The sequence below is a fragment of the Amycolatopsis sp. NPDC000009 genome, from assembly GCF_055563465.1.
Window position 1 is genome coordinate 164,186 of the sequence record NZ_JBVHDI010000001.1, and the last position, 46,759, is coordinate 210,944.

Below are 46,759 nucleotides of genomic sequence, written 5' to 3' on the forward strand. Positions count from 1 at the left end.
AGCGCGAACAGCGTGAACCCGGCCACCAGCACCACGACGAGGAACCCGAGTAACGCGGGGCCGACACCGGACTGCGTGAACGAATGCACCGAGGCGACCACCGACGAGCGGGTGAGGAACGTGCCGAGGATGGTCAGCGAGAACGTCGCGAGGGCCAGCACGAAGTTCCACGCCTGCAGCATCCCGCGCTTGACCTGCACCACGGAGGAGTGGATGAACGCCGTGGCCACCAGCCAAGGGATCAACGCGGCGTTCTCCACCGGATCCCACGCCCAGTAGCCACCCCAGCCGAGGACCTCGTACGACCACCAGGCGCCCACGATCAGGCCCGCGGTCAGGAAGGTCCAGGCCACGAGATTCGCCCGGCGGGTCCGCACCAGCCAGTCGACGCCGCCCCGCCGCAGCATCAGCGCCGACATCGCGTAGGCGAAGGACACCGTGAAGCCGACGAAGCCGAGATAGAGCAACGGCGGATGAATCGCCACCATGATGTCGTTGCGCAGCAACGGGTTCGGGCCTGGCCCGTCGGCAGGCGGAGTGGCCAGGATCTCGAACGGGTTGGCGACCGTGGTCACCATCCCGAAGAAGAACGCGGCGACCAGACCCATGACGCCGAGCGCGCCGGTCCCGAGCCGGTCGTCGGCTCCGGTGAGTTTCCGGCCCGCGACGAAGATGAATCCGGCGAGTACCAGCGTCCACAGCACGATGCTGCCGCCGAGACCGGACCACGCGCTGGTGATCGTGAACAGCAGCGGCGTGGCCCGCGCGTGGGTCTCGGCGACGTACGACATCGCGAAGTTGTCGGTCAGCAGCGCGGTTTCCAGCGCCGCCATGGACAGGACCGCGCCACCGGCCATCACCGAGGTCGCGGCACGTAACTGGCCGACTCGTACCGTGCCTGGACGGTGTTGCGCGCGGAAGCCGTAGAAGGCCAGGACGACCGAAGCGGCAAGGCCGAGCAACGCGCCGCCCCAGCCCGCGGCCGGTACCACCTGCGTCACCGAGGATCACCTCCAGAACCCGGCTGCGACGTCGGGCCCGGCGGGCGGTAGTTCTCGTCGTGTTTGACGATCATGGTGTCCGAGAAGAATTCCGTGCCACGCCAAGAGCCTTCGACCACCACGCCGATGCCGGACTGGAACAGCTGCGCGATCGGGCCGGTGTGCAGCACGACGACCGCGGCACTGTCCGGGCGCACCTCGGAGGTCACGACGAACGCGAGCCCGTCGGCGGTGCGCCGCTCGCTTCCCGGGCGAACGAATCCGCCGAGCTGGAAACGACGGCCCTCGGCGTAGTCGGCGTGCTTGGCCAGTGCCTCGTCCGGCGTGAGGTAGTAGACGAGGTTGCCGTTCAGGTTGCCGAAGAGGAGGACACCGACGAGCACCGCGACGACACCGATCCCTGAGACTGCGAGCAGCCGGTATCGCTTCACCTGTCACGCTCCAACTCGCGCTGGACGGCATCGGCACGCGAGATCAGCTTGATCGTGTACGCGGCGAGAACGCCGAAGGTGACCACGAAACCGATGATCACCCAGGTCCATTCAGACATCGTTCGCCGGTCCTTCCAGTCGGGGTGCGGCCACCGCGAGGCCGGCCAGCCGGCTGTCCGCGGTGGCTCGGGCGGTGGCGAGGTCCTCCTCGAGCGACGACAAGCGCGTGCGGGCTCGCAGCAGGGTGATCGCGAGCAGCGTGAACGCGAGCACGTTGACCAGCAGCACCAGCAGCATGCGATGGTCGATGGACGGGTCGCCCGGTTTCAGCACGGTCGGAGGCTGGTGCAGCGCCCGCCACCACACCACCGACAAGTGCACGATGGGCACCTGCACGAACGCCACGACGCCGAGCACGGCCGCGCGCCGCGCCCGCACGAGAGGGTCGAGCGTCGCGCGCCGGAGGGCGAGGTAGCCGAGGTAGACGAAGAACATCAGCGCGGTCGTGATCAGCCGGGGATCCCAGGTCCACCACACGCCCCAGACCGGTTTGCCCCACCAGGAACCCAGCGCGATCGTCAGACCGGTGAACAGCACACCGACCTCCGCACTGGCGGCCGCTAGCCGGTCGAAGCGTTCCTTCCGCCGCCACAACCACAGTCCGCTCGTCACGAACGTGATCACGAAGCACAGGTACGCCGTCCACGCCGCCGGAACGTGGATGTACATCAGACGCTGGTACTCGCCCTGGATACGGTCCGGCGGCGCGAGGACGGCGCCGGTCAGGCCAGCGGCGAGCACGACGGCGGTGGCGACCGGCAGTCGTCGCCCGAGCGGGTTCATGCGTTCTCCTCACAGGCGTTAGCGCTCAGCAGCAGACCGAGCCAGCCGATAGCGGTGGTGGTGATCAGCAGCAGGAGCCAGGGCCCTGGATTCCGCCCGAAGGCGGCCGTCTTGATCACTTCCGTGGCGCCGAGCAGCAGGGGAAGCGCGAGCGGGCAGACCAGCAGGGGGCCGAGCGTGCCGCGCCCGGCCAGACCGCGGACGACGGCTCCGGCGAGGGTGCCGAGCGCGGCCAGCCCCGCGGCGGTGACGGGCAGGACGGCCCATAGCCACGCCCAGCCGCGCATCGGTGGCTGGTAGAACACGACCAGGGCGGGCAGCAGCAGGATCTCGAAAGCCAGCAGCACGACCGTGGTCGCGACCGCGCGACCGGCGAGCCGGGCCGCCGGGGTGACACCTGCGAGCCGCAGCATTCCCAGGTGTTCAGGCGAATCGGCCGTGGATTGCCGCAGGGTTACGAGCAGGCCGAACAACAGCACCACGACCCAGTACATCCCCAGGCCCAGCTGTGCGAGCAGCGGCCGGTCGGCGCCGACGGCCAACGGCACGAGCAGCAGCGCCACCGCCCCGAACGGCGCGATCACCCAGAGCGTCTCGCCGGCACGGCCTTCGATTCGCAACTCGGTGTGCGCGACGGCCCGGGCCTGCCTCAGCGGCGTGGTCATCGGTGCTCACTCCTCCGGTGCGAACTCGTGGACGCACGGCACCAGTCGTCCGCCCTCGAGAAGAGTGAGCCGGTCGGCCAGCGACGTCAGCCGCGGGATGTCGTGCGAGACCACGACCGCCGCGCCGCCACGAACACGGACCCGGTGCACGACCAGGTCGACCAACCCGAACGACGCGGGGTCCAAACCGGCGTGGGGCTCGTCGAGCAGCAGCAGCTTCGGTGCGGTCAGGATCACCCGTGCGAGGTCGGCGCGACGGAGCATTCCCTGTGAGCATTGGTTCGCGCGCCTGCGCGCCGCCTGCTCGAGACCCACGAGATCCAGCGCGGCGGTGACCGCCGAGGCGGGGCGTCCGGTCAGGGCGGCCACGTAGCGCAGGTTCTCTTCCAGCGTCAGCAGCGGATGCAACGCCGACTGATGCCCGACCAGTGCGATCGACGGCCGGACGTTCTGGGCCTCCCGGCTGCCGAGCCGCGCGCCGAGTACGGTCCCGACCCCGCCTGCCGGACGCAGGAGGGTGGCCAGGACGCGAAGCAACGTGCTCTTTCCCGAGCCGTTGGGGCCGAGTACGCCGAACACCTCGCCGGGCCGCACCACGAGGTCGAGTCCGCGCAGGACGGGACTGCGCTGGACGCTGACGTCCAGATCCGTCACAGCCACCACGGCGTCCCGCTGCTCTACTAACATCGCTAGTAGGTTACAGTCGGCTTGAGCCGGCCATTCGTCCGGGTTCCGACAGGCAGGTTCTGACGTGGAGTTGTACACATCGCTGTCGCTGGCCATCGTGGCGGGGATCATTTCGTGCACCTCGCCGTGTGTGCTTCCGTTGCTGCCCGGCTACGTGTCCTACATGTCCGGCATCGGGCGGTCCTCTGTGGACGGAACGACCATGACATTGAGCAAACGCCGTGTCGGTGCCGTTTCGATGTTGTTCGTTCTCGGCTTCACCGCGGTGTTCGTCGCGCTCGGGATGACCGCCTCCGCGCTGGGGCTGTTGCTGGCTCAGCAGAAGCAGACTCTGACGGTGATCGGCGGCGTGCTGGTGATCGTGATGGGGCTGCTCATGCTCGGCGTCGTCCGGATACCGGTGCTGCAACGGGAAGTTCGGTTCGACTTGCGTCGTGTTCGTGATGGCCCGGCCGGAGCGGTCGTGCTGGGCGTGGCGTTCGGACTGGGATGGACACCCTGCGTCGGGCCGGTGCTCGCGTCGATCCTCGCGACCGCCGCGAGTACGGCGACGGTCGGTACCGGCGCCTTGTTGCTGTTCGCCTACTCGATGGGCCTCGGCGTGCCGTTCCTGCTCGTGGCGTTCGGGGTGGCGCGGGGGCAACGCGGCCTGGGCCGGCTGCGGAGGCATACGAGGAAGATCGAGATCGCCGGTGGTGCTTTGCTGATAGCGATGGGTATCGCGATGCTCACGGGAGGCTGGACGCTGCTGATGAGCCGGATGCTGGCGTGGTTCGCCCGGCTGGGCTGGCCTCCCGTGTGACGTCCGGTGTGCAGGTTTCCGTGGTGCAGTCTCGCTGCCGCCAGCGGATCACCACGGCGGTGCCCAAGGCGACTACCGACAGCGCCGCGAGTACGGGCTGAACCGGCGCCCACAACCCGAGCGCACCGGATACACCCAGGAGTCCCACGATGATCTTGTTGCACACCGGGCACCCGACGGCGAACACCGCTGCGGTCACCGAGCCGATCACCCGGCCTCGTCCGCGGGCGTCGTTCTTCGTGCGTCGAATGGACACCCAAAGCCCGGTGAGTACAGCGATGAGTGCCAGTACGGGGTACTCCCACCACCGGACCGGTGTCATGCGGGTGAAGTAGGACGTGTCGATGACGTCGGTCGGCACCCCGACCGCGAGCGCGCTGAGTGCCGCGGCGGCCACCGCGGCCGCCCGGCGGCGGGTCCGATCATTCCACATAGGACACCACGGCCATCATCCCGGCCTCACCGTGGTAGACGTTGTGGCAGTGGGTGAGCCACTGTCCGGGGTTGTTCGCGTCGAAGTCGACTTCCATGGTTTTACGGGGCAGGACGATCGCGGTGTCCTTGCGGGGGCCGGGATCGTTCTGGCCGCGTACCTGGAAGGTGTGACCGTGCAGGTGCATCGGGTGATACATGTCCGAGTCGTTCACGAAGCGCAGCCGGACCCGCTGCCCTTGCCGGATCGGCAGGCCGTCGTCGGGGTTGAAGGGCTTGCCGTTGATCGTCCAGTCGTATTTGGCGCCCGGCCCGGCCAGGACCATGTCGTGGACGACGTCGGGGTTCTTGGCGGGCAGGGCGACCTCGGGGGCCGCCCGGAAGTCGGCGAGGCTTTGCACCGGCCGCGTCTTCAGGGCCGTGACCGCGGCATCGTTCGCCGTCGCGGCTTTGCTGCCGCCGGAATGCAAGAGGACCTGGGCGTAGGCGTTCTTGCCTTCGGCGATGCCGATGACAGGCACGCCCTTGTCAGGGAGAGTGATCACGGCGTCGACCCGTTCACCCATGCCGATCAAGACCGCCTCGGCCGGGTTCGGGGTGGTCGCGGGGAACCCGTCGGTGTGGGTGACCCGCATCGGCACACCGGGAACGCCGACCCGGAACACGGTGTCCCCGCCCGCGTTGATCAACCGCAGCCGGATTCGCTGCCCGGGTTTGCCGTCGAACGAACGAGGTGCGGTGGCGAGCCGGCCGTTGGCCAGCATATGCGGGTAGACCACGTCTCCGGCGTCGCCGCCGAGGACGTCCGACTTCGGCATGCCGGGCATCTCCGACATGCCCGGCATCGAGTGCTCCATGGCCATGCCGTTCTTCTTCAGATTGGCCAGCACCGCGTCCGGATCGGTGCCCGTGCCGTCGATCCAGTCGTCGAGCACGATCACGAGTTCGTCGTCGTAGTCGTTGCCGTCGGCCGGGTCTTCGACGATGAGCGGGGTGTAGAGACCGCGATCGAGCTGCACGCCGACGTGCGGATGGAACCAATAAGTCCCAGCATCGGGCACGGTGAATTCGTAGGAGAAGTCTGCGTTCGCCGCCACGGCCTGCTGCGTGACGTCGGGCACGCCGTCCATGTCGTTGCGCAGAGCGAGGCCGTGCCAGTGGATGCTCGTCGGTTGCGGAAGCCGGTTGCGGAGGTTGGCCTTCAGCACTTCCCCCCGCTTCAGCCTTATTTCCTTGCCCGGCAGTTCTCCGCCGTAGGTCCACGTCCTGACCGGTACGCCGCCGAGGTCGACGTCACCCACTGCCGCGGTCAAGTCCGCCGTCGTGACGGCCGCGTTGGCTGCGCGCCGAGCCTGTTCGGCACTGGCGACCAGCGGTGAGGTCGGCCTGACCTTGGACTGGACGGCCGTGCCGCCGCCGGACGAACAGGCGGACAAGCCCAAAGCCGCAGCGGTGCCGGTGCCCAGCACCAGGAATCCGCGCCTGCTCATCCGGCGGTTCGGGAAAGGCTGCTGCTCGGCAGGTTTCATGACTCCCTCGCGACGTTCAGAGATCTACGAAGTTCGATAGTACATGGAATCGGTGACGGTGCCTGGCGGACACGATTCACTGTCACTCGCTGGAGTTGTCCTTGGAGTGGTCACCCGGCATGGCCGCCTCGGTGAGCACCTGGGACGGCGCGCGGTGGGTGTTGACCTTCTGCTTCCCGAAGAAGCCGATCTCACCCTCCTTGTGGAGACGTTCGACCATGTGCGGGTAGTGCAGCTCGAACGCCGGCCGCTCGGACCGGATCCGCGGCAGCTCGGTGAAGTTGTGCCGCGGCGGCGGGCAGGACGTCGCCCATTCGAGCGAGTTGCCGTAGCCCCACGGGTCGTCCACCGTGACGACTTCGCCGAAGCGGTAGCTCTTGAAGACGTTCCAGATGAACGGCAGCGTCGAGGCACCGAGGATGTACGAACCGATCGTGGAGATCGTGTTCAGTGTGGTGAATCCGTCACTGGGCAGGTAGTCGGCGTACCGCCTCGGCATGCCGGCGGCGCCGAGCCAATGCTGCACCAGGAAGGTCGTGTGGAACCCGATGAACGTCGTCCAGAAATGCCAACGGCCCAGCCTTTCGTCCATCATGCGGCCGGTGAACTTCGGGAACCAGAAGTAGATCCCGGCGAACGTGGCGAACACGATCGTGCCGAACAGGACGTAGTGGAAGTGCGCGACGACGAAGTAGCTGTCCGACACCTGGAAGTCGATCGCGGGCGCGGCCAGGAGGATGCCGGACAGGCCACCGAACAGGAAGGTGACGAGGAACCCGACGCTGAAGAGCATCGGGGATTCGAAGGTCAGCTGGCCCTTCCACATCGTGCCGATCCAGTTGAAGAACTTCACGCCGGTCGGGACGGCGATCAGGAAGGTGAGGAAGGAGAAGAATGGCAGCAGCACGGCGCCGGTCGCGTACATGTGGTGGGCCCACACGGCCACCGAGAGGGCCGCGATGCCCAGTGTGGCGAACACGAGGCCCTTGTAGCCGAAGATGGGTTTGCGGCTGAAGACCGGGAAGATCTCCGACACGATCCCGAAGAACGGCAGGGCGACGATGTAGACCTCTGGATGGCCGAAGAACCAGAACAGGTGTTGCCAGAGGATCACGCCGCCGTTCGCGGGGTCGAAGACGTGTGCTCCCAGTTTCCGGTCCGCCAGCAGGCCCATCAGGGCCGCGGTCAGGATCGGGAAGGCGATGAGGATCAGGATGCTGGTGACCAGGATGTTCCAGCTGAAGATCGGCATCCGCCACATCGTCATCCCCGGCGCGCGCAGGCACACGATGGTGGTCACCATGTTCACCGCGCCGAGGATGGTGCCGAGACCCGATACCAGCAGGCCGACGATCCACAGGTCGGCACCGATGCCGGGCGAGTAGATCGCACTCGACAGCGGGGTGTAGGCGAACCAGCCGAAGTCCGCCGCGCCGCCGGGGGTGAGGAAGCCCGCGACGACGGTCAGGCCGCCGAAGAGGTACAGCCAGTACGAGAACGCGTTCAGCCGGGGGAACGCGACGTCGGGCGAACCGATCTGCAGCGGCAGGATGAAGTTCGCGAAGCCGAACAGGATCGGCGTCGCGTACAGCAGCAGCATGATCGTGCCGTGCATGGTGAACAGCTGGTTGTACTGCTCCTGGGACAGGAACTGCTGCCCGGGACGCGCCAGTTCGGTGCGGATCAGCAGGGCCATCGCGCCGCCCGCCATGAAGAAGGCGAACGACGTGATCAGGTACAGGATCCCGATCTGCTTGTGGTCCGTCGTGCGGAACAGGCGAAGGAGAACGGAGCCTTTCGGTGGCGCGGTTCGTTCCGAGCCGGGCCGCAGCGCGACGGGAGCGGGTTTGACGACCATGGGGCCTCCGTCCGAGTAGCTACTAGAGAGCATAGTAGATACTTGGACGGAGGCGTGAGGTCAGGTTGGCTCTCGTCAGTCTGAGCCGGAGCTGAGGATGGTGGGCTCGGCTTCGTAGCGGACAGCGGGCTGGTGTAGCCGTGCCGGGAGCCGGGAAGCGATTCCACGGTGACGTGCTTCGTGCCCCAGGGTCCACCTTGGCGCGCGAGGTGAGTTGTCGACAAGTGACGCCGATCCGAGGCGTGGGGCGCCCAGATCGGCGTCACTTGACTGTGTGTCAGTGCAAGGTGCGGTCGAGGAAGTCGCGGATGAGGGCGGCGATCTCCGCGCCGTGTGTCTCCAGTGCGAAGTGCCCGGCGTCGAGCAGGTGCAGTTCGGCGTCGGGCAGGTCGCGAAGGAACGCGCGGGCTCCGTCGGCGCCGAAGATCTCGTCGTGCTCACCCCAGGTGATGAGGGTCGGCGGCCGGTGCTCGCGGAAGTACCGCTGGAAGTCCGGGTAGGCGTCGAGATTGAACTGGTAATCCCAGAACAGCTGCAGCTGCACCTCCTGGTTGCCGGGGCGGTCGAGCAGGGCCTGGTCGAGGGTCCAGGTGTCCGGGGTGAGCCGGTCCAGCCGGTCGGCGGGGACGCCGTGGGTGTACTGCCAGCGGGTCGCCGCGGGCTTCAGGAGCTCGCGCACGGCTTCTTCGTGGGTTTCGCGGTCCTTGGCGTGCGCGAACAGGACGTCCCAGAACGGTGTGAAGCCGTCGACGTAGGCGTTGCCGGACTGGACCAGCAGCGCGCTGACCCGGTCCGGGTGACGGCTCGCGATGCGGAGCCCGATGGGGGCGCCGTAGTCCTGGATGTACAGGGCGAAACGGTCCAGGCCGAGCGAGTCGATCAGGCCCATGGTGATCGCGGTCAGGTTCTCGAACGAGTAGTCGAACCGGTCGACGGGCGGCGCGTCCGAGTGCCCGAAGCCGATGTGGTCGGGGGCGATGACGTGGTAGCGGTCGGCCAGCGCGGGGATCAGCGTGCGGAACATGTGCGACGACGTGGGGAAACCGTGTAGCAGCACCACGGTGGGCGCGGTGGGGTCGCCGGCTTCCCGGTAGAACACGCTGCGGCCGTCGATGGTCGCCGTGCGGTGCAGTACGGGCCGGGTGGTTTCGGACATGGGTGAGCGCTCCTCGCGACTTGTTCTAACCTTCTAAATGCTTGATAACAGTTAGAGATAAGCAGGAGGAAACCTAACCTGTCAAGTGGCGGACGGAGGGTAGGATGACGCTGTGCTGCAACGCCCCCTGGTCGGCGAACCGATCGCTCTGGACCTGCTGAACACCACGTGGCCCGACCGTGGTGAGCGGCGGGACGTCTTCGACGAGCCAGGCGGGGTCGGCGCCTGGCTGGCCGAGCGAGGCCTCGCGGAGGTGCCGGGAGCGGAGGAACCGTTGCGTCACACGCGGTCCGTCCTGCGCGAGGTACTCGAAAGCCCCGGCGCTTCCGCCGAACGCGCGCTGAACGAGGTCCTGGCGCGAGGGCGTTTGCGGCCGGAGTCGCGGCAAGGCGTCCCCGAAGAAGTGATCGAGGTCCAGGAAGCGACCTGGCGACCGGCCTGGCTCGCGGCGTACAGCTACTTGACCTTGCTTCGCGCGCGCCCGGAACGGATCAAGCGATGTTCGGCGTATCCGGTGTGCACGCTGTACTTCGAGGACACGACCCGGAACGGCACCAGGCGATGGTGCTCCATGGAAACCTGCGGCAACCGGGCGAAAGCCGCGCGCCACTATCGCCGCGAACGGTCGACCTAGCGCCCGTGGAAAAGGGATCGGGGCGGAGTCGTCCGGCAGGCGGTGTCATGACAGGGTGTGGACATGACCAGCAGCGCTACCCGGCTTCGTGACGGCGCCATCGGTGTCGGGTACGAGGGGCAGGAGATCTCCCAGTTCATTGACGGGCTCGTGCAGCGTGGCGTGACGCGTCTGATCGATGTCAGGTTGACGCCGATCTCGCGTAAACGGGGATTCAGCAAGACGGCGTTACGTGCCGCGCTGGCCGAGGCCGGGATCGAGTACGAACACCGCCGGGAGCTCGGAAACCTCAAGACGAATCGGGCTGGCTTCGCCGGAGACGAGACCGAGCTCAAGCAGGCGAAGGATCGGTACGTCGAGCTGCTGGAGACCGCCGAGGCCCAAGCCAGCCTGGATGAGCTCGCTCGCTTGTCTGCCGGTGAACGTGTCGCCGTACTGTGCTTCGAAGCTGATCAGCGGCGGTGTCATCGTGACGTCGTGCTGGCGGAGATCGCCGGCCGTCTACCTCGGAATTGACCGCGGCGGCCAGTAGACGCCGAGGACGCTGAATGTCCGGGGATGCGCTGCGACGTTGCCGACGTAGAAGGCGACGTCGCGGTCAGGGCCGCAGACTTCGCGCAGGAACCGTTGCTCGAGCCGTTGTGCGGCGTCGGCGTCGTTCATGCCGCTGAGGCGTAGGAGCTGGAAGGCGACGAACTCCCAGTCGATGAACCCCTGCTTGTGGCCGTTGCAATCAGGCTCTTCGCACTCGTAATGGTAGGTGCCGGCGAACCGCGGTGCCCGCAACGGCGTCCGGTCCTCGTCGCCGAACAGATCGAGTTGGCCGACATAGGTGTCGATCTTGGCTTGCTGGGCCTTCGACCAGCCCGGATGGCGGGCGATCCGCAGGGCCGTGATCTTTCTCGGGCGGATGAGGGCCAGCGACTGTGTGTTCATGGTGGCGCCGCGAATGAGGCGGCACATCGTGGTCTGTTCGCTAATCGCCGGATCGATCCACGGGCGGCGGTGCGTCCATTTGGTCAGGTGCTTCCCGACCTTCAGGGTGGGCATCCGCGGTCGCCAGCTCTCCTGCCTGCTGTCCTGCCTGGCCGGTACCGCCTCCACCGACACGACGTCGTACTTCGCGAAACTCGCATCGGGGCCGAGCTCACGGAAGTTGATCGGGTAAAGGCGGATCCAGCCTGGCCGATCCGGGTCGAGGCTGAGCCCGGCCACGCAGACCGTTTCTCCGTACTTCTCGGACGGGTTGGGCGCCGCCTTCACAGTCACCAGGACCTGCAACGTGACAGCCTGATCGCCCGCAGGCTTGGCGGTGGGCGTGTCTGGTGGCTGGCCGAACATCGGAAGCTGCGTCATCGGACCTCCCCGATCCGTCCACGTGAACTACCCAACGTAACCCCGGCAGTGTCACCGTGTGAGCGGCCAAAGGAGTGATCTACCGTGTTCCCTCAACGTCCTCACTCGTCACGATCGAGCCGCCCAGGCGTGGAGCCGCCAGCACGGCTGACAGCGTCGTCACCAGCGGACGTGCTGTCGGTTAACGTGCCTCGTGGCGTATTCACGGCAGCGGAAACCCGATGACGACGCCGTCGTGTATACGGGTGTCAACAGCCGGCAACGGCCGTGGTCCGCGGTGTTCTGTTCGGGCGCCGCGATCGGCCTGCTCGGCGGGATGATCGGTCTCGGCGGCGCGGAGTTCCGACTGCCCGTGTTGATCAGTGTCTTCGGGTTCGTCGCCTTGCAGGCGGTGATCTTGAATAAGGCGATGAGCCTGATCGTGGTGATCACCGCGCTACCAGCCCGCCTGGTGGCCGTGCCCTTCGATGACGCGGCTCCGCACTGGCCGATCGTGGTGAACCTGTTGGGCGGCAGCCTGCTGGGCGCGTGGCTCGGCGCGACCTGGGCCACCCGCATGCGTTCGGCGACGCTGTATCGGCTGCTTGCGGTGTTGCTTCTCGTCATCGCCGCGGCGTTGGCGTGGAATCACCTCGGCGAGGTGAGCACGGTGTCGCTCCCGCCGGTCGCCCGGGCCGTAGCGGGTGTTGGCGCCGGTGTCGCGATAGGTGTGGTCGCCGCGCTCATGGGCGTCGCCGGAGGCGAGCTGCTCATCCCGACGATCGTCCTGCTGTACGGAGTGGACATCAAACTCGCCGGGTCGCTCTCGCTCGCGGTGTCGCTGCCGACGATGCTCGTCGCGTTCGCCCGGTACAGCCGAGATCAGAGCTTCCAGGTTCTGCGCGCCAACACCTCCTTCGTCGCCGTCATGGCACTGGGCTCCGTCGCCGGAACCGTGCTCGGGGGCCTGCTGCTCGACGCGGTGCCGGGAGCCGTGCTGATCCCGGTTCTGATCGCCTTGCTGCTGCTGTCGGCGGTCAAGGTGTGGCGTCACGACTGACGCCGAACCGTGTAGCGACGGATGCCCGACAGCCTTCCTCGTCAAGAGCACGTCAGGGCTCAACTGCCTCCGCTAGTGCTTTGCAGAACTGGTCGATTTCCTCGATCGTGTTGTAGTAGTGGACTGAGGCCCGAACGACTTCGTCCAGCCCCCGCGTCTCCATGTCCCAGCGCGTTGACGCCACCCGCGAGACACTCACGTTGATGCCGCACCTCGCCATGAACGCTTTGATCTCCTCGCCCGACAGGCCTTCCGCCGTGAAGGACGTGATGCCGCACTGCTCCGAGCCAACGTCCCTGACCTCGACTCCGCGGATGGAGCCGAGACGATCACGCAGGTCAGCCGCCAGGTGGTAGACCCGATCGCGGATGCTCACGAGCCCCCAGCCGAGCGCGTAGTCGATCGCGGCACCGAGCCCGATCTTCGCCGCGTAGTTGCACTCCCACGATTCGAACCGGCGCGCCCCAGGGCGGACTTCGTAGCCGTCGCGGGTCACCCAGGTCGCGGCGTGCAGGTCGAGCATCGGAGGATTCAGCTCGTCGAGCCGACCGGCTCGGACGTACAGCAGGCCGGTGCCGCGCGGGCCTCGGAGGTACTTCCGGCCGGTCAGTGACAGCATGTCGCAGCCGAGAACGTCGACGTCGAGCGGCATCTGCCCAGCCGACTGGCACGCGTCGAGCAGATACAGGACGCCGGCTTCGCGGGTCACGCTGCCGACCTCGGCCGCCGGATTGACCAGGCCGCCGTTGGTCGGCACGTGGGTCAGCGATACCAGCCGGACCCGGTCGTCTATCAACTCGCGAAGGCGCACCACGGACAGCTGTCCCGACTCGTCGTTCGGCACGACCTCCACTTGAACGCCGTACCTTTGCGCCACCTGCAGGTAAGCGATGAAGTTGCTGGCGTACTCGGCTTCGCTGGTCAGGATCCGATCGTCACTCCGGAACGGGATCGAGTAGAACGCGAGGTCCCAGGCGCGGGTGGCACTGTCGAGGACCGCGAGTTCCGGCGGCGTGCAGCCGAGTAGGCGGGCGGCCGAGGTGTACACCCCGCTCACGTCGTCGGCCGCCTCCGCCGCGGCCTCGTAGCCACCGATGCGGGATTCGAGGCGGAGATGATCGATCACGGCGTCCAGCACAGGCTGCGGCATCAACGACGACCCGGCGTTGTTGAGGTGGATCACTGAACCGCAGCCAGGCGTCTCCTTGCGGGCCAAGTCCACGTCGAACGGTGCCTCCGTCATACCGCCTCCTCACCGCGGCGTGGTGCCGGAGCCGAAATCACTGCCGAATGATCAACGAGGCGGAGGAACGACCGTGCTCGTTCCTGCGACGGTCGCGTGAAGAAGATGTCCGGAGTGGCCTCCTCGACGATCACCCCGCTGTCCATGAACACGATCCGGTCGGCGACCTCCCGCGCGAAATGCGTCTCATGAGTGACGATCACCATCGTCATACCCTCGCGGGCCAGGCTCTGAATGACGTCCAAGACCTCGGCGTGGAGTTCCGGGTCGAGCGCGGAGGTCGGCTCGTCGAAGAGCACGACCTCGGGTTCCATGGCCAGCGCACGGGCGATCGCGACGCGCTGCTTCTGTCCGCCCGAAAGCCGCGACGGGTACTCACCACTCTTGTCCGCCAGTCCCACGCGGTCCAGAAGTCTTTCCCCCAGCTCCTTCGCCTGGGCCTCGGACAGCTTCCGCACTTGTCGCGGGCCCTCGATCACGTTGCCCAGCGCCGTCAGGTGCGGGAAGAGATTGAACTGCTGGAACACCATCCCCGCGTGCGTGCGAGCCCGTTGTTCGAGGCGTTTGCGCCCGCGGTCACGGGGTGTACCGCACTCGAAATCGCATCCGCAAATCCGGACGTGCCCGCCATCGGGTTCCTCCAGGAGATTCATGCATCGCACCAGTGTGGTCTTGCCCGAGCCGGACGGACCCATCAGCACGACCACCTCACCCCGTTCGACGGCGAGATTCACCCCGCGCAGTACGTCGAGTTCGCCGTAGCTCTTCCGGATGTCCCTCAGTTCGATCGTGAAGTCGCTCATGCTCAATACGCCCTTCCCAGTCGCCTTTCGAGCATGCCCTGCCCGACGGACAACACCGTGTTGATCATCCAGTACATCAAGGCCGCGACCAGAAATGCTTCCATGTAGCGGAAACTGGCGTTGCCCACGCTTTCCGCGACCCGCGTCAGCTCGACCACGGTCACCGCTGATGCCAGCGACGTGTCCTTCATCAGCGCGATGAAGCGGCTACCCACGGCAGGGGTCGCGATTCTGATCGCCTGTGGAAAGACGATCCGCCGGAACGTACGCCAGTACGGCATGCCGATCGACGACGACGCTTCCCACTGTCCTTTGTCGACGCCGAGAATTCCGCCGCGGAAGTTCTCGCTCAGGTAGGCCGCGGAGAACAATGTCAGCGCGAGGATCGCGGAGGGGATCGGTGCCAGCTGGATCCCGAGCTGTGGCAGTCCGAAGTAGAGCAACATGATCTGGATCAGCAGTGGAGTCCCCCTGAACACCGAGACATAGGAGATCGCCACTGCTCTCAGCGCCCGGAACCCGGAGATCCGGGCAAGAGCGATCAACGCGCCGAGAAGAGACCCGAGAATGAACGATGTCACGCCGAGCAAGACGGTGACACCCAGCCCTTGCAACAACATCGGGAACGCGCCGGTCAGCAAGTCCACGATTTCCTCCTCACCAAGAGTGTTGTCGAAGCGCTCAACCTGCCGGCAGCGCCTTCAGTTCGGCTGCCATGTCCAGGCCACCCAGCCACTGTCGGGAGATCCGCGTGAGCGTCCCGTCCGCGATCATGTCGTCGATCGCCTTGTCGACCGCCTGCTTCAAGGCCGCGGAATCCTTCCGGAAGGACATCCCGTTGACCTCGCTTTCGAGAAGGGGACCGACCGGCTTGACGCTCAGACCGTTCTTGCTCGCCAGGTAGGCGCCCTGGAAGCGGGAGACCAGCATGGCATCGGCGTTGCCGCGGGACAGATCCGTAAGGCCGAGCGTGGCGTTGTCGTAGGTCTTCACTTGTACGTTCTGGATCTTCTCCGTGGCGTACTTGTGCTGGGTGGTTCCCGCCGACACCGCGACGGCCTTCCCCGTCAGATCCGCGAGTGAGTTGATCGAAGTGTTCTCCGCGGCGACAAAGATCGAGATCCCATTGACCTCGTACGGGCGAGAGAAGTCGACTTGCTTTTTGCGTTCGGCGGTGATCGTCTGTCCGGAGATGACCATGTCGAACCGGTCGGCCTTCACGCCTTCGATGAAGGTCTGGAAACTGGCCTGTACGAACTCGACTCCACCGGCTCCCAGCCGCCTGGCGAGATCGTTCGCGACATCGACGTCGTACCCGACCGGGGTACCGGATCCCTCTACGAAGTTCCACGGTGGATTCGCCTGTGTGAGTGCGACACGGATCTTCCCGCCGTTTCGCAGTTTTTCGAGGACGTCGCCGGAGGTGGTGCTCGAACATGCCGCCACGGAACCGATCGAAGCAACGACGGTCGCGGCCAGAAAGGTCCGGCGGGACAGGTGGATTGGTGACTTTCGCATAGCGTCTCCCTCACGAACGAGGGCCTGCGGCGAAGCCGCACGGCATGTCGTCCTGCGGCGTCCGGAGATACCGCCGGGCGTCATGCGCGGCCCTGTGGTGGTGCACTTACGCGTCACTCGAGTGAGTGGGACTGTATGCCCCCATAGGGTATAGGTCAACACGGCCAAGGTAAGCGCACGGCTAAGTAACCCGCTCGCAACAAGTCAAGCCACTGAACGAAACCGAGTCGATCGTCTGTCCACTAATTGTCTTAGTAGGAGTCTGGAACGGTGAGTTAAGCTGTTGTCGCTGGAAATCTGGCGACGGGTGCACCGGAGGAGTTGTCGAGGTGTTCGGGGATCGGCGGAGGGGGCACCGCGAAGTTCGTAACTCGACTGAGACGTGCGGAGGCGGCGGAGGTTGCCCGACGTTCATTCGTCAGGCGGGCGTGGCGCTCAAGACTGGCGCGAACTGGCGCTGCCTGTGCGATCTCGGCGTTGTCAGTGGCCGGGCATATCGCGCTTCGTTGTTTCTTCGACCGGTTGCCATCCGCTCGGCCGGACGTCGGGCCGCTAACCGTCGGACGTGCCGCAGCGAGTCCTCTGGTCGACAGGGGAGTGGTGATGGCGGCGGTGGTCGGCAGGTCCACCTCGGCGGCGCCGAGGGCATCGATGGTGTGTCGTCGCGTGTGCGGGTCGTGCTGTCGCACTTCGCGACATGTTGGCGATGGACGACTCCGTGCACGGCGGCCTTCAACGGTCCGTGCGGTGAGGGTGACTGCACTGGCCCGGTCGGCTGGGTATGGCCGTCCGCGGTCTCGGTGGGCATCGTCCTCGTGGCCTGCGCACTAGCGAGAGCTGGCTGTAGGTGTGCCCGGAAGACCGGATGGCATCCGCCGTGGGCGGCTTCGCGATCCCGTCGCCGAGCATCATGACGACCCAACCTACTTCTCTTGGTCCCTTGACGATCCTTGTCTGAGTATGTCGGCGACGTGTGGCGGCCGTCGCGCGACTGAAGGACTGAGCCGTATGGAGTAGTGACTACTACTCTACGACGTAGATTAGTAGAGTTGCCTACTTTCGCAGCTACGAAACGGTTTACCGCAGGGCTTAGCTGCTCAATGCCGTCCTCGATGGACGGAAATCCCTGCAGCAGAAGGAGTTGGCCATGCGCAAATGGCGGCTGCTTTCACTCATCCCTCTCGCTGTCGCCGCGTTGGCTATCGGTGGAACGACACCGGCCAACGCGTCGAACAGCTGGAACGGCTACCACTGGGCGCGACAGTCCACCTCGACGGTGCTGCGCCTGCAAGTGCTCGACAGTGTCACGTCCTCCTGGGACAGTAACCTCAGCAAGGCCAATACCGACTGGAACCGGTCGTCCGTATTCGAAAACTCGCTGGTCGCCAGTGATACCAGCACGACAACGCGCCGGAGCTGCCCGGCATCGAGCGGGCGGATCCGGGTCTGCAACTACACCTACGGCAACACTGGTTGGCTCGGCGTCGCGCAGATCGACTTGTCGAGTGGCAAGCACATCGCATGGGGAACGACGAAGGTCAACGACTCTTATTCGATGACGGCGGCGGCGAAGCAACACGTGATGTGTCAAGAGATCGGGCATGACTTCGGTCTCGATCACCAGTTCACCAACGCGTCGTCGTGCATGGACTACGCAGGGATCGACGACCCGTCTTACGTATCGCCGAACTCGCACGACTATTCGCAGTTGCAGAGCATCTACAACCACAGCGACGGGGCAGTGGCTTCGGACGCCGGAACGACCCGGATCGTCACGGGCGGCACCGTGACATCCGTCCTCTGGAAAGACTGATCCGCACCGAGGCCCGGCCGACGGCGACGTCGGCCGGGCCGTACGAGGAGTCCGCCGATGCGTCTTGTCCTGCTCTTCGCCGCCGCTGCCATAGCCGCGGGGTGCGGCGCACCTAACCCGGCGCCCGGTTCGCCGAACGGTTCCCCCGTTCCGTCGTCCGAGGTGCCATCACATCAACCAGGAGTGATCAGCGGTCCGGCCGGTACCTTGGACATCACGGTCCGTGAACCATCGGCAAGGGCGCAGTCGGCCGTGCGCACCCTGCGCGTCGAGGGCGCGAACGGCGCACAGATCGCCGAACGGGCTTTCCGCGAGGCGCCGGCCGAGCTGTCCCAGGCGTTGCCGACCGGACGTTACCGGGTGATCTCGTGGCTCCGCGAGTGTGGTGGGATGTGCGCGGGCATTCCGGACGACAAGCTCGTACCGCCCAGCAGGATCTGTGGCTCGAAGATAGACATCGTCGAGAACGCGGTGACGACCGTGACGGTGGACGCACCCGAGGGCGACTGTTCGATGACCAGCGCCAGTACGCCTACGTCTTGACCAGCTGAGCACTCAGAGACAGATGATCGGCAGCGTTGGTCGACCGGTGTCGGTGAGCGGCAGTGGCTCGGCGGGGCCTCGACTGGCCACGATCAAGCCGTGCTTCCATACGGGGCGGTCGGACATCAGCTAGACCTCCGGCAGTCACAGCGTAGGGGGTCGCCCGGCGAACGATCTTTCGCTGTGGCCGTACCTACTATTCACGATAGTGCACTAACCTGGTGGACGTGACGAAGGAGATCGGCGAGAGGCGGAGCGAGAAAGGGCTGCTCCGCTGGGCTGAGCGCGACCGTATCCGCGGCTTGACCGTGGCCGCGGCGGCCGTGCTCCTCGGGGCCATCGCGCTGGGGTTCGTCGGTGTTCCGTCGGTGGACCTGCATGGCCCCTTGCACTATGTCGGCATCATGGATCCGTTGTGCGGCGGTACTCGCGCCACGTTCCTGCTGATGTCAGGCGATCTGGCGGGATCGGTCCAGTACAACCCGGGAGTGCTGCCGCTCGCGGTGGCTGTTGTCCTCGTACTGATGCGCGCAGGCGTCGGCGTAGCGACCCGGCGCTGGCTGGAGGTCCAGTTTCCGGTCCGATGGCGGCGGGTTTCGCTGGCCTTGCTGGTTATCGCGGTCGCGGCGCTGTCGATTCGCCAGCAGTTCCATGCCGACTTGCTGATGCAAGGCTGGAGTGCCTGATGGCCACGGGCGGGCTAGGTTAGTCGGCGAGCGTCAGAGGCGTCTCGTCGAAACTGCCGGTGAGCAAGGAGTTGAGAAGTCCGGGCAGTTCGGCGGGGAGGAGCTTGTCGTGGGTGTCTCGGAGCTCGTCCGCTGTCCACCATCGCCGTTCGATCAGCCCGGCCTTCTCGTTCTCCGTGGGCTTGAGTGCGACTTGGGGTGCGGCGGTCGAGGTGCGGGCGAGGAAGACGTGGTCGATGCGGTGGTGGTCACGGTTCTTGTAACGGAAGCGGGATTCGCGGGTCCACAGCTTGCGACCGACGTCGTTGAGGGTGAGGCCGGTCTCTTCGGCGACCTCGCGGCGGGCGGCGTCGTGAAGGGATTCGCGGTTGTCAAGGCCGCCGCCGGGGAGCTCCCACCAATGGTGGTCGGGGTCGGTGGGGTCGAGGGCGTGGATGAGCAGCACGCGGTCGGCAGGGTCGAGCAGGAGGACGCGGGCGCCGATTCGGGGCGTGGTGGTGCTGGTCATCCTGCGGTGGTCCCTCGTGGTCGGCGAGCGGCAATGGGGCCCGGCGGCCGACGAGAGCGGAGCCTGTGTCAGAACAAGGTGGGCTCCGGCTCAGTTGATGTGGACGCCGCGGCGGGGTCCGACGTTAGCAGCGTGGTGGTCGGGTTCATCGTCAGTTGCACGGCGAGTCCGGAGTGGTCGGTCAGCCGGGTGCCGTCCGGGCCGATCTCCCGGGTTTCGTGGACGTAGTCGCAGGCGACGAGCTGTTCGGCGAGGAAAGGGGAGCCGTGGGCGTGGTCGTAGCGGTAGCCCAGTTCCGGTCGGCGGGCCCAGCTGTGTTCGACCTGGTCGGGGTGCAGGTGCCGGAAGAGGTCGATGAGGTGATGCTGATCGGTCAGACCGGTGTAGAAGGCGTACTCGAAGGGGGCGAACTGGCCGCGGTGGGCGGGTGTGTGGGTGGGCTCGAGAACGTTGAGGTCGCCGAGCAGCAGCAGCGGAGTGTCGTTCGCCGTGCGATCGAGGACGTCTTGGAAGTGTTGTAACCAGGTCATCTTGCGTTCGGTCTTGTCCGCGCTGGAGTCGCGGGACGGCACGTAGGCGCCGGCGACGCGGAGCGGTCCGTCAGTGGTGTCAACGACGATCCCGGCGGCACGGGCGGGCAAGTAGTCCATGGCTGTGCTGAGCGGGTCGGGTGTGGCGGCGAGCTTGCTGATGATCATGACGCCGAGTTCGCCCGGGGCATGCTCGGGAAAGGTCACGGCGTACCCGGCAGACGTGAACGCTTCGGCGAGGAACTGGCTGCCTGCGGTGGCCTTGGTTTCGGTCAGGACCAAGACGTCTTCGGAGCGCTCGGTGAGCCAGCTGAGCTGGCGCCGGGCGCGGTCGAGAGACGGGGCGCCGACGTTGACGGTGATCAGACTCAGAGGCATGCCGGGCTCTTCTCGCTCAGAACCTGCTGGATGAGGGACACGACAGTAGAGGCGATTGTCCCGGGTGACCCGTTGGTGGCGTCCACCGTGGTCACCGGCCAGCCTCTGTCCTGCAGGCTGGCGACGGCGTGGATGTACAGGTCGGTCTCGTGGGCGCTGTTGTCCGCGGCGCGTTCGAAGCGGTTGTGTCCGCCACGGGCCCGGAGGCGAGAGTCGATGACCTGTGGATCACCGGTGAGGATGATCGACAGGTCGGGCTGATAGACGCCGTGGTTGAGCTGCCACACCACCTCGGCAGGCAGGCCGTCGAGGCCCTGTAGGACGAGAGACGAGGCGACGTAGCGATCGGACACCACGACCTGCCCGTCGTCGAGCGCCGGCAGGATCTCGGTGTCGAGCTGGTGATGCCTGTCGGCGGCGCAGAGGCACGCCAAGGCCATGTCCCGGTAGGCGTCGGTGCCGTGCCTGGCCAGTTCGCCCAGCGGCGCACGGGAAGGTTGTGCCGTTGCGTGAACGGGCAACCCGGCCGTGGCCAGCGTCTCGCCGACGAGGTCCGCGGTCGTGGATTTGCCCACGCCGCCGGGACCATCGAGGGTGATCAGCGTGCCGGGCAGGCGTTGAGGATCAGCGAACCGGCGGGTCATGCCGGCATCAGCGGAAGCAGCCGCCGTCCCTCGCCGTGTGCTCCGTCGACGACTGGACATTGCTCGTTGTCCACGTCGCCGATCCGGCCACCGCCGGCAACGACCGCGGCAGGGCACCCTTTGCCGCAGGAGGAGTTCACTGCGCACGCTGTGCAGGTGGGATTGGCGCCGACCTGATAGCGGTCGTGGAAGGGGTAGTCGTCCAGGCGGGTGGCGATGTCAGGGTCGGTGAAGATGTTGCCGACGATGAACTCTGTATCGGTGTGTCGGGATTGAGGGGTCCGGGCGGCAAACACCAGGTACGGGCACACGGTGACTTCGCCGGGGGTAAACACGTAGATGATCGTGCCGGCCTCACAACCGGCCAGCGGGCGGCGCTCGACGTTCGGGAAGCGGATGTGCGCAAGGTCCAGCTCCGGACCATCGAAGGGCGCGGTCAGCTCGAAGATCTCCCGCATGTGCAAACTCGTCTTCGCCAGCTTTGCCCGGGACTTGACCCCGCGGCCCATACTGCCCAACGGGTTCAGCAGTACGTAGCGTGCGCCGTTCGCGCGCGCGAACGCGCACAGCTTCGCGTATTCATCGTTCTCTGCCAACGTGTTCGGCGTGCACAAGAGGCCCTGCAGGATCCCGGCCTTGCCGAGCCTTTCGACGGTGTCCACGGTGGTGGCGAAGCTGCCGCGATCGCCCCGGAACTTGCCGTGGGAATCGGCGGCGAACCCGTCGAGGGAAACGTTGCAATGCGCGCCCAGTTCGGCGAGCGCCTCGATCTGGACCGCGTCCAGAGTGGTTGCGTTGGTGCAGATCCCGACCTCCATCCCGGCCGCGCGGAACGCACGCACGATGGCCAGGAAGTCAGGGTGGATCGTCGGCTCCCCACCGGTCAGGGTGACCCGTTTGACCCGGGCTTCAGCTAGGCGCGGAATCACCTTCTCGATCACCTCGCCCAGTTGCATCTGCGTGCCGACGCGCGTCGCCGACACGAAACAGTGCGAGCAGCGAAGATTGCAATCCTCGTTGATCTGAACGAGCGCCTTCCGGAATGGCTGCTCGACCGTGGTGCGGAAGTAGCACGATGTTGCCACGTTGTCTGCGGCGATGCTGCGAGCGGTCATCAGCGAAACTCCATACCTTCCGGTGGTGCTAGCTCGGGTTGCGTGAGCGGTGGTCATCCAGGTGTGGCTTCGAGCTTGGCCAAGCGTCCGGTGAGCCAGTCGCGGGTTTCTTGGCGGCTGAGGGCCAGGCGCGTGATGCGCTCTAGATAGCTTTCGAAAAAGGCGATGTCGTGGTCGTTCTCGAGAAAGAGGCTGATCGAGGGAAGTTGGCATTGGATCACGGGGCGATGGTCGTCGTGTTGGTAAAGGGTGAACGCGGTGCGGATGTCGGCCAAACCCGCACCTGTGGGCACGAGGTGGATGCGGCAGTGGGGTAGTGTCGACGCGGTCAGCAGGTGTGACAGTTGCGCGTGCGCGACCGTGGGGCACCCGATCTGCTCTCCGAGTACAGTTTCGGGAATATAGAACGTGAAGGACCGGGGGTGTCGGAAAGAAGATTGCTGACTGTGCAGCCGGGTTCGCAGAATCGTGTCGAGATCGTGGCAGTGGTCGTATCCGCGCGAATTCCGGATGTAGGTTTCAACCTGTAGATGGCGGGGACTTCCACGGGATCGTAGGTGGTGATCGATGTGCTTTCCGTGTCGAGCAGGGTGATGATGGGAAGGCTGTCGGGACAGCCTGCGGGGTGGGGACGGGCCTGGTAGCCGTCGTCCGGTCGCCGGTCCAGAGTGACCAAGTCGTCTAGTTCGGCGGGGGTGGCGCCGGCTCTTGCGAGGTAGAGTGCGACTCGTCCGTCCTCAACCTTGCTTAAACCTTTCTCCAGGCGTGAAATGGTGGATGCGTTCCAATTCAGCTGAAGGCCAAGTTCACCTCCGGTGTATCCTGCACGCTTTCGGATTCGTCGAAGCTCGGTGCCCAGTTCCCTTCGTTTTGCCGTGGACGGGAGCCTGTCTTGGTTCGGTGTCACAATTTCCTCAGTGATTCGGTGATTGTCCTATGTGTGGTGTGTCTACTTGATGTGTCAGGGTGACCATGCCCACCATGGAACATCCGACGAAAGATTGCCGGTCAAAATCGCGTTTCTGATCGCAGCCGGTTGCAATAGGACGAGATCTGACTCGTTTGCCCACCAGTGCATACAGGGAAAGCGGTCAGAGATGCTGCTGACGTCAGGAAGTGTGACGTCGAACAGGAAGGCCACTTCCGATGTCGAACCGAGCCAGACGCCCTTGTCGACCTCGTGTTCTATCACCGAGCAGAACTCAATGCTGGCCAAGGTTGTCCCAAGCTGATCGCGCAGCGTGCGCTGGAGCGCCTGCTCGATCGGTTCGCCACTATGGACTGGGCCTCCGGGGAGGACGTGGCTTCCGTCGGCGGTCGCTATGAGCAGGATCTGCTCGTAGCGACCGATCAAGGCGTAGGTGCACACTCGCGGTCCAGACGCATCGTCGCTGTTCGCGCCGAGGTTCATCAGGGCCGGCCTCGCTGCTGCAGCCAACGGACGATTGTGCTCTGGGACCGTCCTAGGCGAGCGGCGATCGCGTGGATCGGTACGCCTCGCGCGCGTCGCTCGATGGCTTCCCACACCTGGTGAGGGCGCCGTCCGTCTCGAGGTGTCCACGGCAGGAAATCGGCGAAGAGGGAGAAGTTCTTCGTCCAGTCCGGGTCCGCGACCTGGTCGCTCACCTCGTAGTGGCGGGCGGCGATCTGGCGACCGATCGTGGGCCAGTTCGAACCGAGCGATGACCCTGCGGCACGCGGCCGGCGTTCAGGAACGGGCACCTGATCTTCCCTTCTCTGCGTCGCGAGTGATGTGGGCTGTACCAGGACTAAAAGACGAGACCGGACGGCGTGAGGCCTAGAACATGAGCGGAAGTCCGAAGTAGAGCCTCGCCCCGAGGTAGGCGATGACGAACGCGCTGCCGATGATGACGCCGCCACCGACGAGCAAGAGGAGGAAGCCGAGGTAACTGACATGGCCAGGCTTCGAACTGGTTGAAGTGCGTCGAGTGGTGACGTACGAGTGGCGTCCCGCGGGCATCGGTAACTCCTCCTCGGGTTGGGGGCGGGCGTTCAGTGCGGAGAAATGTCGAGGTCGCGGTGCGGCCACTGGATCGCTGGTGGCAGCGGGGCGGTCGGGAGCTGGGCTTCGATCCACAAGTGAAGGAGCCGCTCGGGTTCGAAGGAAGGCAGAACGGGGATAACTTGGGTCTGCTCGGAGGCGCTGGTTCGAGCGCTGGCCTCCTGCCAAGTCGACTTCCGTCGGGACATTCGATCGCCTTCCCGGCGGTCCGAGGGCACCACCCGCCCTCTCTGGACAGGTCAAGCGGCGTCAGGTAGCTCGGCGTACGAGGCTCGCAGGCCGCGGCGAGCACGTAGAGCAAGCGCGTGGGTGGCGTTGGGTGTCCGTCCGACGATCGCGGCTACGTCGGCGATCGGTCGCTCATCGAGAATGGTGAGCGTGAGGATCTGGCGCCAGGATTCGGGAAGACGGAGAAAGGCATGGGTCGCTCGGCTGCGTTCGAAGTGCGACTGGATTCGCTCCTGCAGTATCGCCGCCGGTGACAACTCGGCGTCGTGCGCGAATTCTTCGATGTTGTCGACGAATTTCAGGCGACGGTTCTTTCGGTAACTGTGGATGGTGATGTTTCGGACTGTGGACATCAGATAGTTCCTGAAGTCATCACGCGGTCCGCGGCCTGCGAGCAGTGCCAGGTAGATGTTGATAAAGGCATCGGCGACAACGTCTTCCCCAGAGGCGTCGCAGGTGGTGAGGCGACGCGCGTAACGCAGGGCGGTGAGCCAGTGGCGCACGTAAAGCGCGCTGAAGGCGGTGACATCACCTGCTCGGACGGCAGCTATGAGATCGGAGTCGGAATTTAGGTCGTACGGGTAACGGGGGTCGGTTTCAAGCATGGCGGTTTCGCCTCTTCGAAATCTATAGGTGCTGAGAAGCTTCGGCATTCGTTGTGGAACGGCGGCGGGAGTGGACGGAATCGGCACGTACTCCCGCCGCCGGTCTGCGGGCGGCAGGGTGAGAGGAATCCCGGCGAGGGGTCAGATTCCGGGATTCCTCTCACCCTGCCGCACGCGCATCGCGGAGGAGGTCACGACAGGGCGGTCGGATCAGGGTGCTCGCTCGTGGGTGCGGTACTTGACTGGTCGGCTGCGGACCGGGCGGCCGGCCGGCCGAAGCACGCTGTTGTTACCGTGAGTCACCTGCTGCATGTACTGAGTGTCTGCCTGTGGTCTCCGGGGTGGAACGACAGGCATGCATGAAATCTGCTGGTAGACCGCCATGGCTGCCGGATTCCATACATGCCAGGTATGGAATCCGCGACACTGAGTATCGAGTCGCATACAATGCGGTGAAGGCTTGACGGGGGTGATCTTTGTGCAAAGCGCAACGCGCAGGTGCGAAGCGTGCGGCGCGCGCCTGGCCCGCGATCGCGTGAGTAAGCACTGCGGACCATGCATTCGTCGCCTGGTCTCTCACGAAGCACCTATGAGGCCGGAGTCGTTCTGGCAGGCGGAGAGCATCCGTGCCGCGCTTGAGGCGCGCCACTTCGGCCGGCTCTTTGCGGCGTATCGCCGTGAAAGCACGCCGCATGTGTCGCAAGCGGCGCTCGGCCGGTGGCTTGGGCTGGCGCAAGCACAAGTGAGCCGGCTCGAGGCGCCAGATGCTCGTCGGCCTGGCAATCTGCATAGCCTCGAACGGTGGGCGAAGGCACTACACGTCCCGCCTTCGCTCCTCTGGTTCAAGTTTTCCGATACATGCGAAGCATCGGCAGAGGTGGAGCGGAAAGCTAACCTCGATGACGTGCAACGGAGACAATTCTTCAAGGCTGCAGGCGCAGGTGTGACAGCAGTTGGCGCTTCGCTTCTCGGTGCGACCCCGGCGCCAGCGGCAGTTTCGCCGAAACCCAGGAGCAGCGACGTCGACCTTGTTCGGGACATGACGGCGACGTTCCGGCGACTCGACAATCGGTACGGCGGCGGGCATAGCCAAGCCACGTCGACCACCACCAGGTACCTGACTTCCACTGTGACGCCGATGCTGAACGACACGAGCAAGAGCCTGGCGGAGCGCGAAGAACTGTACGGAGCAGCTGCCGAACTGCATCAGGTTGTCGGCTGGATCGCTTACGACATCGGTAACGCGGGAGAAGGGCAGCGGTACCTCCGTGACGCTTTGAAGTTGGCGCAGGACGCCGGTGACGACGCGCTCGAAGCCGAGATGCTGGCGGCGATGAGTCACCACGCCGCGTTCAACCAAGCTCACGGGGTCGCCGTAGATATGGCGCTTGCCGCCAGGAGGACGGCGAAACGGTCCGGTCTGGTTGCCCTGCAAGCTGAGGCCGCGGTGCTGGAAGCGCATGGTCACGCGCTGCAGGCGAACCCTGCTGCTTGCTTTGCAGCACTTCGCGATGCGGAAAGTGCGTTCGAGAGGTTCGTCCCCGGATCGGGTCCGACCTGGTTGACCTATTTCGACAACGCTTACCTCTCGGCCAAGTTCGCGCATACCTTCCGTGACCTCGGGCGCCCAGTCGAAGCCGAGCGGTTCGCCCGGCAGTCACTGGGTATGAGCGATGGATACGAGCGCGGAAGGCTGTTCAACACCGCCTTGCTCGCGTCGACGTTGGCCGATCAAAACCGTCTTGACGAAGCCTGCAAGGTCGCCGCAACGGCTGTGAAGATGAGTAAGCACGTCCGGTCGGTTCGAGGCGGCGCCTATCTCGCCGACGTTGGACGGCGCCTCGCGGTGCATCGGAGCGACCGCCGCGTGCGGTCGCTGTACGCCCAGATGACCGCGGCAGGTGTCCCCACTCCCGTGTGAAGCGTCAGCGATGGAACGCGAGAACGTGAAGTAGTGCGACCTGAGATGCCGCACCGACGATCTCGCCCTTGGCGATGCGGTCGCGTACGGTGTCGAGCTCGATCCAAGCTACGCGTTCAGCCTCGTTGATGTCTTCGGGCTCGCCGACATACTCGGCTCCTCGAGCCACGTACAAGAGGTTCTCGGCGTCGGCGCTGCCGACCATGGGCTGCAGCGAGCCGAGAGGCTCGACGTCGAGCGGTCGCCAGCCCGTCTCCTCCTCGACTTCACGCGCCGCGGTCTTCGCGGGATCTTCGTCGGGATCGACATAGCCACCGGGCAGCTCCCAGACCCATCGGTCGATGATGAACCGGTGGCGCCACATCATGAGCACGCGGTCTTGATCGTCGAGAACGGCCACCATGGCCGCCTTGGGGATACGCAACACGTACTGCTCGAACGTCACGCCGTCGGGCAGTTCGACGGAGGCGATGCTCAGCCGTAAGCGTCGCGTGTCGTCGACGAGCCGCTCCCCGTGAATCTTCCAGCGCGTCAACTCGTGCCCGTTGGGTTCGATAGCCACGTGGACAGATCCTACGGCGGATCGTGCTTGAAGCAGTACGGCCTGGTCGATCGAGGCTGACCAGCATCCTGATGCGGAAGTAACCATGTGTAGTCGGCATGGTACTTCCGAGTGAACCTAACTCGCGAAGAGCGACCTCTTCCCGGTTCGCACCTACCGTAGCTGTCGGGATACTCGCTGTGGCAGCGGAACGGGGACCGCTGCTGTGAGGGTTGCGGGGGAGGGAATGGCTGAGCAGGGCAGAGCTGGCTTTTCAGTGCCGCTACGCGTGCGCGAGTTTCGCTCGCTGTGGATAGCCGAACTGGTTTCGATCGCCGGTGACCAGGTCGCTCGTGTGGCGCTGTCGCTGGTGGTGTTCGCTCAGACCTCGTCCGCGGTTTTGACCGCGTTGACGTACGGCCTGACTTTTGTGCCTTCGGTGCTGGGCGGGTTTCTCCTCTCCGGTCTGGCCGATCGTTTTCCGCGGCGGACAGTGATCGTTATCGCGGACATCCTGCGCGCGGTTCTGGCTTCGCTGATGGCGATTCCGGCTATGCCGCTGTCCGCGTTGTGGGTATGCGTGGGTTTGCTGAGTGTTGTGGCGGGCCCGTTCAAAGCCGCTCACATGTCGCTGATCCCACAGATCCTCGAGCGCGATGACGAATACGCGGCGGGTTTCGCTCTTCGGCAGTTCACTACCCAGGCTGCTCAGCTCGCAGGTTTCGCCGGCGGCGGGTTGCTGCTAGTCGTCGTTGAACCCCACGTCGGCATGCTGGTGAACTCGGCGACTTTCCTGTGCAGCGCAGTCCTGGTCCTTGCAGGAGTCCGTGCGCGACCGGCCGCTCGAGGTCAATCGGCAGCCGATGAACATCGTGTCGGCGACCTTGGTCACCGTGGCCAGCTCGCCGTCCTTTTCGGGTTGGCGTGTCTCCTTGGCCTGTACATCGTGCCCGAGGGGCTTGCCGTGCCGTACGCCGACGAGCTGGGTGTCGCTGCTTGGGGTGTGGGTCTTCTCCTAGCGGCCGATCCTGCTGGAAGCGCGATCGGTGCTTGGCTCACGACTCGCATACGGATTCCGACTTCACCGCTTGCCGCTCTCGTGCTCGCGGCCGCGGCCGGACTCGTCCTCGTGGTCTGCGGTCTCGGTCCCGGGCTGCCGATATCCGTAGCGCTCTGGGGACTTTCCGGCGCCCTTTCCACCGCGTATCTCATTCAGACGCAGACGATGGTCGTCCGGATCGTTCCTGACCGGCACCTCGGTCGGGTGATGGGCCGGATGGCCACCTGTATGTACTGCTCGCAAGGTGTCGCCGTGGTTCTCGGCGGGCTTGCTGCTGAATCGTTCGGCTCGTTCCGTGCGGTCGCGGGTGCAGGGCTGATCGCTGCTGTCCTGGCGTTGGTGCTCCTCGGTATCTGGAGATGGACCGGCTCCCGGCGAAGGCGCGGGAACCGGTCCGAACGCGTTGCGAATTCACCTCACCATTCCTTTCCGGCCACGACGAGCACCTCCTCCCAGGAAACGGACTGCACGGACGGCTCGCCGGCGGAGGCGGGAGCAACGCCAACCGCGGCTGGACCGTCCGGGGACGCAAGCGCAGCCAGTATGAAGGGTGAGGATCACAGGACGAGCGGCCGGACGCGCAGCGTATTCAGGCGCAACCGAAGAGCGACGAGGGGGAGACTCTTCGCCTTGCGCCCGCGCGTGGTCGCCTTCGTCGTTGGCGTCGTGACAGCTGCGACTGTCACGACGGTCGTGGTGGCGGTGAACAGATCGGTCAGCGCGACAGGCTGGATCGAATTCGCGGTACTGCTCGGCGCGGGGCTGGTCGTCGCGGAAGCGACGCGGTACATCGAACGCATCCGCAGACAGCTATCGGATACGCCGCATGTCAACATGAGCTCGGTTTCGATCCTAGCCGTCACCATGCTGGCCGGCCCGGCTCTCGGCGCGGCGACGGTCGTCCTCCTGTACCTGCATTTGTGGTGGAGAACGTGGCGCTGGACTTCCGGGGTTCCGATCTACCGGGCGGTGTTCAACGCCAGTGTGATGATCTTGTCGGTCTATGCGGCGTGGATCGTCGTTCACGCGGTTCCGCATGGCCAGATCCTGGACATCGTCAGGCCCCAGGATCTGATCGGGCCGGTGCTGGTCATCGCGACATTCTGGACGATGAACTCAGTGCTCGTCGGGGCGGTGATCGCGCTCGAGGACGGCGAACGATCCTGCGCGCGGCTGCTGGGCAGCTGGAGTGACAACGCCTTGGAAATCGTCACACTGTGCATCGGCGTTCTGACCGCGGCGTTGATGATCTGGCGGCCATGGCTGATCGCGTTCGTGTTGCCCACCGTCTACGTGCTGCACCGCAGCGTCCTCGTCAAGCACCTCGAGCAAGCAGCGACCACGGATCGGAAGACCGGCCTCCTCAACGCGACCAGTTGGCGAAGCCTCTCTGAACGTGCGTTCGGCAAAGCCAAGCGTTACCGAACGTCCGTAGCGGTCCTGATGCTCGACCTCGACAACTTCAAACGCATCAACGACACCCACGGTCACCTTGTCGGCGACCGGGTGCTCCAAACCGTTGCTGACACCGTTCGGCGTCAGGTCCGCGCGTACGACCTGACTGGACGCTTCGGCGGCGAAGAGTTCGTCGTTCTCCTGCCGGACGCGGCGGTCGACGACGCCGTCAGCGTTGCCGAGCGGATCTGCGCGGCCGTTCGAGCGCTCCGCTTCGGCGAAGAAGGCGAGCAGCTAGCTGACCTTCGAGTCAGTGTGTCGATCGGCGCCGCACAGTATCCCGGAGTCGGGCAGGACCTCGAAGAGTTACTTCTCGCCGCGGACAACGCGATGTTCGCCGCCAAGCAGTCGGGGCGCGATCGCGTTTGCGTGGTCAAGGGCGCACCGGCACCACCGCGGGTTCCGCAGGCTGACCACCACCGCTGACGTCAATCGACCCGTACGGCGTCGTGGTCGTCCTGATCCTCGTATTCCTGAGCCCACTCGACGAGCGGACGCACTGCCCGAAGGAGGGCTCGGCCCTTGGGTGTCAGCTCGTAGACAGAGACGCCGGAGCGCTGCGGGTCCGTGCGTTTATCGATCAAGCTGTGCCCCTGTGCTCGCTTCAACGTGTCGGTGAAGACGCGATCCGACAGCGGGGCACGTCCACCGGGACGATGTTCGGCTGTGTTGACCGCCGTCAACAGTTCCTTGTACGGCAGCTCCCCTAGCGCGAGCGCGGCGAGGACGGAAATCGTCCACTGCCCGCGGAGAATTGAGACGGCGTCGTTCACCCTTTGCTGATACGAGACGTTCTCCCCACCCATACCCATCAGCTAACACGATCCGGCGGCGCGCCATGCGGGAAACTTCGGCTCGGTCGGCCGCCTGCCCCAAACGGGTGAAAGGTGGCCCACTGAGCCCACACTCACCCGGGTACTTACCTTGCACTCAGTCGGGTCCGTGGGTGTACGTGTTGATCTCAGCCAGGAAATGGACTGCCTGGTGACGCAAGAGGAGCGCGGTCGGGCCAACTGGGTGCGCCAAACCGTCGGAGCAAGGCATGGCGGCAAACGCCCGGTTGACCCGCCGTTCAACTACTACGGGGAGAACCTGCCGAGCCATCTGTGAGCTGGTCGACAGCACAGGCGAGGGGAGAAATCATGGACGGCGACCACGCGATCAGCGACGCCACGTCCGCCGACTACGTACTCGATTGTGGTCACGTGGAGACGCTGCCGATCACGGCCGACATGCTCAGAGTTGATCGCCGACAGGTTTCGGGATGGGTCGAATGTCGTAGCTGTAAAGGCCCGAGCGGGGTAGTCGAGCGCGTTGCCATCGAAGACGAGGGTCTCGAGGTCACTGGGGGTTGCGTCGTCACCGCCGATGAAGGGGACGCGGCCAACCCGAGCACCGTATCGCCGTCGGCCGGCCCGCTGTCGCACAAGCGGCCAGCGCGGCCGCGCGACGCGGCTACTGTTCCGCTGGCCGCCGCTGTGGTCACTTTGGTCGCCATGCAGGGGATCAGTGCTTTGCGTACCGAGACTCCGCCCGAGGTGGGTTTGGCTTTCCTGGCGGGGTGGGCCTGCATTGGCGTGGTGGTGGCAGTTGTGCTCTTGCCGTTCCGCGTTCGCCGCGAGGGTGGTAGCCGTCAGCAGTTAATCCTTCAAGTCTTACTTACGGCTCTCCTTTTCTCCGTCATAGCGTATTGGAACGGCCCGGGCGGCTGGCTGTTCGTTGCGAGCGCCCTCGCCGTCACGGCCGTGCCTATCGCGTTCGTTGACGCTCTCGACGAGAGAATTCCGAACTGGCTCGTCGGCGCGACCTACATCATCGTCTTCGTGGTTGGCGGCACGCTGGCAGCGGTGCGGGGCGACGCCGATACGCTCGGCCGCGCGCTGGCGGGCGGTGCGTTCCTGCTCGCGTTTTACGGCGGTGTCTATTTCTGCGCTCCAGGGGATTTGGGCGGAGGAGACGTCAAAATCGCCGGAGTCGTTGGTTTCGTACTTGCGTGGAGCAGTTGGACGTCCCTGTTCGTAGGAACCCTCGTCGCTTGGCTGAGCCTGGGAGCGGCAGTTGCCGCGACGCGAATCTTCGGCAAGTCATCCAAGGTAAGGACGATTCCGGCAGGACCAGCGATCGTAGCCGGCGCATTTTGCTTTCAGTGAAGCTTGGCAGTGGAACCACGAGAGGGTACGACCATGAAACCCAACCGACGAGTCGCCGCAGGATCGCTGACAGCGCTCGTGGTGGCCTGGGCAACCTCATGCACGACTTCGCCGCCCGTGGTCCAGGACGGTTCAAGTCCGCGTCCAGGGACTACGTCGGGTACGCCGTCGCCCTCAACGACTTCGCCAGCAGACGGTGCACGCCAGGAGGCTGTGCAGTCTTACTCCGGAATGTGGCGGCAGATGGCCAAGGCCGGCGAGACCGGAGACTGGCAGTCGCCAGAGCTCGCGAAGTACGCGACCGGCGATGCGCTCGGGGTGATCAACCGCAGCCTGTATACCGACCACCTCAACGGCGTCGTCACGAAGGGCGAGCCGAAGACCGATCCTCAAGTGTCCAAAGTGGATCCACAGGGCAATCCGACCACGGTCATGATCTCGGACTGTGGTGACGACAGCGGCTGGCTGAAGTACAAGAACGGCCAGTTGGTCAACGACACACCGGGCGGGCGGCGCTCGATCACCGCGGAAGTCAAGAAGCAGCAAGACGGCACGTGGAGGGTTACCCGCTTCGCCGTGGAGGGAGTGGGCTCGTGTTGAAACGTTCAGGAGTCGTGGCCGGCCTGTCCGCGGCCGTGCTCGTGGCGACCGCGGTACCCGCCTTCGCCGACGGAGGCTGGGGATTCACCGACTGTAGCCAGTATCCCAACCCCGGTTGCGAGCTCGGCGCGGGAACGGGCGGCACCAAGGGAAATGGTAACCAGGGCAACGGAAACAGCAAGCCGAACAACCCTGGGAAAAGAAACCCCGGCAGCGGTCAGGCCAACGCCAACGGTGACACGATCATCGGCGGGAACAGGAACCTGGCCCAGTGCGGATACGAGCGCAGCGGATATCAGGGCCCAGCGCCTGGCGGTGCACAGCCTGCGGCCTTCCGTGTTCCGCGGAAGTCGGGTGCGGTGACCGCGCAGTTCGCAGTGGCGCAGCCGCGGCTCGCGCAGGCCCAGCCGTCCTCGGGAGCTTGGTACGTCTACAAGTGCACGGGGCCCGGATTCGCGGATGCGCTGTACCGGCCGCCGGTCTGGATTGCCGATGGTCAACCGGGGCCGGCGCCGCTGCCGTCTCCTGCTGAACTCGCGGCGCAGGCGCGCAACCAGTTGCGCCTGCCCACTCCGAAGATCAAGGCGAATCCGGCGGGCGATCAGCTGGTCAGCTTGCCGACCTGGCTGTGGCTGGACCCCGGCAGCTGGGGCGACGTCTCGGCCACGGCGGCAGTGCCGGGTGTCTCGGTGACCGCGGTCGCGAAGCCGACTTCGGTGACCTGGTCGATGGGCGACGGAGGTTCGGTGACCTGCACCGGTCCGGGCTCTCAGTTCCCCATCGGTGGCAATCCGAGGAGCGCTTCGCCGGACTGCGGCTACACCTACCGCACCTCGTCGGCCGGACAGCACGCTGAAGCGTTCCCCGTGTCCGCCACGGTGAACTGGACCGTGACCTGGTCAGGTGCCGGCCAAGGCGGCACGTTCCCGAACATGACCACGACCGGCAGTGCCGCGTTCCGCGTGGCGGAGAGCCAGGGCATCGCCACCGGCTGAGCCGCACTTCCCGCCCCACGAGGGCGGTGTCCACAACGAAACACCCTGTTACGGAAGGCACGTCGACCACCCGGATCGACGCGTCGCGATGGCGTCATGCCTGAAGGAGGTCGGTGGTGACCACTACCGCAAGTTCGACCGGCACGAACACGACGAAGGATCGAACGGCGCCGGACAGGTGGGCGGGCCGTGCCGACAAGGCTCCTTCACGTCTGAGCAGTGGAGGCCGGCGGCGCAGTGTGCCCTACCTGCTGCTCGGTGTCCTGCTGGTCGTGGTGTGTGCCGCGGGCGGCGTGTTCGCCGGAATGCAGTTGGGAGACCGGGAAAGCGTGCTGGCGTTGGCCCGTCCGGTCGCGGTGGGCCAAATCCTCACCGCGCAGGACCTCAAGCAGGTCAGCATCGCGACCGACTCCGGAATGGACGTGATGCCGGCATCGGCGGCGTCCACCGTGGTGGGACAGCCGGTCGGGTTCAGCCTGCCTGCCGGTTCGTTGGTGACTCGATCAGTCCTCGGTTCGCCACAGATTCCTTTGCGGGGTAAGGCAATCGCAGCGGTCGGGTTGAAGCCTGGACAGTTCCCGCCCGACTTGGCGCCTGGAACGACCGTCGCAGCGCTCACTACACCGGACCAGGGCACGACGACAGGAACGTCGAACGGACAGACCTCGTCGTGGATCGCGGTGGTGACCGGCATCGCCACGCGCGAGACCGAGCAGACCACAGTGGTCTCTCTGGAGCTCTCCGAATCAGACGCTCGGGCCTTGGCCTCTGCTCCGGCGGGGCAACTGAGCCTCGTGGCGATCGCGGGAGGTGGCCGCTGATGCTCATCGCAGTCTGTTCGCTCAAGGGTTCGCCGGGTGTCACCACGTTGGCCACCGCCCTCGGCGCTCGGTGGCCAGGGCAGGAAAACCCGGTTGTCGTCGAGGCCGACCCGGCCGGCGGCGACCTGATGGCTCGATTCCGGCTGCCTGAGTCACCGGGGCTGGTCAGCCTCGCCGCTGCGGCACGGGGCCGCGGCGGCTTCGAGCCGAGCCTGCTCGCCCAGCACACGCAGCTCTTGCCCGGCGGCCTGCGGGTGGTGCCGGGGCCGGTTGGCGCGGAACAAGCGCGCGCTGCGCTGTCGGTGCTGGCGCCAGGTCCGTCGTCGCCGATTCGCAGGGCGGCCGACCAGCCGGGGACCACGGTCATCGTCGACTGCGGTCGGGTGGATCCCGGCTCGCCCGCGCTCCCGATCATCCGCGGTGCCGACGCGATGCTGTTGGTCGCCCGACCGCACGACGACGAGCTCGCGCACGTCGCGCTCAAGCTGCAGGCTGCCCAGCGGTGGTCGGCGAAGCCGTGCTTCGTGATCGTTGGTGACGGCTATCCGACCGCCGAGGTCGTCCAGGCCATGGGTATCCCGGTGATGGGTCGCGTTCCGCGCGATGACAAGGGCGCCGCGGTGCTGTGCGGGCATGGCAACGGTCGGCACAGCCCGGCGAAGTCCGCGCTCGGGCGCGCCGCCGCCAAGATCGCGCTGAACGCCTTCGCGCATTGGCACGCCACCAACAACGGTGGCACCCGTGCCTCGCACCTGCGGCTGGCGGTGCCCGGAGAGCCGGTCTCGGGCGTGCCCCTGCAACCCCTCGGGCCACAAACCCGAAACGGCGCGACGTCATGACCCGGTCCGGACTAAGCGTGTCGAACGGAGCTGGCCCGAATCTGCCCGGCCCGGCGGACCTTCCCCATCAGCGCACCGGAGAGGCCGCGGCCGTGGACCGGCTGCGGCAGTATCTGCGTGAGCAGCTGTCCGCGCAACTGAGCCAACGCATTCGGGACGACGAAAGCAGCGGCCGTGCCCCGATAGGGACCGTGGCGCGACGTCAGATGGCCGAGACGATCCTTCAGGACGCCGCCGAGGCACATGCCCAGGCGGAGATGCGGCAAGCACACGATCTGGTGCGACCTGATGTCGAGCAGCGGGTGATCACGGCCGTGCTCGACGAGGTCTTCGGGCTGGCCGGTCTGGAACCGCTGCTGGCCGACACCGAGATCGAGAACATCAACATCAATGGCTACGACCGCGTCTTCGTTCGCTACGCCGACGGTCGCCGACGCCGGTTGCCGGCGGTGGTCGGTTCCGACACCGAGCTGGTCGAGTTGATCCGCGATCTGGCCACCCGGTCCGGAGTGGAGGAGCGCCGCTTCGACCGCGGGTCGCCGATCGTCAACTTCCAGCTGCCGGGCGGTGAACGGGTCTCGGCGGTCATGGCCGTGACCGCACGGCCCTCGGTGTCGATCCGGCGGCACCGATTCACCAAGGTGACGCTGGCGGAGCTGCGCGAGAACGGCACCATCGACCTGGCGCTGGAGTCCTTCCTCGCCGCGATGGTGCGTGCTCGGCGCAACGTCCTGGTCACCGGTGGCACCGCGATCGGGAAGACCACCATGTTGCGTGGGCTGGCCTCGGCGATCCCGCCGTGGGAGCGGCTGATCACCATCGAGGACGTCTTCGAGCTCGGTCTCGGCGAGGACGAGAACGCACACCCCGATGTGGTGGCGATGCAGGCCCGAGAACCCAACCTCGAGGGTGTCGGAGAGGTCTCGTTGTCGGACCTCGTGTGGCAGTCCCTGCGCCAGAGCCCAGACCGGGTGATCGTCGGCGAGGTCCGCGGTCCGGAGGTCATTCCGCTCACCAACGCGATGTCCATGGGCAACGACGGCAGCATGGGCACCCTGCACTCTTCCAGCAGCCAGGGCGCGTTCACCAAGCTCGCCGCCTACGCCGTGCAAGGCCCCGAGCGGCTGCCGATGGAAGCGACAAATCTACTGGTCGCCGCAGCGCTGCACTTCGTGGTGCACCTGGACAAGCCCCGCGGCGAAAACAGCAAACGCGTGGTGTCCTCCATCCGCGAAGTCGTCGGCGCCGACGACCGCCAGATCATCAGCAACGAGGTCTGGCGACCTGGTCCGGACCTGCGGGCCGTGCCGGGGGCGCCGTTGCGCACGGACACCGTGGACCTGCTCACGGACGTCGGCTACGACCCGGATCTGTTCGAGCGGCACGAAGGGTGGTGGACGGCATGACCACGACTGCCGCCCTGTTCGGACTGCTCGGCGTGGGCCTCGCTGTCGGTGTCCTGCTCGCCTGGGCTGGGCTACGCGGCCGTCCCGCCCGGTCCGCGACGCCATCGCGGCTGAGTGCCTGGTTGGCCGCCCATCACGACCGCAAGGAGGTCGGCTGGCTCGTCGGGGCCGTGCTCGCCGGCCTCTCAGTCGGCGCGATCACGGGTTGGGTGGTCGGCGCCATCTTGACCGTCGTCGCCGTGGTGGGACTACCACGCATCCTCGGCTCGAACGTTGACCACAAGCGTCACCTCGAACGTATCGAGGCGATCGCCGGGTGGACGGAGATGCTGCGCGACACCCTCGTCGCCGCAGCCGGTCTGGAACAGGCCATCCTCGCCACTGCTTCGGCCTGCCCCGAGGCGATCCGCGAGGAGATCACCGAGCTGGCCGTCCGGCTCGAACGCGGCGAACGCCTCGCACCCTCCCTGCGTAATCTCGCCGAGCAGCTGCGCGACCCGACCGCGGACCTGGTGATCTCCGCGCTCGTGCTGGCCGCCGAACACCAAGCACGGCAGCTGGCGGACCTGCTCGGGGAACTGGCCGGGGAGGCGCGCGAGCAGGCGTCGATGCGGATGCGCGTCGAGGCCGGTCGCGCCCGCACCAAGACCAGCGTCCGGGTCATCGTGATCACCACGCTCGGCTTCGCCGTCGGCCTCGTGCTGCTCAACCGCGGCTACCTCGCTCCATACGACACGGCGTTCGGCCAGATCATGTTGCTGATCGTCGGAGTTCTCTTCGCCGCGGCCTTTGCTTGGCTGGCGAGGATTGCGCGAATGCGGGAGCCGGAAAGGTTCCTGACCGAGCTGGGCACGATCCGGCAGCACGACGCCGATGATCTGTCCGCCGGAAAGGGGGCGTCGTCGTGATCAGTGCGTTGTTGTGGGGTGCTGGGCTCGGCGTCGGATTGTGGGCGCTGGCGGTCTACATCTTCCCGCCCCGGCCACCGTTGCGAGCTCTGGTCGACCGGCTGCACGCAACGCCGGCACCGCCACCGATCCTCACTGCGGACTCCGACGGCTGGGCCCTGCGCGTGGGCAAGCCGTTCATCAAGCCGCTGGCCGCACTCGGCTTGCCGAACCGCAAGTCGCGCAACGACCTCGTCGTCACAGGCAAGAGCATCGAGCATCACCTGGCTGAGAAGGCCACGTTGGCGCTGACCGGATTGCTGATGCCGATCCTGATGGAGCTCCTGCTCGTGGCGGCCGATATCAATCTGGGGTGGGAAGTTCCGGCCATCGCCGGCCTCGTCTTCGCCTTGGGCGGCTTTCTGCTGCCGGACTTCAGCGTTCGGCAGGAAGCCGAGCGGCGACGCTCCACGTTCCGGCACGCGCTGGCGGCCTACCTCAACCTGATCCGCGTCCTGCTGGCCGGCGGAGCCGGAGTCGACGGAGCGCTGTCGGACGCGGTCGGCATCGGCAAAGGCTGGGCGTTCCAACAGCTTCGGCGCGCGCTGGTCACAGCCAAGCTCACTCGCACCACCCCGTGGGCCACGCTGGGTCAGCTCGGCACCGAACTCGATGTGCACCAGCTGTCCGAGCTGGCCGCCTCGGTCAGCCTGGCTGGGACCGAAGGCGCCCGCGTGCGCGCCAGCCTCGCGGCCAAAGCCTCCGCGCTGCGCACCCGCGAACTCACCGACGCCGAAGGCGAGGCTCAAGCGGCCACCGAACGCATGAGTCTTCCCGTGGTGATGTTGTTCGGTGGATTTCTTGTCTTCATTGGGTTTCCCGCACTCGCGCAGGTACTGGGAGGGCTCTGAAGGTCTCAATTGCCGCACTGATCTTGGAGAATGCCATGACTACGATCGTCAGCGTGTCGAGGCCGACCGTGAGCGTCGGCGAATTCCCAGACGGCACAGATGTGTTGCTCTGGAACCCGGTGTTCCCCCGTGCGCGATGGTTCGCGCGGCACCTTGGGGCGGCACTTAGCCTGCGAATAGCAGGGTTCGTGCTGCTCGGTGGCGTCATCATCGTCGTCGGCACTTTCCTGCCGGGGACGATACCGGCCGTACCGCTGTATCTGTTGGCCGTGTTCATCTTCGTCTTTGCAGCGCTCGAAGTGGCGGATCGCGTAACCGTCCTTCTGACGGAATATCCGCATCAGGCTCATCGAAGATTCGACGAGGGTTCTGGTGACTTCTTCTTCCGTCCTGGAAACTTCGGCGACTGTGGATCGGAGGTTCAGCAGACTGTCCGCGAGATCGTCGAGGCGGTGAAGGAACTGCGGGACAGTCCCGCCGAATCGTGGCTGGGCCCGCAGGTCTTGGAGTGCGTGCACCGTACAGCGTGGGACGCCGTTCTCCTTCTCGACGAATCGAGGTCCGCGCGAGCGCTCGCTGGACGACTGCTATCAGAATCAAAGACGCGCGACCTTGCCGAGGTGCTTGAAGACGCCCTGAAGATCGTTGACCAAGCTGTTGACCAGGTCCGTGAGCAGTTGCGTGGCTGCGTTGTCCTTACTCGGTCTTGGGTGTCGAAACTCGAGCGCATGCAGCACGAAGTTGTCGTCGCCGCCACCCTCGATGAACTACGAGGACTGCCTTCGCGTCGTGTCGCTGACTCCGCGAAGCCACTGCTGGAGAACGTTTTCGCGTACATCACCGCTGCGCGCGACTTGACCGGCTCGGGTCCGTTTCCCTGGGAACTCGAACCGACCCGGTCGCCTGTCGTGGCTAATTCACCTGCTCAAGACTAACTGGCCTCAGGAGAAGAGAAGCTATGTTCACGGAAGTCCGGATCCTTGTCAGCCGGATACGTGCTGCGCTCGAGCGCTTACGTCAGGACGAAGGCGGCTATTCGACTGAGGCTGTCGTAGTCACCGCCTTGCTGGCAGCGCTCGCGATCGCTGTGATCGCCGTCATCGTCGTCAAGGTCACCCAGAAAGCCAACGGCATCAACCTCTAGGCCGGTGATGACGATGCCCCGACAGTCACGCGCGAAACCGCAACCACCAACACGCACTTGCCCGAACAGGACCTCCGGACTGCGTCGGTTACAGCATGATCAGCGAGGCGCCGGGTCAGTTGAACTCGTCGTCGCCATGCCGCTGCTGCTCCTGTTGATTCTGCTCGTCGCCCAATTCGCGTTGTACATGCACGCCACTCACATCGCTCAAGCTGCCGCATCCGAAGCGCTCTCCGCAGCGCGGGTATCCGGCGGCAGTGCCACCGCAGGCAACGCCGAAGGCCGACGCATCCTGGCGCAACTGGGAAGCGGCCCGCTGCAAGGAGGTGCGGTCAGCGTCCAGCGGGGAAACACCGAAGCATCGGTGACCATCACGGGAACAGTGACCAGCGTCGTCCCGTTCATGACGCTCACAGTTCACGCCGAAGCCGTAGGGCCCCTTGAGAAATTCACGCCGCCGACCGGTGATGGGGCAGTGCCATGAACGCGACATCCAAACACCACAGGCTCGCTCACCTGATCAACATGGTGCGCCGCGATGAACGCGGCTCCGCCGCGGCTGAGCTCACCCTGCTCACGCCGCTGCTCATTCTGCTGCTGTTGTTCGTGGTGCTGTGCGGCAGGCTCGCCGATACGAAGCTGCGGATCAACGACGTCGCGCACCAAGCCGCTCGCGCAGCAACCCTGGCCCGTACATCGTCGCAGGCCATCGCGAGCGCCCAGGCGACTGCCAGCGCCGCCTTGGCTTCTGCCGGCATCGCCTGCCAGTCACTCTCGGTCTCAACCGACACCCAAGGGCTCAAGCCCGGTTCGACGGTCACCGTCACCGTCTGGTGCAGCGTCGGTCTGGGCGACTTGACGATGCTCGGCGTCCCAGGCTCCCGAACGTTCAGCTCGAGCTTCTCTGCGCCAGTAGACGTGTGGCGCGGTACCAGCACTCTCGGGCACGCAGGGGGCACTGGATGAGCTTGACCGCGTTGTTTCGTCGCCCCGCTCTGCGGCGGCTTGGCGAGGACCAGAGTGGCCGGGTCACCGCGTTCGTCGTCATCATCGTCACGGCGGTACTGCTGTTCGCCGGCCTCGTGCTCGACGGCGGACTCGCGCTGGCCGCCAAGGCTCGTGCCCTCGGTGCGGCCCAGGAGGCCGCTCGAGCAGGCGCCCAGGAGATCGACCTGGCCGCTTACCGCGCCAACGGCACACTTCGCCTGGAACCGCACCAGGCCACTGCTGCCGCCCGCAAGTACCTCTCCGCCGCGGGCCATACCGGCACCGTTTCGGTCGGCGGCAACACGGTCAACGTGACTGTCACCGTCAGCCAACCGACGCAGCTGCTCCCGTTGATCGGCATCAGCTCGATCACGGTCACCGGAACCGGGCAAGCCCAGCCACAGCGCGGGATTTCTGGGGTTCTGCCATGACCACACCCGCCTTCAACACCGGCTAAACGACGAAGGGAGAGCAGGATGGCCACGCCTGAAGAGGTCGAACAGCGCGTCAAAGAGAACGACAGCGCAACAACCGCCAAGCGATCTGCCGCGGCTAGGCGGGTCGGTGAACTCGCACAACGTCGGGCCGCCATCGCCGGGCAACTCGGCGAGATCGAACGAGAACTCGGTGACGTACTCGCCGAGTACAACGACGTGATCGGCACCGACGAGCTGGCGAAGTTCACCGACGTGCCCGTCGCCGACCTTGACAGGTGGCTCGACGGCCGGAAGATCACGCGCACCAAACGCAAGAGGTCCGCATCTGCCTCGTCCGGTGTGAAGACGGCGACGACAAAGACATCCGGACCGATACCGCCGGTGCGTGAGCCCGCCGCACCTCGGTCCGCGCCCGAGCGTGTTCCTGCGGAAGTGAGCTGACCGAAAGCCCTGTAGTGCCAACGAATTGAGCACGTCGTGACCGCACATTCAAACCGCTCCCATCGGAACCTGGGGTCGCCCTCGAGTATTCGCACCTCTTGGACGCCTGCCAGCGCGTTCCAGAGCGTCGGTCGTGTCCTGCGCGGCCTGCTCGCCGCCGTCGCTCTGCTGGCGCTCGTCGCTGGCGTGCCCTGGGCCTTGGCGCACTTCATCGGTTGGCCGCTGCCAGACCGGGCGCCGACCGGGGACGAGATCCAGGCGACGCTGCTCGGCAATTCCATGAGCCCGCAGTTCCTGCTCAACACCTTGGCTGTGCTGTGCTGGATCGTCTGGTTCTTCTTCGCCGGCGACGTCCTGCGTTGCACCGTCGACGCGGCGCGCGGGATCACCTGGCCGGCGGAACGTTCGCCCGGCCCGCTGCGCGGGCTCGCCGCGGTCCTCATCGGCACCATCGTGCTGACCCTGCTCGGCAGCCGCACTCCACACACGATGCCCCCGGCGACCGCTGCGGCCTTGATGACCGACCTCACGCCGGTCGCGGTGACCGCGCCCCTGACTCCCGGCCCCGCCGTACATCCGCCGGCCCGACAGGCGCACGCCGCCCTGGTGATCGACCGAGCGGCACCTGCTCCGCCAGGAACTGTTCAAGCCACCGAGGAAGTCCGGCTTCCGCAGGACGGGATCTACGACAGCCTGTGGCGGATCGCCGAACGCATCCACGGGCCCGGCGGTGGCAGCCGATGGCCCGAGCTTTTCCTACTCAACCGCGGCGTCGAGCAGCCCGACGGACGTGCGCTCACCGACCCCAACCTGCTGCGGCCCGGCTGGAAGATCACTGCTTACATCCCTGCCCCGGCCGACGAACCGGTGCCGGGGGAGCAACGGCCGCAAGCGCCACTCGAGCAACCGGCGCCGCCCACCACGCCACGCTCAACGCAGCCTGCGGCGACCACGCAGGCTCCGGTCGCGGCCGACCGAGCCGACCCGCACGGCACCAACCAGGGCGAACCAGGACTGGACCTGATCACGGGCGTGTTCGTCAGCCTCGGCCTGGCTGGCCTGGTCACCGCAGCCACGGCGTCGGCGAGGATGTGGCGACGACGCCGCTACCGCGTCGGCAGCGGCGACCGCGCTGACCTGCAGCGCCCGATCGCGCCCGTGGTCCGCGCCCTGCGCTCCGCACACGACGGCAAGCGCTCCGACGACGTGGAGTTCGTCGATCTCGCGCCCGCTCCACCCCGGATCCACTTCACCGCAGGCGGCGCGCCTGAACCCGACGACCACCCAGAACCCGTTCCTGCACGAGTCGGCGTTCGAGGTGGAAGTGAACTCGCGCTGAACCTCGCCAGCACGCGCGGGCTTGGCCTGGTCGGTTCCGGCGCTACTGATGCCGCCCGCGCGCTCGTGCTGCACATGCTCGCCGAGCCCCAACCCGGTGGCACCGTCTGCGTGATCATCCCCGCCGAGGACCTGCACCTGATCTTCGACGGCGCACAGGTCGAGCAGCTACCGTCCACCGTCCTGGTGGTCGAGTCTCTCAACGCCGCCCTCGACGAGATGGAAGCGGCGCTGCTCACCCGCACCCGCAACGCCATCGAGGAGACCGAGCCCCAGCCCACCCCTGCCTCGCTTGTATTGCTCGCCAGCCCGGCACCGCACGCCGAGCGCCGCCTGCAGGCCATCCTCGACAACGGCTCCGCCCTCGGCCTCGCCGGCATCCTGCTCGGCCAGTGGCGGCCCGGCGCGACCGTCCGTGTCCGCGCCGACGGCACCGTCAGCGCCACCAGCGCCGGCATTGGCGACGCCCTCGGTGACATGCGCCTGTTCACCCTGCCCGCCGCCGACGCCGCACAGCTACTCACGCTGCTCCGCGACGCTGAAGGCCCCGTCGACCTGCCAGGACCCGACCTGAAACCTCGCACTGCCGATGCTGACGACATGTCGCTCGCGGGGGACGACCACGGGACAACGCAGCCTCCGGTGCTCGAACAGCGCTCGGTGGAGGAGATGACGCGGCTTGAATCGGCCCGCCCACCGGACCCGCACAACAACCGACCGGCCTCACCTGCGGGCGGCGCCGACGAGCACAGGCCGAAGCCGATGGGGGAGGCTCGCCCGGTGTGTCGGCGACCGCTGGTCGTCCGGGTGCTCGGTCGCGTCTACCTAGCTCTCCAGGACGACAGCGGCGAACACGAGCTCAGTGGCACGCTCACACCGAAGCAACGCGAAATGCTCGTTTACCTCGCGCTGTACCCCCGAGGCGTCCGCCGCGAAGTCCTCAACGAAGCGGTCTGGCCCGACAGCCGGCCACCACGGCCGTACAACAGCTTCCACAACACACTCTCGATGCTGCGCCGGTCACTCAGCAACGCTACCGACGGCGTCCTCGGCAACCTCGTCCTCAACGACGACGGCCGTTACCAGCTCAACCCTGACCTAGTCACCGTTGATTTCTGGCAGCTCCAGCACGCCCTCCAGGCACCCCGTTCGACCGGTGGCGACGCCCTCGTGCAGCTGCGCGACGCCATCGAGCTTTATCGAGGCGACCTCGCCGAAGACCTGCTCGTCCCTTGGGTTGAGCCCTTCCGCGAGTCCACCCGCCGAGACCTCCTCGACGCGCTGGGAGCGCTGATCCGCGCCCACGGCGACGCCGACCCGGAAACGATGCTCACGCTGCTGGAACGTACCCGCAAACTCGACCGGTACAACGAAGGCGTCTACCGCGACATCCTCCGCACTCAGGCACGTCTCGGCCAGTACGCCGCCATCCCACGCACCCTTGCGCTCCTGACCGCCACACTCGATGAAATCGGCCAGCAACCCAGTGGGGACACGCTCAACCTCACTGAGTTCCTCCAACGCCGCGGAAGCCCCCGCAGGCCGCTCCCTAACGACAACGCCGCCGCAAGTTGAACGGGATGCCCGGCATGCCGCAGCAGCCGTTAGCTGGGTAGGTCGTCGCGCGGAGGGACGCTTTCCAGCTCCTTGTAAAGGACGCTGCTCGCTTTCGTCCGCGACCTTCGCGGCGTATTTCCACTTAGGACTGTCCGGCGCTATCACATTGAGTATAGGCCAAGCAGATCAACAGCACTCTCGGTGAGCAACCCGTGGTTGACGAGCAACCTGTGGGTCGGCTCGATGAGTCGGCGCCCGGACGTTCCGCTGATTTTCCCAGAAGTCCCTCGCAGATGCCGGAAGCCGTTGTACCGTCTTAGAACGATTTTCAGGGGGCTGTGTCTACTGCGTGAGCAGGGTAAGGAGCGGGACGGTGGCGCAAGGTTTCGAGGTCGACCCTGAACTGGTCAAACACGCTGCCCAGCGAGCGAGCGAGGCGGTCACCCATTTCGAAACGCACGGTACGGCTGTCAAGAACGCGCAGGCCGTGATCGAGGGTAATTCCGTCTTACTCGGCGACTATGGCGACGCCGGGGTGTTCTTTCACGCTTGCGAGCGTTTCAACGTCAAGTTCAACGAAATCTTCGACACTCTCATTTCACATAATGACAGCTTCGTCGACACGGCTCGGCGGCTTCAAGGTGGCCTGCAGACGGCGTCGAAGCTCTATGCCGAGACCGAAGCCGCCGCGAGTGAGCGACTCCGCCGCATCGGCGAGCCGTGGATGGACGGGGGGCGATGATGGGGCAGCCACCGTACTGGCCGGACCGCGGGCCGGGGAACTACCCGCAGTTCGACCGATACGAGGACCAGTGTGGCGAGCTCGCCGGCTGGGCCCGCTGGGTAGCCGGCTGGGTGGATTGGCTGCTCCATGACTACGGCCCCACTGGTCCGCACCCCGATCGGTGGGTCAACTATCCGTTCGAGCGGTTCTTCTATCCGGCTGACGTGATCGCGCACCAGCAGCTCAAGGTCATGCATCAGGCATGGCAGGCCATCGACGAGCTGCGCTACAAATCCGCCGGTGACGCCGATCCCAGTATCGACGTGCTCAACAACCTCGACAGCGCGCTCGGTGCGGCCCTCGGGCGGTGGGAAGGCGATGTCGCGGTCAGCGTACAGACATATCGCGAAGAACTGGCGAACTACACCGAGCCTTATATCCTGGCGGTCGGTAAGCTGGGGCAGTGCCTCATCGCGTACTCCCAGATCTTTGAGCAAGCGCGGGCCGACATGGTCAAGGTCATGAAACAGTTCGTCGGGGCGCTGCAGGCCGAGACGTTCAGTGACCCCGGGATCGAACAGCTCCGCATGACCATGTTCAAGGTCATCGGCGATTGGGTATTGGGCAAATTCCCGTTCGCCATCGACAAGGTCCTCGGGCTGGACAAGGTGCTGGCCGAGGCTGTGCAAGGCGCGCAGCAGACGAAGGACCCCGCGGCGATCGGCGGCAGCAACTACTGGGAGATCTGCGATTCGTACCTCGTGGCCGCCAACGGAATCTGCGACGACGCCCGCGCTGCGATCAACCAATTGACCACCCGCTTGGACAATGTCGACAACGAACTACGCGACCCTCCGAAACTGAACGTCGACGTGAGTTAGAGCGTGTCCGGCGAACGGTCCACTGGTTGCTGTGAGGGGTGGGGGAGGTCGCACGCCAGTCGCAGTGTCCTGGCGACCTGCCGCTCGACGGTCCGATCCAGGTACCTGTTAGAGCGGTAGTCCCTCGGCGTTGCGAAGTGCCTGGTCACCCGCCCGTAGACCCTGCCGATGCAGCGCCCGACTCGGTCGCCGGCAGGCACATGAACAGTCGCTTTGGGTGGGTGGTCACCTGCCTCTACTTGTGACCCCGTGGTCACCCTGACTGCGCTGGTCACCATCCATCCGTACCCCACTTCCCGCCGTCTGATCGTCATGCATTGCCCGCCTCTGGCTGCTCCGTTCGTCACGGTGGCAGCCTCGTGCTGCGCAGTCGCCGCTGATCAACTTGGCTCGAATTCGACGCTTGTATCAATTTGCATCCGATTGTCACTTGTGCTTGACAATCACAATTTCGACGGCGTGTCAATGCTCAAACATTTCTTTGAGTCCTCTCGGGTTGAATCGCATGAGCTGAAAGCTGGATTAAAACATGCTCGCGATTCACCATTTCTCGGCATTTCGCCATGCATAAACCCAGAAAAGCAAGAGATGAGC

53 protein-coding genes and 1 pseudogene (1 of these 54 only partly in view) are annotated in these 46,759 nt (G+C 65.8%); 27 read left to right on the forward strand and 27 right to left on the reverse strand.

Going from position 1 to position 46,759, the window contains the following annotated elements; genetic code table 11:
* The 6 genes in view from ACZ3HL_RS00875 to ACZ3HL_RS00900 are tightly spaced (at most 6 nt apart) and all read right to left on the reverse strand, a layout consistent with a single transcriptional unit that may run on beyond the window.
* Positions 1-1,001 carry the 5' portion of a heme lyase CcmF/NrfE family subunit gene (locus ACZ3HL_RS00875; RefSeq protein WP_465527891.1) on the reverse strand. Its footprint begins 985 nt before the window's first position, so only the first 1,001 of its 1,986 coding nucleotides appear in the window; the start codon lies at positions 999-1,001; the stop codon falls past the left edge of the window.
* On the reverse strand, positions 998-1,432 hold the full coding sequence (locus ACZ3HL_RS00880; RefSeq protein ID WP_465527893.1) for a cytochrome c maturation protein CcmE: 435 nt from the start codon (positions 1,430-1,432) through the stop codon (positions 998-1,000). Before ACZ3HL_RS00880 ends, ACZ3HL_RS00875 begins: the two co-directional genes overlap by 4 nt.
* Positions 1,429-1,551, reverse strand: coding sequence for a hypothetical protein (locus ACZ3HL_RS00885; protein ID WP_465527895.1), 123 nt, complete (start codon positions 1,549-1,551; stop codon positions 1,429-1,431). The genes ACZ3HL_RS00880 and ACZ3HL_RS00885 overlap by 4 nt, the downstream gene beginning before the upstream one ends.
* Positions 1,544-2,275 carry a cytochrome c biogenesis protein CcsA gene (gene ccsA / locus ACZ3HL_RS00890; protein WP_465527897.1) on the reverse strand — a complete coding sequence of 244 codons (732 nt, stop codon included), beginning with the start codon at positions 2,273-2,275 and terminating at the stop codon, positions 1,544-1,546. The genes ACZ3HL_RS00885 and ccsA overlap by 8 nt, the downstream gene beginning before the upstream one ends.
* Positions 2,272-2,940 carry a heme exporter protein CcmB gene (locus ACZ3HL_RS00895; RefSeq protein WP_465527899.1) on the reverse strand — a complete coding sequence of 223 codons (669 nt, stop codon included), beginning with the start codon at positions 2,938-2,940 and terminating at the stop codon, positions 2,272-2,274. Before ACZ3HL_RS00895 ends, ccsA begins: the two co-directional genes overlap by 4 nt.
* A 6-nt stretch (positions 2,941-2,946) precedes the next feature.
* Positions 2,947-3,627 carry an ATP-binding cassette domain-containing protein gene (locus ACZ3HL_RS00900; RefSeq protein ID WP_465527901.1) on the reverse strand — a complete coding sequence of 227 codons (681 nt, stop codon included), beginning with the start codon at positions 3,625-3,627 and terminating at the stop codon, positions 2,947-2,949.
* A 64-nt stretch (positions 3,628-3,691) separates the two neighbouring features.
* Here ACZ3HL_RS00900 and ACZ3HL_RS00905 point away from each other — a divergent pair, with 64 nt between their 5' ends.
* A complete protein-coding gene (locus tag ACZ3HL_RS00905) occupies positions 3,692-4,429 on the forward strand; it encodes a cytochrome c biogenesis CcdA family protein (protein ID WP_465527903.1) in 738 nt (245 codons plus the stop codon).
* Here ACZ3HL_RS00905 and ACZ3HL_RS00910 read toward each other — a convergent pair.
* The 4 genes from ACZ3HL_RS00910 to ACZ3HL_RS00925 all read right to left on the reverse strand — a co-directional run bounded on the left by ACZ3HL_RS00910 (position 4,356) and on the right by ACZ3HL_RS00925 (position 9,404).
* Positions 4,356-4,862, reverse strand: a complete 507-nt coding sequence (locus ACZ3HL_RS00910) for a hypothetical protein (protein WP_465527905.1) — start codon at positions 4,860-4,862, stop codon at positions 4,356-4,358. The genes ACZ3HL_RS00905 and ACZ3HL_RS00910 overlap by 74 nt on opposite strands.
* Complete coding sequence (locus tag ACZ3HL_RS00915; protein ID WP_465527907.1) at positions 4,852-6,390, reverse strand: multicopper oxidase family protein; 1,539 nt, start codon at positions 6,388-6,390, stop codon at positions 4,852-4,854. Before ACZ3HL_RS00915 ends, ACZ3HL_RS00910 begins: the two co-directional genes overlap by 11 nt.
* Positions 6,391-6,472: 82 nt before the next feature.
* Complete coding sequence (gene ctaD, locus ACZ3HL_RS00920; RefSeq protein WP_465527909.1) at positions 6,473-8,248, reverse strand: aa3-type cytochrome oxidase subunit I; 1,776 nt, start codon at positions 8,246-8,248, stop codon at positions 6,473-6,475.
* Between the two features lie 277 nt (positions 8,249-8,525).
* Positions 8,526-9,404 carry an alpha/beta fold hydrolase gene (locus tag ACZ3HL_RS00925; protein ID WP_465527911.1) on the reverse strand — a complete coding sequence of 293 codons (879 nt, stop codon included), beginning with the start codon at positions 9,402-9,404 and terminating at the stop codon, positions 8,526-8,528.
* 112 nt (positions 9,405-9,516) lie between these two features.
* Between ACZ3HL_RS00925 and ACZ3HL_RS00930 the strand changes: the two genes are divergently transcribed.
* The gene (locus ACZ3HL_RS00930) at positions 9,517-10,038 is read left to right on the forward strand and encodes a CGNR zinc finger domain-containing protein (RefSeq protein ID WP_465527913.1); all 522 of its coding nucleotides are present in this window, start codon (positions 9,517-9,519) and stop codon (positions 10,036-10,038) included.
* A 63-nt stretch (positions 10,039-10,101) separates the two neighbouring features.
* On the forward strand, positions 10,102-10,554 hold the full coding sequence (locus ACZ3HL_RS00935) for a DUF488 domain-containing protein (protein WP_465529069.1): 453 nt from the start codon (positions 10,102-10,104) through the stop codon (positions 10,552-10,554).
* On the opposite strand, the gene ACZ3HL_RS00940 is transcribed toward ACZ3HL_RS00935, so the two are convergent.
* Complete coding sequence (locus ACZ3HL_RS00940) at positions 10,540-11,394, reverse strand: hypothetical protein (protein ID WP_465527915.1); 855 nt, start codon at positions 11,392-11,394, stop codon at positions 10,540-10,542. The two genes, ACZ3HL_RS00935 and ACZ3HL_RS00940, sit on opposite strands and share 15 nt — an antisense overlap.
* Before the next feature lie 193 nt (positions 11,395-11,587).
* On the opposite strand from ACZ3HL_RS00940, the gene ACZ3HL_RS00945 reads away from it, so the two are divergent.
* Positions 11,588-12,433 (forward strand): sulfite exporter TauE/SafE family protein, encoded by an 846-nt coding sequence (locus ACZ3HL_RS00945; protein ID WP_465527917.1) that lies wholly within the window; start codon positions 11,588-11,590, stop codon positions 12,431-12,433.
* Between the two features lie 52 nt (positions 12,434-12,485).
* Here the strand turns inward: ACZ3HL_RS00945 and ACZ3HL_RS00950 are convergent, their stop codons facing one another.
* The 4 genes from ACZ3HL_RS00950 to ACZ3HL_RS00965 are packed head-to-tail and all read right to left on the reverse strand — an operon-like array spanning position 12,486 to position 15,997.
* Complete coding sequence (locus tag ACZ3HL_RS00950) at positions 12,486-13,676, reverse strand: aminotransferase class V-fold PLP-dependent enzyme (RefSeq protein ID WP_465527919.1); 1,191 nt, start codon at positions 13,674-13,676, stop codon at positions 12,486-12,488.
* A complete protein-coding gene (locus ACZ3HL_RS00955; RefSeq protein ID WP_465527921.1) occupies positions 13,673-14,479 on the reverse strand; it encodes an amino acid ABC transporter ATP-binding protein in 807 nt (268 codons plus the stop codon). Before ACZ3HL_RS00955 ends, ACZ3HL_RS00950 begins: the two co-directional genes overlap by 4 nt.
* A 2-nt stretch (positions 14,480-14,481) precedes the next feature.
* Positions 14,482-15,126, reverse strand: coding sequence for an amino acid ABC transporter permease (locus ACZ3HL_RS00960; protein ID WP_465527923.1), 645 nt, complete (start codon positions 15,124-15,126; stop codon positions 14,482-14,484).
* A 34-nt stretch (positions 15,127-15,160) separates the two neighbouring features.
* Positions 15,161-15,997 (reverse strand): transporter substrate-binding domain-containing protein, encoded by an 837-nt coding sequence (locus tag ACZ3HL_RS00965; protein WP_465527925.1) that lies wholly within the window; start codon positions 15,995-15,997, stop codon positions 15,161-15,163.
* A 1,147-nt stretch (positions 15,998-17,144) separates the two neighbouring features.
* On the opposite strand from ACZ3HL_RS00965, the gene ACZ3HL_RS00970 reads away from it, so the two are divergent.
* The 3 genes from ACZ3HL_RS00970 to ACZ3HL_RS00980 all read left to right on the forward strand — a co-directional run bounded on the left by ACZ3HL_RS00970 (position 17,145) and on the right by ACZ3HL_RS00980 (position 19,039).
* Complete coding sequence (locus ACZ3HL_RS00970) at positions 17,145-17,810, forward strand: zinc metalloprotease (RefSeq protein WP_465527927.1); 666 nt, start codon at positions 17,145-17,147, stop codon at positions 17,808-17,810.
* Positions 17,811-17,993: 183 nt separating this feature from the next.
* A complete protein-coding gene (locus ACZ3HL_RS00975; protein ID WP_465527929.1) occupies positions 17,994-18,353 on the forward strand; it encodes a hypothetical protein in 360 nt (119 codons plus the stop codon).
* 227 nt (positions 18,354-18,580) lie between these two features.
* Positions 18,581-19,039: a DUF2752 domain-containing protein gene (locus tag ACZ3HL_RS00980; RefSeq protein ID WP_465527931.1), complete on the forward strand. Its 459-nt coding sequence runs from the start codon at positions 18,581-18,583 to the stop codon at positions 19,037-19,039.
* A gap of 19 nt (positions 19,040-19,058) precedes the next feature.
* Here ACZ3HL_RS00980 and ACZ3HL_RS00985 read toward each other — a convergent pair whose 3' ends face one another.
* From ACZ3HL_RS00985 to ACZ3HL_RS01030, 10 genes and pseudogenes are all read right to left on the reverse strand, one after another.
* Positions 19,059-19,547, reverse strand: a complete 489-nt coding sequence (locus ACZ3HL_RS00985) for an NUDIX hydrolase (protein ID WP_465527933.1) — start codon at positions 19,545-19,547, stop codon at positions 19,059-19,061.
* Positions 19,548-19,615: 68 nt separating this feature from the next.
* Entirely contained in the window at positions 19,616-20,455 is an 840-nt protein-coding gene (locus ACZ3HL_RS00990; protein ID WP_465527935.1) for an endonuclease/exonuclease/phosphatase family protein, read from the reverse strand.
* Positions 20,446-21,099, reverse strand: a complete 654-nt coding sequence (gene tmk / locus ACZ3HL_RS00995; protein WP_465527937.1) for a dTMP kinase — start codon at positions 21,097-21,099, stop codon at positions 20,446-20,448. Before tmk ends, ACZ3HL_RS00990 begins: the two co-directional genes overlap by 10 nt.
* On the reverse strand, positions 21,096-22,214 hold the full coding sequence (locus ACZ3HL_RS01000; protein WP_465527939.1) for a radical SAM protein: 1,119 nt from the start codon (positions 22,212-22,214) through the stop codon (positions 21,096-21,098). The genes tmk and ACZ3HL_RS01000 overlap by 4 nt, the downstream gene beginning before the upstream one ends.
* A 53-nt stretch (positions 22,215-22,267) precedes the next feature.
* Positions 22,268-22,831, reverse strand: a complete 564-nt coding sequence (locus ACZ3HL_RS01005) for a DUF5753 domain-containing protein (RefSeq protein WP_465529071.1) — start codon at positions 22,829-22,831, stop codon at positions 22,268-22,270.
* 68 nt (positions 22,832-22,899) lie between these two features.
* Positions 22,900-23,121: pseudogene (locus tag ACZ3HL_RS01010) on the reverse strand (helix-turn-helix domain-containing protein); the annotation flags it as partial.
* Positions 23,122-23,175: 54 nt separating this feature from the next.
* Positions 23,176-23,652, reverse strand: a complete 477-nt coding sequence (locus tag ACZ3HL_RS01015) for an NUDIX hydrolase (protein ID WP_465527941.1) — start codon at positions 23,650-23,652, stop codon at positions 23,176-23,178.
* The gene (locus ACZ3HL_RS01020; protein WP_465527943.1) at positions 23,625-24,095 is read right to left on the reverse strand and encodes a helix-turn-helix domain-containing protein; all 471 of its coding nucleotides are present in this window, start codon (positions 24,093-24,095) and stop codon (positions 23,625-23,627) included. Before ACZ3HL_RS01020 ends, ACZ3HL_RS01015 begins: the two co-directional genes overlap by 28 nt.
* The gene (locus ACZ3HL_RS01025) at positions 24,013-24,195 is read right to left on the reverse strand and encodes a hypothetical protein (RefSeq protein WP_016334827.1); all 183 of its coding nucleotides are present in this window, start codon (positions 24,193-24,195) and stop codon (positions 24,013-24,015) included. The genes ACZ3HL_RS01020 and ACZ3HL_RS01025 overlap by 83 nt, the downstream gene beginning before the upstream one ends.
* Before the next feature lie 281 nt (positions 24,196-24,476).
* Positions 24,477-25,070: an RNA polymerase sigma factor gene (locus tag ACZ3HL_RS01030; RefSeq protein WP_465527945.1), complete on the reverse strand. Its 594-nt coding sequence runs from the start codon at positions 25,068-25,070 to the stop codon at positions 24,477-24,479.
* A 589-nt stretch (positions 25,071-25,659) separates the two neighbouring features.
* Between ACZ3HL_RS01030 and ACZ3HL_RS01035 the strand changes: the two genes are divergently transcribed.
* On the forward strand, positions 25,660-26,991 hold the full coding sequence (locus tag ACZ3HL_RS01035; RefSeq protein WP_465527947.1) for a helix-turn-helix domain-containing protein: 1,332 nt from the start codon (positions 25,660-25,662) through the stop codon (positions 26,989-26,991).
* A 4-nt stretch (positions 26,992-26,995) separates the two neighbouring features.
* Here ACZ3HL_RS01035 and ACZ3HL_RS01040 read toward each other — a convergent pair whose 3' ends face one another.
* A complete protein-coding gene (locus tag ACZ3HL_RS01040; protein ID WP_465527949.1) occupies positions 26,996-27,553 on the reverse strand; it encodes an NUDIX hydrolase in 558 nt (185 codons plus the stop codon).
* Positions 27,554-27,779: 226 nt separating this feature from the next.
* Between ACZ3HL_RS01040 and ACZ3HL_RS01045 the strand changes: the two genes are divergently transcribed.
* Positions 27,780-30,473 carry an MFS transporter gene (locus ACZ3HL_RS01045; RefSeq protein WP_465527951.1) on the forward strand — a complete coding sequence of 898 codons (2,694 nt, stop codon included), beginning with the start codon at positions 27,780-27,782 and terminating at the stop codon, positions 30,471-30,473.
* Positions 30,474-30,475: 2 nt separating this feature from the next.
* On the opposite strand, the gene ACZ3HL_RS01050 is transcribed toward ACZ3HL_RS01045, so the two are convergent.
* A complete protein-coding gene (locus ACZ3HL_RS01050) occupies positions 30,476-30,820 on the reverse strand; it encodes a winged helix-turn-helix transcriptional regulator (RefSeq protein ID WP_465527953.1) in 345 nt (114 codons plus the stop codon).
* Between the two features lie 369 nt (positions 30,821-31,189).
* Between ACZ3HL_RS01050 and ACZ3HL_RS01055 the strand changes: the two genes are divergently transcribed.
* The 18 genes from ACZ3HL_RS01055 to ACZ3HL_RS01140 all read left to right on the forward strand — a co-directional run.
* Positions 31,190-32,197: a prepilin peptidase gene (locus ACZ3HL_RS01055; RefSeq protein WP_465527955.1), complete on the forward strand. Its 1,008-nt coding sequence runs from the start codon at positions 31,190-31,192 to the stop codon at positions 32,195-32,197.
* Positions 32,198-32,440: 243 nt separating this feature from the next.
* Positions 32,441-32,797: a hypothetical protein gene (locus ACZ3HL_RS01060; RefSeq protein WP_465527957.1), complete on the forward strand. Its 357-nt coding sequence runs from the start codon at positions 32,441-32,443 to the stop codon at positions 32,795-32,797.
* Positions 32,791-33,792, forward strand: a complete 1,002-nt coding sequence (locus ACZ3HL_RS01065) for a hypothetical protein (protein WP_465527959.1) — start codon at positions 32,791-32,793, stop codon at positions 33,790-33,792. Before ACZ3HL_RS01060 ends, ACZ3HL_RS01065 begins: the two co-directional genes overlap by 7 nt.
* A gap of 239 nt (positions 33,793-34,031) precedes the next feature.
* Positions 34,032-34,613 (forward strand): SAF domain-containing protein, encoded by a 582-nt coding sequence (locus tag ACZ3HL_RS01070; RefSeq protein WP_465527961.1) that lies wholly within the window; start codon positions 34,032-34,034, stop codon positions 34,611-34,613.
* A complete protein-coding gene (locus tag ACZ3HL_RS01075; protein WP_465527963.1) occupies positions 34,613-35,452 on the forward strand; it encodes a chromosome partitioning protein in 840 nt (279 codons plus the stop codon). Before ACZ3HL_RS01070 ends, ACZ3HL_RS01075 begins: the two co-directional genes overlap by 1 nt.
* A gap of 17 nt (positions 35,453-35,469) precedes the next feature.
* Positions 35,470-36,858, forward strand: a complete 1,389-nt coding sequence (locus tag ACZ3HL_RS01080) for a CpaF family protein (protein WP_465527965.1) — start codon at positions 35,470-35,472, stop codon at positions 36,856-36,858.
* Complete coding sequence (locus tag ACZ3HL_RS01085) at positions 36,855-37,766, forward strand: type II secretion system F family protein (protein WP_465527967.1); 912 nt, start codon at positions 36,855-36,857, stop codon at positions 37,764-37,766. The genes ACZ3HL_RS01080 and ACZ3HL_RS01085 overlap by 4 nt, the downstream gene beginning before the upstream one ends.
* Positions 37,763-38,656, forward strand: a complete 894-nt coding sequence (locus ACZ3HL_RS01090) for a type II secretion system F family protein (protein ID WP_465527969.1) — start codon at positions 37,763-37,765, stop codon at positions 38,654-38,656. The genes ACZ3HL_RS01085 and ACZ3HL_RS01090 overlap by 4 nt, the downstream gene beginning before the upstream one ends.
* 35 nt (positions 38,657-38,691) lie before the next feature.
* Positions 38,692-39,591 carry a hypothetical protein gene (locus tag ACZ3HL_RS01095; RefSeq protein WP_465527971.1) on the forward strand — a complete coding sequence of 300 codons (900 nt, stop codon included), beginning with the start codon at positions 38,692-38,694 and terminating at the stop codon, positions 39,589-39,591.
* Between the two features lie 23 nt (positions 39,592-39,614).
* On the forward strand, positions 39,615-39,800 hold the full coding sequence (locus ACZ3HL_RS01100) for a hypothetical protein (RefSeq protein WP_465527973.1): 186 nt from the start codon (positions 39,615-39,617) through the stop codon (positions 39,798-39,800).
* Positions 39,801-39,879: 79 nt separating this feature from the next.
* Positions 39,880-40,284, forward strand: coding sequence for a TadE/TadG family type IV pilus assembly protein (locus ACZ3HL_RS01105; RefSeq protein ID WP_465529073.1), 405 nt, complete (start codon positions 39,880-39,882; stop codon positions 40,282-40,284).
* Positions 40,281-40,766, forward strand: coding sequence for a TadE/TadG family type IV pilus assembly protein (locus tag ACZ3HL_RS01110; RefSeq protein WP_465527975.1), 486 nt, complete (start codon positions 40,281-40,283; stop codon positions 40,764-40,766). The genes ACZ3HL_RS01105 and ACZ3HL_RS01110 overlap by 4 nt, the downstream gene beginning before the upstream one ends.
* Positions 40,763-41,218, forward strand: coding sequence for a pilus assembly protein TadG-related protein (locus ACZ3HL_RS01115; protein WP_465527977.1), 456 nt, complete (start codon positions 40,763-40,765; stop codon positions 41,216-41,218). Before ACZ3HL_RS01110 ends, ACZ3HL_RS01115 begins: the two co-directional genes overlap by 4 nt.
* A 45-nt stretch (positions 41,219-41,263) precedes the next feature.
* Complete coding sequence (locus tag ACZ3HL_RS01120; RefSeq protein ID WP_465527979.1) at positions 41,264-41,665, forward strand: hypothetical protein; 402 nt, start codon at positions 41,264-41,266, stop codon at positions 41,663-41,665.
* Between the two features lie 198 nt (positions 41,666-41,863).
* Positions 41,864-44,578: a BTAD domain-containing putative transcriptional regulator gene (locus tag ACZ3HL_RS01125; protein ID WP_465527981.1), complete on the forward strand. Its 2,715-nt coding sequence runs from the start codon at positions 41,864-41,866 to the stop codon at positions 44,576-44,578.
* Between the two features lie 355 nt (positions 44,579-44,933).
* Positions 44,934-45,302, forward strand: a complete 369-nt coding sequence (locus ACZ3HL_RS01130; protein WP_465527983.1) for a hypothetical protein — start codon at positions 44,934-44,936, stop codon at positions 45,300-45,302.
* Positions 45,299-46,165, forward strand: coding sequence for a hypothetical protein (locus tag ACZ3HL_RS01135; RefSeq protein ID WP_465527985.1), 867 nt, complete (start codon positions 45,299-45,301; stop codon positions 46,163-46,165). Before ACZ3HL_RS01130 ends, ACZ3HL_RS01135 begins: the two co-directional genes overlap by 4 nt.
* Positions 46,166-46,414: 249 nt before the next feature.
* The coding region (locus tag ACZ3HL_RS01140; protein ID WP_465527987.1) for a hypothetical protein at positions 46,415-46,759 on the forward strand (345 nt) is incomplete at its 3' end.

What these genes read in the sequence shown, in the direction of transcription:
- ACZ3HL_RS00925 (WP_465527911.1), bottom strand. Translation starts at nt 9,404, where the DNA reads ATGTCCGAAACCACCCGGCCCGTACTGCACCGCACGGCGACCATCGAC.
- ACZ3HL_RS01025 (WP_016334827.1), bottom strand. Translation starts at nt 24,195, where the DNA reads ATGCCCGCGGGACGCCACTCGTACGTCACCACTCGACGCACTTCAACC.
- ACZ3HL_RS01075 (WP_465527963.1), top strand. Translation starts at nt 34,613, where the DNA reads ATGCTCATCGCAGTCTGTTCGCTCAAGGGTTCGCCGGGTGTCACCACG.
- ACZ3HL_RS01095 (WP_465527971.1), top strand. Translation starts at nt 38,692, where the DNA reads ATGACTACGATCGTCAGCGTGTCGAGGCCGACCGTGAGCGTCGGCGAA.
- ACZ3HL_RS01110 (WP_465527975.1), top strand. Translation starts at nt 40,281, where the DNA reads ATGAACGCGACATCCAAACACCACAGGCTCGCTCACCTGATCAACATG.
- ACZ3HL_RS01055 (WP_465527955.1), top strand. Translation starts at nt 31,190, where the DNA reads ATGGACGGCGACCACGCGATCAGCGACGCCACGTCCGCCGACTACGTA.
- ACZ3HL_RS01060 (WP_465527957.1), top strand. Translation starts at nt 32,441, where the DNA reads ATGGCCAAGGCCGGCGAGACCGGAGACTGGCAGTCGCCAGAGCTCGCG.
- ACZ3HL_RS01045 (WP_465527951.1), top strand. Translation starts at nt 27,780, where the DNA reads ATGGCTGAGCAGGGCAGAGCTGGCTTTTCAGTGCCGCTACGCGTGCGC.
- ACZ3HL_RS01085 (WP_465527967.1), top strand. Translation starts at nt 36,855, where the DNA reads ATGACCACGACTGCCGCCCTGTTCGGACTGCTCGGCGTGGGCCTCGCT.
- ACZ3HL_RS01000 (WP_465527939.1), bottom strand. Translation starts at nt 22,214, where the DNA reads ATGACCGCTCGCAGCATCGCCGCAGACAACGTGGCAACATCGTGCTAC.
- ACZ3HL_RS00900 (WP_465527901.1), bottom strand. Translation starts at nt 3,627, where the DNA reads ATGTTAGTAGAGCAGCGGGACGCCGTGGTGGCTGTGACGGATCTGGAC.
- ACZ3HL_RS01100 (WP_465527973.1), top strand. Translation starts at nt 39,615, where the DNA reads ATGTTCACGGAAGTCCGGATCCTTGTCAGCCGGATACGTGCTGCGCTC.
- ACZ3HL_RS01120 (WP_465527979.1), top strand. Translation starts at nt 41,264, where the DNA reads ATGGCCACGCCTGAAGAGGTCGAACAGCGCGTCAAAGAGAACGACAGC.
- ACZ3HL_RS00895 (WP_465527899.1), bottom strand. Translation starts at nt 2,940, where the DNA reads ATGACCACGCCGCTGAGGCAGGCCCGGGCCGTCGCGCACACCGAGTTG.
- ACZ3HL_RS01035 (WP_465527947.1), top strand. Translation starts at nt 25,660, where the DNA reads ATGAGGCCGGAGTCGTTCTGGCAGGCGGAGAGCATCCGTGCCGCGCTT.
- ACZ3HL_RS00950 (WP_465527919.1), bottom strand. Translation starts at nt 13,676, where the DNA reads ATGACGGAGGCACCGTTCGACGTGGACTTGGCCCGCAAGGAGACGCCT.
- ACZ3HL_RS00965 (WP_465527925.1), bottom strand. Translation starts at nt 15,997, where the DNA reads ATGCGAAAGTCACCAATCCACCTGTCCCGCCGGACCTTTCTGGCCGCG.
- ccsA (WP_465527897.1), bottom strand. Translation starts at nt 2,275, where the DNA reads ATGAACCCGCTCGGGCGACGACTGCCGGTCGCCACCGCCGTCGTGCTC.
- ctaD (WP_465527909.1), bottom strand. Translation starts at nt 8,248, where the DNA reads ATGGTCGTCAAACCCGCTCCCGTCGCGCTGCGGCCCGGCTCGGAACGA.
- ACZ3HL_RS00990 (WP_465527935.1), bottom strand. Translation starts at nt 20,455, where the DNA reads ATGCCTCTGAGTCTGATCACCGTCAACGTCGGCGCCCCGTCTCTCGAC.
- ACZ3HL_RS00885 (WP_465527895.1), bottom strand. Translation starts at nt 1,551, where the DNA reads ATGTCTGAATGGACCTGGGTGATCATCGGTTTCGTGGTCACCTTCGGC.
- tmk (WP_465527937.1), bottom strand. Translation starts at nt 21,099, where the DNA reads ATGACCCGCCGGTTCGCTGATCCTCAACGCCTGCCCGGCACGCTGATC.
- ACZ3HL_RS01030 (WP_465527945.1), bottom strand. Translation starts at nt 25,070, where the DNA reads ATGCTTGAAACCGACCCCCGTTACCCGTACGACCTAAATTCCGACTCC.
- ACZ3HL_RS00985 (WP_465527933.1), bottom strand. Translation starts at nt 19,547, where the DNA reads ATGACCAGCACCACCACGCCCCGAATCGGCGCCCGCGTCCTCCTGCTC.
- ACZ3HL_RS01135 (WP_465527985.1), top strand. Translation starts at nt 45,299, where the DNA reads ATGATGGGGCAGCCACCGTACTGGCCGGACCGCGGGCCGGGGAACTAC.
- ACZ3HL_RS00915 (WP_465527907.1), bottom strand. Translation starts at nt 6,390, where the DNA reads ATGAAACCTGCCGAGCAGCAGCCTTTCCCGAACCGCCGGATGAGCAGG.
- ACZ3HL_RS00940 (WP_465527915.1), bottom strand. Translation starts at nt 11,394, where the DNA reads ATGACGCAGCTTCCGATGTTCGGCCAGCCACCAGACACGCCCACCGCC.
- ACZ3HL_RS00935 (WP_465529069.1), top strand. Translation starts at nt 10,102, where the DNA reads ATGACCAGCAGCGCTACCCGGCTTCGTGACGGCGCCATCGGTGTCGGG.
- ACZ3HL_RS00955 (WP_465527921.1), bottom strand. Translation starts at nt 14,479, where the DNA reads ATGAGCGACTTCACGATCGAACTGAGGGACATCCGGAAGAGCTACGGC.
- ACZ3HL_RS00970 (WP_465527927.1), top strand. Translation starts at nt 17,145, where the DNA reads ATGCGCAAATGGCGGCTGCTTTCACTCATCCCTCTCGCTGTCGCCGCG.
- ACZ3HL_RS01115 (WP_465527977.1), top strand. Translation starts at nt 40,763, where the DNA reads ATGAGCTTGACCGCGTTGTTTCGTCGCCCCGCTCTGCGGCGGCTTGGC.
- ACZ3HL_RS00910 (WP_465527905.1), bottom strand. Translation starts at nt 4,862, where the DNA reads ATGTGGAATGATCGGACCCGCCGCCGGGCGGCCGCGGTGGCCGCCGCG.